The organism is Microbacterium invictum, from assembly GCF_014197265.1.
Taxonomy (GTDB): Bacteria; Actinomycetota; Actinomycetes; order Actinomycetales; family Microbacteriaceae; genus Microbacterium; species Microbacterium invictum.
Window position 1 is genome coordinate 1583242 of the sequence record NZ_JACIFH010000001.1, and the last position, 57671, is coordinate 1640912.

The following is a 57671-nucleotide window of genomic DNA, read 5'->3' on the forward strand; positions in this document are numbered from 1 at the left end:
TCGAGCCTGGGCATCGTCGTGATCGTGTCGCTGAGTTTCAGCTTCCTCGCGCAGATGGTCAGCCTGCCGTTCTCGCTCGTGTCGGTCGCGGTGACCAGTGTGCTCTCCCCCACGGGCGACCCCGACATCCAGTCGCTGATCGCGCTGATCGTCGGGTCGCTGGCCACGCAGGTCGTCGTGCTGCTGATCCAGGCGATGGCTCTCGTCGTCCAGGCGACGGCGACGGCGCTCATCTACATCGACTGCCGGATGCGGCACGAAGGGCTGGATCTCGATCTGCTCGCCTACGTCGATCAGCGGGATGCCGGTGCCGAAGGCCTCCCCGATCCCTATCGGGCGCACATCGGCCGCCGGATCGCGCCGCGCGGCGGTTTTCCGCCTGCCGGGTATCGGCCCCCCGGCCACCCGGCGCCGGGCGCCTTTCCCGGGCAGTCGTACCCGGCCCCGCCGGTCCCGTACCCGGGCGGGATCCAGCCGACACCCGGCGCGGCGCAGCCCCCGCCTGGATTCCCCACGCCTGGGCAGCAGCCCGTCGACGCCACGCTTGCTCCTTCGCCGACCCGGTGGACTCCGCCCGGCGGCCAGCCCGGGCCGTCGTGATCGCGGTCGCGCTCCCGCTCACCCCGGACGGCGATCAGGCCCGCGAATGGGCGCAGGACGAACTGGCCCAAGAGATCTACCGGGTGACAGAACCCACCCCCTTCGACAGATTCGCGCGGGCCGTGGGCGAGTTCGTCATGGACCTGTTCTCGGGTGAACTGCCTCCCGCATTCGGCCCCTGGCTGGCGTCGATCGTGGTGCTCGTCGTCGTGGCGATCATCGTCGTCGCCGTCCTCATCTGGGGTCGTCCGCGTTCGATCACCCGGTCGCGCGCCTCGGCGCACCTGTTCGGCCACGAGGAGGGACGGTCGGCGGCCGAGCTCCGGCGCGACGCCGACGCGGCGGCGTCGACCGGCGACTGGGACGAAGCGATCGTGCTCCGCTTCCGGGCGCTCGCACGGGACCTCGAGGAGCGCACCCTGCTCGACCCTGCTCCGGGAACGACCGTGCACGGGTTCGCGCACGCCGCCGCCGAGCTGTTCCCCGATGCGGGACCGGCCCTCCACCGGGCCGCCGACGCGTTCGACGATGTCCGCTACCTGCGACGCCACGGCTCCGCGGCGATCTACCGCGACCTCGTCGAACTCGACACCCGCCTCACCCGGGCGACGGCCGAGGCGGTCTCGGCATGACCGTCCTGACGAGCGCACCCGTCCGCCGTCGCGCGGCCGGCGGATGGGTCGTCGTCGGCGTGGTCCTGCTGGTGGTCGCCGCGGCGGTCGCAGTGATCTCCAGCATCGCGCAGCTGCCCGCCCAGGGTCTGCTCGACCCCGAGAGCGTGGGCCCCGACGGCAGCCGCGCGGTGGTGCAGATCCTGCAGGATCGGGGGGTCGAAGTCGAGAGCGCCCACAGCCTCGATGTGGCCGTCGCCGCGATAGGAGCCGACTCGACCCTCGTGCTCACCGATGCGACGGTGCTCTCGGACGAGGCGCTCGTGTCGCTGACAGGCCTGGCGGCAGACGTGATCCTCGTCGATCCGCGCGCCCGCGACATGCGCGTGCTGTTCGACGGCGCCGCACCGGCGGGCATCGGCGACGGCCGGGTCGATCCGGGCTGCAACCTGCCGGACGCGCAGCGTGCCGGTGCGATCTCGCCCGGTGCGACCTTCACCGCACCGGCCGGCGCGATCGCCTGCTATCCCTCCGGCGGCGGTCACGGACTGCTGGTGGATGACACGGCATCCGGACGCATCTCCGCCGTCGACGGCACGGTGCTGTTCACGAACCAGCACCTCGCCGACGACGGCAACGCCTCCCTCGCGCTCAATTTGATGGGCCGCCACGGCCACCTGGTCTGGTACGTGCCGAATGCGCTCGACGATGCGAGCGACGAGTTCGCGACGGTCGGCGAGCTCACCCCGGACTGGGTGACCCCCGCGATCGTCCTGCTGATCGTCGCCGCCCTCGCCGCCGCGGTCTGGAAGGGACGCCGTTTCGGTCCGCTCGTCGCCGAGACCCTGCCCGTGACGGTCCGCGCCGACGAGACCACCGCCGGCCGTGCACGGCTCTACGCGCGCTCGGGGGACCCCTCCCACGCCGCCGATGCGCTGCGGATCGCCGCGCTGCGACGACTCGCGCGCCGCCTGAGCCTGGGGCCGGCGGCATCCGTTCGCGAGACAGTGGATGCCGTCGCCGCACGTCTGAGCACCGATCCGCGAACCGTGGCCGACATCCTCATCGGCCGCGTCCCGCAGACCGACCGCGACCTCGTCGACCTCGCCGACCAACTGCGCGACCTCGAACTCGCCGTCTCCCCGACAGCCGTCCCGAAAGGACCCCGCCCGTGAGCCCTGACACACCCGAGAGCACCTCCAGTGCCGTGAACGCCGGCACCGCCGTGTCACCCGGGAGCCCCGCCGACAGCGACCTGCGCGATGCGATGAACCGTGTCCGGCTCGAGGTCGGCAAAGCCGTGGTGGGGCAGGACGGCGCGGTCACCGGGCTGCTGATCGCCCTGCTCGCACGCGGCCACGTGCTTCTGGAAGGCGTGCCCGGGGTCGCCAAGACGCTGCTGGTGCGGGCGTTCAGCCGGGCGATCGGGCTCGACACGACTCGCATCCAGTTCACTCCCGACCTCATGCCCGGCGATGTCACCGGGTCACTGGTCTACGACGCGCGCGCCGGTGAGTTCGAGTTCCGCCGCGGTCCGGTCTTCACGAATGTGCTGCTGGCCGATGAGATCAACCGCACGCCGCCCAAGACGCAGGCGGCGCTGCTCGAAGCGATGGAAGAGCGACAGGTCTCCGCCGACGGCGTGTCGCGACCGCTCCCGGATCCGTTCCTGGTGGCGGCGACCCAGAACCCCGTCGAGCACGAGGGCACCTACTCGCTCCCCGAGGCGCAGCTCGACCGGTTCCTGCTGAAGCTCGTCGTCGACGTGCCCGAGCGCGATGCCGAGGTCGCGGTGCTGCGCCGCCACGCCGACGGCTTCACGCCGCGGGATCTGGATGCGGCGGGACTCCACGCCGTGGTCGACGCCGCCCAGATCCACGCGGCCCAGCGGGCGGTTGCGGCCGTGACGGTCTCGGACGACGTGCTCGGCTATGTCGTCGACCTCGCCCGCGCGACGCGGCAGTCGCCCTCGGTGCAGCTGGGCGCGAGCCCTCGTGCCTCGACCGCGCTGCTGGCCGCGGCGAAGGCCTGGGCGTGGCTGGGCGGCTACCCGGCGATCACTCCCGACCACGTGCAGACGATGCTGGTGCCCACGTGGCGGCACCGCCTGCGCCTGCGACCGGAGGCCGAGCTCGAAGCGGTCTCGGTCGACGCGATCCTCTCGTCGGTGCGGCAGCAGACCCGCGTGCCCATCTGATGTACGTCACCGGCCGGCTCCCGCTCGCCCTGGGCCTGGGGGTGATCCCCGTCCTCGCACTGTCGGCGACGGGTCTCTCGGCGTGGGCGGTCGTCGGCGTCTGGGTGCTGCTGTGCGCGCTCGCGACGGGGTTCGACGTGCTGCGGGCCGCCGACCCGCGTCGGGTGAGCGCCGAGCGCCGCATTCCCGCCCGCGCGCTGCGCGGTCAGCCGGTGGAGTCGACCCTGCTGCTGCGCAACACCGGCATCCATCGCCTGCGCGGGAGCATCCGCGACGCGTGGCAGCCGACCGCGGGCGCACCCGCCGAGCGGCCGCGCATCGACCTGCCGCCGGGCGAGCGCCGGGCGGTGCCGATCGGCCTGCATCCCCGGCGGCGCGGGGAGCTGCGCAGTGCGTTCGTGGTCGTGCGCTCGGACGGGCCGCTCGGCCTCGCCGGCCGGCAGGCCCGGCTCGACGCCCCCGGCGCGGTGCGCGTGCTGCCGCCGTTCACCGCCCGCCGGCACCTGCCGTCGCGGCTCGCGCGGCTGCGCGAGCTGGACGGCAACACGAGCGTGCAGGTGCGCGGCCAGGGCACCGAGTTCGACAGCCTGCGAGAGTATGTGCGCGGCGATGACGTCCGCTCGATCGACTGGCGCGCCACGGCGCGATCGACGACCACGATGCTCCGGACGTGGCGTCCCGAACGCGACCGGCACGTCGTCATCGTCATCGACACCGGGCGCACGGCGGCGACGCGGGTCGGCGACGGCGTGCGGATGGATGCCGCGATGGAGGCGGCCCTGCTGCTGGCGGCGCTCGCGGCGCGCGCCGGCGACCATGTGCACCTCGTCATGGTCGACCGGGTGCTGCGTGCGCGGGTGACCCGCGTCGACGGCACTGCCCTGCTGCCGGCGCTGGTCGACGCGATGGCACCGGTCGAGCCGCAGCTGATCGACACCGACTGGGATGCCGTGACCGCGCAGGTGCGCGCACTGACCACGCGGCCGTCGCTGGTGGTGCTGCTCACCGCGCAGGATGCGCCCGAGGCCGCTCGCGGCTTCCTCGGCTCGCTGCCCGCGCTGACCGCCCGCAGCCGGGTCGTGGTCGGGAGCGTGACCACCGCCGAGACGCACCGTCCCGCGCCGCGCGACGCCGCCGAAGTCTACGAACTCGCCGCGGCCGAGCGCGCCGAGGGCGAGGCTGCGGTCGTCGCCGCCGCGGTTGCCCGGGCAGGGGCGGATGCCGTGATCGCCGGCCCTGAGGACCTCCCGCCGCGCATCGCGGACCGTTATCTCGCACTGAAGGCGGCCGGACAGCTGTAGTTCTTCCGTGCGTCCTCCCGCATTTCGGACCAGATCGGGGGCAGAATCAGCCCGACAGCTCCGCGTACGCGAAAGGACGCTCCATGAGCAATGATCCGATTCCTGACCGGCCCGCAGTACCCACCCCCGTGGCGCACACACCCCCGCCCGGCCCGTCGACGGGGGTCAAGCTCGCCGCCGAGGCCATGGGCACCTTCGTGCTCGTCTTCGGCGCTCTCAGCACCGCCCTGTTCGCCTCCGACTTCGGCACCGGCGCGAACGGCAGCTCGCTGGGCGTCGGCTTCCTCGGTGTCGCACTCGCCTTCGGCCTGACCGTCCTGGTCGGCGTGTACGCGTGGGGTCCGATCTCGGGTGGCCACTTCAACCCTGCCGTCACGCTGGGCCTGGCCGCCGCCGGCCGGTTCGCGTGGAAGGACACGATCGGCTACATCATCGCGCAGATCGTGGGCGGCGCCGTCGGGACCACCCTGATCGTGCTGATCGGCATGTTCGGCCCGACCGGCTGGCTGTCGTCCGCACAGGACTCCGGCTTCGCGAGCAACGGCTTCGACGAGCACTCCCCCGGCGGGTTCGGCCTGGGCGCGGCGATCACGGCCGAGATCCTGTTCACCGCGATCTTCGTGCTCGTGATCCTGGGCGTCACGCACAAGACCCGCGGCACGGCGAACGCGGGAATCGCCATCGGTCTGACGCTCACGTTGATCCACCTGGCATCCATCCCCATCGACAACACGTCGGTGAACCCGGCGCGCTCGATCGCGGCGGCCATCTACGGCGGTGTCGACGCCCTCGGGCAGCTGTGGGTGTTCATCGTGTTCCCGATCGTCGGCGCGCTGCTGGCCGGGTTCCTGCAGAAGGCGCTCTTCGACAGCCGCGCCGCCGCCTGACCTCGCACGACGGAAGATGGCCCTGCTCCCCCCAGAGGGAGCAGGGCCATCGGCTTGCGTACCGGGTCAGCGGTGCAGGTCGAACCGGTCGAGTTCGGTCACCTTGCCCCACGCTGCCGCGAAGTCGCGCACGAACTTCTCGGTGGCGTCGTCCGAGGCGTACACCTCGGCGAGGGCGCGCAGCTCGGAGTTCGAGCCGAACAGCAGGTCGACGCGGGTGCCGCGGCCGACGACCTCGCCCGAGCCCTCCTTGCGGCCTTCGAACGCGTGCGAGCCCGGGTCGAGCGGCTTCCACGTCGTACCGAGGTCGAGCAGGTTCACGAAATAGTCGTTCGTGAGCACACCGGGGCGCTCCGTGAACACGCCGTAGGACGAGCCGTCCCAGTTGGCGCCGAGCACGCGGAGACCGCCGACGAGGACCGTCATCTCGGGCGCCGAGAGCGTCAGGAGGTTGGCCTTGTCGATGAGGTGGTACTCCGCAGGCATCTCGGCGAGCACGCCCTGGTAGTTGCGGAAGCCGTCGGCGACCGGCTCCAGGTACTGGAACGAGTCGGTGTCGGTCTGCTCCTGCGACGCGTCGGTGCGACCCGCGTGGAACGGCACCTCGACCTCGACCCCGGCATCCTGCGCAGCCTTCTCGACGGCCGCGTTGCCGGCCAGGACGATGAGGTCGGCGAGGGAGACCTTCTTGCCGCCGGCCTGGTCCGTGTTGAAGGAGAGTTGGATGTCGCCGAGCGCGGAGAGGACCTTCTGCAGCTGGGCGGGGTTGTTGGCCTCCCAGTCCTTCTGGGGTGCCAGGCGGATGCGGGCGCCGTTGACGCCACCCCGCTTGTCGCTGCCGCGGAACGACGACGCCGCGGCCCAGGTCGTGCCCACGAGCTCGCCGATCGTGAGGCCGGAGTCGAGGATCCGCTGCTTGAGGGCGGCGGCATCGGCCGCGTCGATCAGCTCGTGGTCCACGGCGGGAACCGGGTCCTGCCAGATGAGCTCCTCCTGCGGCACCTCGGGACCGAGATAGCGCTCGATGGGTCCCATGTCGCGGTGGGTCAGCTTGAACCAGGCGCGGGCGAACGCGTCGGCGAACTCCTGCGGGTTGTCGCGGAACCGGCTCGAGATCTTGTCGTACTCCGGGTCGAAGCGCAGCGAGAGGTCGGTGGTGAGCATGCGGGGCTCGCGCCGTCCATCCGAGTGGGCGAGCGGGACCATGTCGGCACCCGCGCCGTTCTTCGGACGCCACTGGTGCGCACCGGCGGGGCTCTGCATGAGCTCCCATTCGTACGCGTAGAGGATGTGGAAGAACTCGTTGTCCCAGCGGGTGGGGTGGTACGTCCAGGTGACCTCGATGCCCGAGGTGATCTGGTCGTCGCCCTTGCCGGTGCCGTGGTTGTTCTTCCAGCCGAGGCCCTGCATCTCGATGCCGGCGGCTTCGGGGTTGTCCTCGAGGTTCGTGTCGGGCGCGGCGCCGTGGGTCTTGCCGAACGTGTGGCCCCCGGCGATGAGCGCGACGGTCTCTTCGTCGTTCATCGCCATGCGGGCGAACGTCTCACGGATGTCGTGGGCGGCCGCGATGGGGTCGGGCACGCCTTCGGGGCCCTCGGGGTTGACGTAGATGAGGCCCATCGTGGTGGCTGCCAGCGGCTTCTCGAGGCTGCGGTCGCCGCCGCTCGAGTAGCGCCGGTCGGTACCCATCCAGGTGGTCTCCGAGCCCCAGTACACGTCGTCGTCCGGCTCCCAGACGTCGGGTCGTCCGCCGGCGTACCCGAAGGTGTCGAAGCCCATCGTCTCGAGTGCCACGTTGCCGGCGAGCACCATCAGGTCGCCCCACGACAGGTTGCGGCCGTACTTCTTCTTGACGGGCCAGAGCACACGGCGCGCCTTGTCGAGGCCGACGTTGTCGGGCCAGCTGTTCAGCGGCGCGAAACGCTGCTGACCGGTGCCCGCACCGCCCCGGCCGTCGGTGACACGGTATGTGCCGGCGGCGTGCCACGCCATGCGGATGATGAGGGGGCCGTAGTTGCCGAAGTCGGCCGGCCACCAGTCCTGCGACGTGGTGAGGGTCTCGGCGATGTCGGCCTTGACTGTGGCGAGGTCGAGCGCCTCGAACGCTGCCCGGTAGTCGAAGTCCTCGCCCAGCGGGTTGCCCACGGCCGGGTTCTTCTTCAGGATGCGCAGGTTCAGCTGGTTCGGCCACCAGACGTCGCTCGCGCGACCCGCAGTCGGGTGCGGCAGGCTGTGGACGACGGGGCAGGTCGCGGCCTCTTCGACGCGGGCCTCGTCCGCGTCCGAGACGGTGACGGACTGGTCGATGTCCGTGACGTCCTCTCCGATGCCGGCGGTCGTCGGGTCATGCTCGGTCATGGCGTTCCTTTCGGGGTGGTGGGGTCAGGCAGCCTCGGCCGCGCACGACGGGCACAGGCCCCAGTACGTGACCTCGGCAGTCGAGATGGCATAGCCGTGAGTGGTCGCGGGGGTCAGGCACGGTGCGTGCCCGACGGCGCAGTCGATGTCCTCGACGGCGCCGCACCCGGTGCAGATCAGGTGATGGTGGTTGTCGTCGACGCGCAGCTCGAACCGCATCGGCTGGCCGGCGGGTTCGATCCGGCGGACCAGGCCCGCGGCCGTGAAGTCGCTGAGCGCGTTGTAGACCGACTGGCGGCTCGTGCGCGGCAGCTTCTGCTCGATGTCGGCGAAGACCGCATCGGCACTGGCGTGCGGGCGTGCGGCGAGCGACTCGAACACGGCGGTGCGCGACTCGGTGACACGCAGTCCAGCGCCGCGCAGCACGTCGGCTGCCGCCGGGTGTGTCGCGGGGAGGGAGGGTGTCATCACGGCATCCATTCTACCTCTTTGTTTTGATCAAATCAAAACAAGTGGATGCCGGTGCCGCAGCACTTCGCCGGCGGCGTCAGCCCGCGACCAGACGCGCCGTGCCGGCCTCATACTCGGTGAGATCGCCCGTCTCGCCGCGGCGCGCGGCGCGGCCGCCGACGACGACCATGTAGACGATGAACGCGGCGAGCGCCGCCGTGCCGATGCCGATCTTGATGGGCCACGGCCAGGGTGCGGCGGTCACGAAGCCCTCGATGAGACCGGCGACCGCCAGAACGAAGACGAGGCCGATCGCGATCGTGGCCAGAGACCGGCCGGCGGCGGCGAGCGCAGCGCCGCGGGTGCGCGGGCCCGGCGCCACCCACGCCCAGAAGATGTGGAGTCCGGCCGCCGCGGCCACGAAGATGCAGGTCAACTCGAGCTGACCGTGCGGGGCGATGTAGAGGAAGAAGACGTCGCCGCGGCCGTGTGCGAACAGGACCGCCGCCGCGGTGCCGACCGAGACCGCGTTCTGCATGACGACCATGACCGGCCAGATGCCGGTGATGCCGAACAGCACGCACTGTGCGGCGATCCAGGCGTTGTTCGTCCAGACCGTGCCCGCGAACACGGCTGCCGGGTTCTCGCTGTAGTAGCCGGTGAACTGGTTGTCGGCATAGTCGGCGAGGCCCGCCTCGTCGCCGAGCGCGGCCAGCACCGCGGGATCGCGGACGATCCACGTCGCCACGAGCGTGCCGATCACGACGAACGCGAGGGCGATCGCGAGGGTCGTCCAGCGCACCCGGTACAGCGCCGCGGGCAGCTGCAGCACGAAGAAGCGCGGCACCTGGCGCAGCACGTTCTCGGGCGCGCCGGTCAGCCGCAGCCGCGCCCGTGCGAGCAGGGTCGAGAGGTGGTCGCCGACCTGGCTGCGGCCCGCAGAGGTCTTGATCTCGGCGAGATCTGCGGATGCCGCACGGTAGCGCACCACGAGTTCATCGACCTCGGGGCCGGTGGGTCTCCGCAGCCTGCCGAGCTCGTCGAGCCGGGCCCATTCGTCCTGCCGCGCCGCCGTGAGCGCGTCGAGGTCCATGCGCTTTACTGTACTCATGTCCGCCGCCGGTACTGCCTTGCAGATCCACCAGGATGAGGTGCTCACGGGCGAGGCCGTCGCCCTCGACGTGCAGCCGGTCGGCTACTTCCTCAGCGCCTTGGGCGCATTGATCGACATGGTCTCCGGGCTCCTGCTGCTGACCGCGTTCTGGCTCGCGGTGGGATGGGTCACCGGCTTCGATCTGCTGGCCCTGTCGCCCGCGCTCACGATCGCGTCGCTGGTCGTGGTGATCGTGGTGCTGCCGACCGCGATCGAGACGCTGAGCCGCGGCCGCAGCCTCGGGCGGCTGGTCGTGGGCTCGCGCATCGTGCGGGCCGACGGCGGCGCGGCGGGGTTCCGGCACGCGTTCATCCGCGCTCTGACCGGAGTGCTGGAGCTGTGGTTCACGCTCGGCGCGGTCGCGGGCGTCGTCGGAGCGTTCACGCCGCGCTCGCAGCGCCTGGGCGATCTGCTGGCCGGCACCTACGCCGAGCGCACACGTGCGCCGCGGCTGCCGGCGCCGGTCGGCGCCGTGCCGGTGGCGCTGGCGGAGTGGGCCGTGGTGGCGGACGTGGCACGCCTGCCCGACCGCGTCGCACGGCGTGCCGCGCAGTTCGTTCGCGGCGCCGATGACCTGGACCCGGGGTCGCGCGTGCGCATCGCGGCCGAGATCGCCGCCGACGTGCGGCCCTACGTCGCGCCCGTGCCGGCCGCGGACCCCGAGACCTTCCTCCGCGCCGTCGTCGCCGTGCGCCGCGACCGCGAATACGCGTCGATCACGCTGGAGAACGAGCGGGCCGCGCGGCTGACTGCCGGTGTCGATGCCGCGCCGCGCGGCTTCCCGCAGCGCTGAGCGCCGCCGGCCTCGCGCACACCCGACCCAAGTCCACCTGACGCGCGCACCCCGGCATCCACCCCCAGCTGTGCTGTCAGATCGTGGTCGCCTCTGGCTGCCTCGTCCCCTGCGCTACCGGATCGTGGTCGCTCCTGGCCGCCTCACGACCACCGACCCCGCCACACGTGACCCCACTCCTCCCGGCACGAGCACCTCCGCACCCCGCACCACCAGATCGTGGTCGCTCCTGGCCGCCTCACGACCACCGACCCCGCCACACGCGACTCCACTCCTCCCGGCACGAGCACCTCCGCACCCCGCGCCACCCGCACCACCAAATCGTGGTCGCTCCTGGCCGCCTCACGCCCAGCGACCCCACCACACGTGACTCCAAGTCGGCTCGACGCCTCCTCCACAATGGCGGAGTCGGCTCTTCTGTCCACGGCTTGCGCCCCTGAGCCCCCTCGGGGCCCGCGACAGCCGACAGTGAATGGATGCCGGTTCCTCCTCGTCCCCTGCCCGATCAACTCGGCGACGCGTTCAGCTGCGGTGCCGCACGTGAGGCAGGCGCGACGCGAGGTCGGCTTCGCGCGATGGATCTCTCGGCTCCTTTTCGGGGCGTGCGGCAGCGCAGTTCGGCGCAGTCTGAGCCCATCGACGAGAACGAGCCACTCGCGCGCGACCGCGTGGCGTACGCGCGCGTGCGGCGTCTGGCCGAAGCGTACGCAACGATCATGCATCCGGATGCATTCTTCGTCGGGTTGACGGCGGTCGCTCTGCTCGAACTGCCGCTGCCCTGGAGGTTCGATGCCCACTCACCGTTGTCGGTTGCGGTGCCGCCTCCACATCGCGCGCCGCGAGGATCCGGCATCCGGGGCCATCGATTCTCACAGCGGCAGATGGCCGCGCGCACGTGCGATGGCCTTCGCGTTGCTGTGCCCGCAGACCTGTGGGCTTCGCTCGCCGGCACGCTCACCGAACGGGAACTCATCATCCTCGGCGACGCGATCGTCCGCATTCCGCGCGATCGCGACGGCGCTCCACAACCCGAGCAGCAGCTGGCAACGATCCCCGAGCTCGAGGCAGCCGCGCGTCGCCCGGGACGAAGGCGCCGAGTCGAGCTCCTGCGTGCATGCTCGCGGGTGCGCATGGGGAGCATGTCGGCGCTCGAGACGGATTGCAGACTCACGATGGAGGACGCCGGCCTGCCCGAACCTGAGCTCGACGTCGAGATCTTGGACGCCCGTGGACGACTGATCGGCATCTCTGACGCGATCTACCGTCGCTGGGGAGTCGTCGTGGAGGTTGAGGGAAGGCACCACAGTACGAGCGACGCTCAGTGGAGTCGCGATCTCGACAAGTACGCCGCATACGCGGCGGTCGGTTTGGAGCTCGTGCGCCTCGCGTCGAAGCACATCCGCGGGCCGAGGCCGCGCGGACCCGAGATCGTGCGTGCGGTGCTGCAGCGACGCGGCTGGCGTCCTGAGGCCTCGTCCGCGCAGTAGTCGCTCGATCGCGGACAGGTCCGCCAACTCCGGGCCCCCGGCCCGCGTGCGCCGCGTGTCGGCGGCGCTGCCGCACCGAGCGGCCCAGGACCACAATCATGGTCGCCTCTGGCCGCCTCGGCCGGTAGACCCGGCCGCACGCGAACCCAAGTCCGCTGGCTCGCGCGATCTGGCGCGGTCGTGCGTGGCCCGAAGTCACTCTGGGTGCCGGGGCTCCGGCCTCCACTCAGACGTGGGGACGCTCGTGACCTCTTTGAGTTCACGGAAGCAGCGACACGCGACCCGATTCGAGCGAACGGGACCGCGCCGAGAAACTGTGGTCACGACTGGCCGCCTCAGCCGACGGGACACGGCAACACGCGACCCCGATTCGGGCGAACGGGACCACGCCGCAGAAACTGTGGTCACTACTGGCCGCCTAAGCCGACGCGACACGGCAACACGCGACCCCGATTCGGGCAACCGGGACCACGCCGCAGAAACTGTGGTCACTACTGGCCGCCTCAGCCGACGGGACACGGCAACACGCGACCCCGACTCGGGCGAACGGGACCGCGCCGCAGAAACTGTGGTCACTACTGGCCGCCTCAGCCGACGCGAGACGGCAACACGCGACCCCGATTCGGGCGAACGGGACCACGCCGCAGAAACTGTGGTCACTACTGGCCGCATCAACCAACGGGACACGGCAACACGCGATCCCGATTTCCCGCCGAGAACACCAGCCACGCTCAGACACCCAGCCACGCCCCGGGACCACGCCCCCGGGGCGCCGGCTCAGTACCGGTAGTGATCGAGCTTGTAGGGGCCCTCCACAGGCACCCCGATGTACGCGGCCTGCTCGGCGGTCAGCTCGGTCAACTCGACGCCGAGTGAGGCCAGGTGCAGCCGCGCGACCTTCTCGTCGAGGACCTTGGGCAGCGTGTAGACCCCGACCGGGTACTGGTCGATGCGCTGCCACAGCTCGAGCTGGGCGAGCACCTGGTTGGTGAACGACGCGCTCATCACGAACGACGGGTGACCGGTCGCATTGCCGAGGTTCAGCAGGCGGCCCTCGCTGAGCACCAGCACGCTGCGCCCGTTCGGCAGCCGCCACTCGTGCACCTGCGGCTTGATCTCGACCTTCTCCACACCCGGCAGTGCTTCGAGGCCGGCGAGGTCGATCTCGTCGTCGAAGTGCCCGACGTTGCCGACGATCGCGAGGTGCTTGAGGGCGAGCAGGTTCTCGGGCGTCACGACGCGGGTGTTGCCGGTTCCGGTGATGAGGATGTCGACGTGGCCTGCCACCGACTCGAGCCTGGCGACCTGGTAGCCGTCCATCGCGGCCTGCAGGGCGCAGATGGGGTCGATCTCGCCGACGATGACGCGGGCACCCTGGCCGCGCAGCGCCTCGGCGGCGCCCTTGCCCACGTCGCCGTACCCGACGATGTAGGCGACCTTGCCGCCCATCAGCACATCGGTGGCGCGGTTGATGCCGTCGGGCAGCGAGTGGCGGATTCCGTACTTGTTGTCGAACTTCGACTTCGTCACCGAGTCGTTGACGTTGATGCCCGGGAAGAGAAGGCCACCGGCGGCGTGCAGCTCGTAGAGGCGGTGCACGCCGGTAGTGGTCTCCTCGGTGACACCGAGGATTCCGGATGCCATGCGTGTGAACCGCTGGGGGTCGCGGGCGAGCGAGGCGCGCAGTGTGTCGAGGATGACACGGTACTCGGCCACGTCGCCGTCCGTGGCGTCGGGAACGGCCCCGGCTTTCTCGAACTCGACGCCCTTGTGCACGAGCAGGGTGGCGTCGCCGCCGTCGTCCAGGATGAGGTTCGGGCCGTCGAAGCCTTCGGCCGACCAGTCGAAGATGCGGTCGGCGAAGGCCCAGTACTCCTCCAGCGTCTCGCCCTTGTGAGCGAACACCGGCACGCCGGCCGGGGCGTCAACGGTGCCGGTGGGCCCGACGGCGATCGCCGCGGCCGCCTCATCCTGCGTGGAGAAGATGTTGCAGCTTGCCCATCGCACCTGGGCGCCGAGGGCGACGAGGGTCTCGATCAGCACGGCGGTCTGCACGGTCATGTGCAGCGAGCCGGCGATGCGCGCTCCTGCGAGGGGCTGCGAGGGCCCGAACTCCTCGCGGAGCGCCATGAGACCGGGCATCTCGTTCTCGGCGAGGCGGATCTGGTGGCGGCCGGCCTCGGCGAGCGCGAGGTCGGCGACGGCGAAATCGGCAATGGTGGCAGCGGTGGGCATTGGGCCATTCTCCCACGCGCGCCGAACCGCGTGGTGCGGGCGTGGCCCTAGACCCGGAGGGTCTCGTGCCGGACGACGACCCATCCCTTGGGCACCGACATCCGGTCGGTGTGGATGGCGCACAGGTCATGCGCGTGCGGGTCGTCACCACCGCCGAGCGGGCCGACAGCAGCCATCTGGTCGCCGTAATCGTATGTGAGCGTCGTCACGGCTTCGCGGGCGCAGCCCACCTTGGAACACAGTCTCTCGCGCATCGCCCTGACGCTATCGGGCACACCGACTCATCGAATGGATGCCGCGCCGCAGCCACCGGCATCCACTCTCCGATCCGGGGTGGCGCGCCTAGGATGGACGCATGATGAGGCGGCGTTCACGCACGGCTCCGGAGCGCGGCCGTCCGGCCCGTCACGGCAGGCACGGGCGCGAGGGCCGCAGCCCGGTGATCCGGCCGCCGCTGCCGCCCCTGGAGAGCCGGATGGATCGGTTCGACCTCGCCGTGGCGACATCCGCCGACTTCCTGCGCAGCGCGTGGGAAGAGCTGCGGGAAGTGCGCTTCGAGGTGGGCGCGATGCCCCCGGCATCCGACGATGAGGGGATCCCCCGCTGGACGGTGCTGACCGACCAGAAGCGGATCATCCTGTACCGCCTGCCGATCGAGCGGCTCAGTCACCTGCACCGCAATGACGACCTGCACCGCCGGATGATGATCGAGAGCTGCGTCTTCCGCGCGGCCGCCGAGTACCTCGGTCGCGATCCGTGGGATCTCGGCCCCGAGCGCTTCCGCTACTTCTGAGACGCATCACTGCACCGCGCCCTCGGCGCGCAGGATCTCGGCCGGTTCGGATGCCGCATGCGCGGCCCACACCGACGCCCCGAGTTCGGACCGCGCGGGAGAATCCGCGATGTCACCGCCGGGTGGGGTTCACCCGCTTCCGCAGTGTCGCCGAGACCCCGTTCAATCGGGTACTCGAAGTGCGCCCCTGATCCGGTGCGTCGGGCCGCCACCCCGCCCCTGACCCCGCCTGCTCAGCCGGCGAGTGCCGCCTCGACCGCGGCCCGCAGGCGGGCGGCGTTGGTCTCCTGGATCTCGAACACCGCGCCGTCTACGACGAGGATCGGGACGCCCTGCACGACCTGCTCGGTGCCCTCGATCGTCGAGCCGAGCCAGTGGTCGTTCGACGCGGTGACCCATCCGCTGAAGCGCTGCGACGTGACGGCGTCGGAGATGTCGCCCGTGACGCCCGCCTGCGCGGCGAGCGCGAGGATCTCCTCGTCGGTCGGTGCTCCGGCATCCGACACCTGATTCTGCTGGAGAAGCGCGTACAGCGCCGGGACCGCGTCGGTGTGGCCGGCATCGGCTGCCGCGGCGAGCGCGTTGGCGGCCCGCGTCGACCAGTCGGTGTCGTCGCCGCGCTTCGCGCTCACGAAGTTCAGCGGGTGGATCGTCAGCGTGATGTCGCCGCTGTCGACCCAGGCCGCCAGCAGCTCGCCGGTGTCGGCCTCGAGCAGGGCGCAGTACGGGCACGACAGGTCGGTCCACAGCGCCACCTCGACCGGCCCGGTGCCGGCCGCGATGCCGAAGCCCTCGACGTTCGCGGGAGCCGCCGAGCCCGGCGTGGAGATCTCGGGGGTGGATGCCGGAGCGTCAGCCGCGGCCGTGCAGCCGCTGAGGGCGAGTGCACCGGCGATGACAGCCGATGCGAGGAGGGTGGCGGGCTTCGGTGTGATGCGCATGGGGATCCTTTGTGGTCTGACCACGTTCAATGTAGCGTTGTCACCTGCATGCGCGCCCGGAGCAAGGCCGTGTCAATACAGTGGGAGTGCCAGGTCAGGAGGCCGCCGTGTCACCACGCATCGTCGTCGTCACCGGCGCCGGGATCTCCGCCGAGTCGGGCCTGGCGACGTTCCGTGACGCGGATGGGCTGTGGAACGAGCATCGCGTGGAGGATGTCGCCTCACCGGAGGGCTTCGAGCGCGATCCGGACCTCGTGCACGCGTTCTACGACCGGCGCCGCCGCGAAGCGGCATCCGCCCGCCCAAACGCCGCTCACATCGCCCTCGCCGAGCTCGAGCGGCAGCTGCCGGCCACCGACGGTCGCGACGGCGTCGTGATCGTGACGCAGAACGTGGATGACCTGCATGAGCGCGCGGGCTCGCGCCACGTGATCCACATGCACGGCGAGCTGGCCTCGGCACTGTGCGCCGCGTGCGACCAGCGGCACGAGTGGCATGAGGGCCTCGCCGGCCGGCCGCCGTGTCCGGCATGCGGCGTGCGTGCGCTGCGCCCCGACGTGGTGTGGTTCGGCGAGCCCATCTACCGGTTCGAAGAGATCGAACTCGCGGTCAGCACGTGCGAGTCACTGGTGGTGATCGGCACGTCGGGCACCGTCTGGCCCGCGGCGGGCCTGGCCCGACTCGCGCGCGAGCGCGGTGCGCGCACGATGCTCGTGAATCTGGATGCCTACGACGACCACGCCGACTTCGACGAGGTCCGGCTCGGACATGCCACCGTGGCGGTCCCGCAGCTGGTGCGCGAGCTGCTCGATGCCGATGCCGCGGGGCCCCTCGCGACGTAAACTGACCCCATGCACCGGCTGTTCACGATGAGCTTCGCCACGATCTACCCCCTCTACGTCCAGAAGGTGGAGAGGAAAGGGCACACGCGGGAGGAGCTGAACGAGGTCCTCGAGTGGCTGACCGGCTTCGACGAGGCCGCGCTGGAGCGTCACATCGCCGCGGGAACGACGGTGCAGGAACTCTTCGAAGACGCGCAGCTGAACCCGAACGCGTCCCTGATCACCGGTGTGATCTGCGGCATCCGCGTCGAGGAGATCGAGGATCCGCTGATGCAGAAGATCCGCTACATGGACAAGCTCGTCGACGAACTCGCCCGCGGCAAGAAGATGACCTCGATCCTGCGCGCTGCCTGATCCCCGCACGCCTCACCGGCACGGCGCGCCCGGCTCGGTACGCTCACAGCGTGGCACTGAGTCAGACCCGGCGTGCACGCCTGTCGCGCAAGCGCGCGCGACGCGTGGCGGCGGCCGACAACGACCTGACGCCCGACGAGTGGGAGTCGCTGGTCGAGGCGTGGGGCGCGTGCGCCTACTGCGGTGCGGCCGAGGGGCCGTTCCAGAAGGACTGCGTGCAGCCGATCTCGCGCGGCGGGCGCTACACGTTCGAGAACGTGGTGCCCGTCTGCCGCTCGTGCAATGCGAGCAAGAGCAATGACGAAGTCACTTCGTGGCTGCGGCGCAAGCGGCTGGACGAGCGCGCATTCCTGTTGCGGCATGTGGAGATCCTCGCCGCGTGGCGGGCGTGATCCGGATGCCGGAACACGAACCTCCCGACCCGTTCGGCCACATCGCGTCGACGATGGATCGTCTGCGCGGCGCCGGCGTCGAGACCCGTGTCCTGCGCATCGCCCGGCCCCGCCCCGCCATGGCGTTCGGCCGACGCGACGAGCGGATGCCGGGATTCGCCCGTGCCGCCGCGGCCGCCCTCCAGGCGGGGTTCACCCCGGCGGTGCGCCCGGTCGGCGGCACCTTCGCGCCGATGCATGAGGGCAGTCTGGTGGTCGACGAGTTCGGCTGGTCGGACCGTGTCGAATGGCCGAACGAGCGGTTCGACCGTCACGCCGCGCTGCTGGCAGAGGTGTTCCTCTCGTACGGCATCGACGCCCGCGTGGGCGAGGTCACCGGCGAGTACTGCCCCGGCGCGCACAGCGTCAATCGGGCCGGTGTGGTCAAGCTGAGCGGCACCGCTCAGCGCGTGGCGCGTGGTGCCTGGGTCGTCAGTTCCGTCGTCCAGGTCGGCCCGGTCGATGCACTGCTCGAAGCCACGAGACAGGTGGCGGCCGAACTGGGCAGACCGGTCGACATCCACACCATCGGGTCGCTGTCCGACACCGTGCCCGGCATCGACATCCGCGATGTCGCCGATCGCATCGCGCAGCGCTTCGCCGAGGACGGCGTCGAGGACGTCTCGCTTCTGCTGTGACCCTGCAGGGCCGCAGGTCGTGCGGCACCGCTACTGGACGAAGACCTCGACGGCCGCCGCCGCGGCATCCGCAGGGCTCACCGCGTACCCGGCAAGACGATCGCTGTCGCTGTACGTCACACTCGCGCGCACCCTGTCACCGCCGGGCACCAGCTGATAGACCGCGCCCGAACGCAATGCGTAGCGCGCTGACCCGCCGGGCCGGACAGTCAGGTTGATCGTCTCTCCCTCGCCCGCACCGAGCACGACCTGCGCGACGATCTCTTCCTCCGCGTCGTTGGTCACGGTCAGCACCGGGGAGGGACCGCGGGCGACCGTGAACAGGCTCGACACGCCGACGATCTCGACGGACGGATACCAGGCGAAGTCGTCGCCTTCCCCGTATCCCGTGGTCTCCCACAGCGCTGCCGTGACCGGCGTCGCTGCGGTGATTCGCGCGGTGTAGCTACCGGTATCGAGCCCGTCGAGATCGAGTTCGAGCGGCACCGCGGCCGTCAGCGGCACCGAGCGCGTATCGACCACGCCGCCGCCCACACGGCTGATCTCGACGGTGGCCTCGGTGTCTTCGGCCGGCGCGAGCATCCGCAGCAGGGTGGTGGTGTCCGACGCCCCGGCATCCCCCGGCTCACGCACCACGGTGAAGGCGGGAATCACCTGTTCCGGGGACGGCGCCGCGGCGGGGCCGACCTGGTCGAGGCCGGTCGGGATCAGCGTGCGGGTGATGGATGTCTGCAGCGACGCCTGCACGGGCGCCTCCGCGGCGGTCACGCGCACCGTGGGGCTGCCTTCCCCGAGAGCGATGGATGCCATGGGGATCACCCGCTGGGTGCCTGCGGGCACCAGGATGTCGCGTCCGGCGGCCGGCGTCTGCACGCCCAGCGCGCCGTACACGGTGAGTTCGACGCGCGCGGCGACCTGGCCGGGGTTGGCGAGGAGGATCAGGTCGCTCGCACCGGTCAGCCCGCTGCCGCCGACGAGCCACGACTCCATGAGGGGCGGCGTGCAGGCCGATGCGGCGAAGCCGGTGAGGTCGTCATCGGTCACCTGGGCCGACCCGGCGGCGGCGAGGTCGGTGCGCGTCCGTCCGTCCGGCTCGGCGCGGAAGGTCCCGTTCCCCTGCCCGTCGATGACATCGGGCGCGGCGAGCCGGCTCTCGGCGGCGTCGGGCTTGCCGTCGCCGGTCGTGACGATGAGCCGCTGATCGGCCGCATCGGTGAGCCCGGCCGCGTCTTCGGCATCCCGCCCCAGCGCCAGGATGGGACCGGCGCACGCGAGCACCGACTCTTCGGGCGCCGGCACCGCCGTCACCGACAGCGGGTCGCGGACCGCGGTCGGCCACGGCGCCACGACGGCCAGTGCCGTCCCCGCCACGAACACGCCGGCAATCACGACTCCGGCGATCAGGCCCATGCTCCGCTTCAACCGGCTCACAGTGCGGCCCTCTCTCCGGGCGTGAGGCCGACGACCCGCGGCTTCCGGCGCGCCGCCCGGCGCGTGGCGCCGGTGGGCAGCGCCAGCAGCAGGGAGATGACGACCACGCCGATCTGGAACGCCGCGATGCGCGTGGCGATGGCCGACTCGTCGGCGGTGGGCGTGCGCACCCCCACGTCCTGTGCGACACGCCAGAGGTTGCCCTTGTCGGTGTCTCCCACCGCGTCGAGCCCCTCGCGCTGGTCGAGCGCCGTCTGGGCGGTCAGCCGCAGGTTGCGGGCGACGTCGGTGTCGTCGGCAGGCGGCGCGAGGATCACGAATCCGATGTGCTGGTCGGCCAGCCGCGCCACCACGTCGGTCGCCGAATCGGTCACGAGGTCCGCGGTCAGCCGGGCCACGGCGACGTCTGCCCGAGTGCGCTCGGTGCGCGCGGACTGCAGAGTGGTCTGGCCCCCGAGGGTCGCGCTGCCGCCCCAGACGACACTGGTGGCGATCGTCCCGTCGGGCTGCGGGGCGAGGACGATCGTCGCGCTGCCGGCACGTCCTTCGGCCGCGACGTACGCGGGCAGGGTGCTGGTGGGCCCGTTCGTCAGTGCGCTCGCGTCGCGCGCGGTGGTGGTGAGCGCGGGCACGGCAACGACGCCGAGTGCGACCACGACGACCAGTCCGCCGATCAGGCGCGCGGGACGGATGCCGGGACTCAGGGCCGGCAGCAGATCGAGCGAGAGCACGGCGGCACCCAGCAGGCCGGCCCACGCCAGGCTCAGCCCAGCCCCGGGCCACAGGGGCACGGCATCGACACCCGCGGCCGACAGGACGACGCTGACCGAGATGTATGCGGTGACCAGGCCGGTCGCAGCCGTGAACAGCAGCGACACCGCCGCGATCGGTCGGGGCGTGAGCGGGGCGAGCACGGCGACGATGAGGAGGGGGGCGACAAGCAGCGGCACCCACCACACCGGCGCGCCGTCGTCGAGGAAGGCCGCCCAGCCGCCCGGGTCGACGGTCGGGAAGCCGGCGGTGAGCAGCAGGCGCCGGGCGGCGTCGGCGGTGTCGGCCGCAGTGCCCCACGGCACTCCCGGGTCGGCGAACAGGCTCCAGACGTCGCCGGCGCGCAGCCGGTGCACGACGAGCGGGGCGAACACCACCGCGGTGGGGACCACGAGCCACACGATGCGGGTGATGCCACGCCCGGCGCGCAGCGCTGCGGTCAGGACGACCATCAGCACCCACAGCAGCGCGAGCGCGGGTGCGAGCGACGGGGCGCTGGCCACGACGCCGACGAGCAGCAGCGAGGCGACTCCCGCGCCCGACCACGAGCGATGCGCGACGACTCCGGCGGCGAACAGCCACGGCAGCAGCAGATGCACCAGTACACCGGTGGGGCGCCCGGTGACCAGCGCGGCGAGGAAGGTCGGCGCGAGCGCCCACGCGATGCCGGCGAGGACGCGCAGCCCCGCACGCTCGGTGATGCGCGTCGCGGCCACCCAGCCGCCGAGGGCCGCCAGCGGCAGCGCGAGCAGCCACAGCACGACGATCGCGCGCGAGGGCTCGGCCGGCCAGAGCGAGCCGATCACGGCGACGAGAGCACTGAATGGATCGGCCGGCCCCACGGTCTCCCAGCCCAGCGGACGGGCGCCGTACGCGGCATCCATCCACAGCTGCACGACCGTCGATCGCAGCGGCGCGAGCGCTCCGCCCCCGAGGGCGGGCCACGCCAGCAGGGCGGGGAACACGGCGACCGAGGCCACGAGCGCGGCGAGCACGAGCCAGGCACCGCCGCCGGTGAAGAAGTGCAGGTCGCGGCGGGCGTGGTCGCCGCCTTCTTCATCGAGGCGCTGCCGCAGTTCGCGCCCCGTGACCCGCAGCGGTGCGATCCGGCTCCAGCCGGCCTGGCGGGAACGACGGATGCCGGCGCGCGCTCGGGTGACCGATCCGAACTGCAGCATCGCGACGACGGTGGCCGCCCACTCCGGGGCGATGAGTGCCGGCTGTTTGCCCAGCAGGTGCCCGATCGTGCGCGCGAGAGCGAGCGGCAGCAGCGACAACCAGTGCAGGACGACCGTCGCCGCCGGTGCGTACACGAGGCGCCGGTGGAGCTGAGCGGTGCGCTCGGAGTACTCGCGACGGACCTGGTGGACGAAGTCATCACCCCGCACGGGGCCGGCGACGCCGTCTCCTGCGACGGCGATCCGCGCGGCCGGCGCCAGAGTGACGCGGCCGCCGGCGAGGCGGGCACGCACGCCCAGGTCGAGCCCCTCATCAGCTCCCGCGAGGCCGGGGTCGATGCCGCCCAGCGTGCGCCATGCGTCGGCGCGCACCAGCAGTCCGCGCACGTCGGCACCGAGCACGTCTTCGGCGGCGTCGTACTGGCCCTGGTCGAGTTCGCCGTCGACGAGGCCGACCGTGCGCCCGCCGCGGGCCATCGAGACACCGAGCGACACGATGCGGCCCACGTCGTCCCAGCGCACGAGCTTCGGGGCTGCCACCGCGACCGACGGTGCCTTCTCGAGCGCGCCGGCTAGTCGCATGAGCGTGTCGGGCTGTGGCGCGGTGTCCTGGGCCAGCAGCCACACCGCGTCGCCCTTGAGCCGGTGGCCGGCGAGCTTCAGCGCCTGCGCGTACGAGGTGCCGTGGGAGGTGGTGATGACCCCTTCCGCGTCCGAGGCAGCGGCGATCTCGCGCAGCGTGGCGTCGGCCCCGCACAGCACGATCGTGAGCGCGTCGACCGGTCGGGACTGCGCGGCGAGCGCGCTCAACGTCCTGGTCAGGTGAAGATCGGCCGGGATGCGCCCATCGGGACGCACGACCAGCAGCGCGTGAACTCGGGCGGGCATGTCCCGGACAGCCTAGATCGGGCAGGCGAACGCGCGCGGACTCGCGCGCGCGATTCGCTCAATCGGTCAGCCGGCGCGACGCTTGAGCTTGCGACGCTCGCGCTCGCTCAGACCGCCCCAGATACCGAAGCGCTCGTCGTTCTGCAGCGCGTACTCGAGGCATTCGCCCCGGACATCGCACGATGTGCAGATGCGCTTGGCATCGCGGGTGGAGCCGCCCTTCTCAGGGAAGAACGCCTCCGGGTCGGTCTGTGAACACAACGCATCGGACTGCCATGCGAGCGCGGTGTCGTCGTCTTCGACGGCACGTCGTACGCCGGGCACTCCGAGATTGACCGGGTCGACGAACCAATTTTCGGGAACGCCGGAGCGGTAACCCGTCATGTCGCTCTCCCCCCTGTATACCCACGCGAAGCCGCGTGTAGGGATAATTACACTCTTGTCATTCGCCGCGGTCAAGTCGCAGATGCTAAAGCCTCAACCGCTGATTGAAGCTTCACGACGCGCCGACGGCGTGTCTCGCCTCGGCAACGATCACGCCACGCCGGGCTGTGCGATATAGACCTCACCGGAGCCGGCGACCTGCAGTGCGGTCTCATCGGGGGTGAGGAACACGGCCTGACCGGGACTGAGGGTGCGGCTGGCCGCGCCGGCGGAGACCTCGACGCGGCCTCCGGTCACCAGCGCGATCGTCGGGCCCGCCACGGCGACGGTGTGCGGCTCACCGGCCCGGGGCGCGATGCGCGTGAGCCGGAAGTCCGGGATGCCGACGTCGAACACCGCGATCCCGTCCACCTGCTGCGGCCGTACGAGCGGCGGTGCGGCCGCGGTCGTGTCGACGATGCGCAGCAGCTCGGCGACATCCACATGCTTGGGTGTCAGTCCCCCGCGCAGCACGTTGTCGCTCGCCGCCATGAGCTCCACGCCCAGTCCGTCCTGGTAGGCGTGCAGCACGCCCGCGGGCGCGAACACCGCCTCACCGCGCCGCAGCTGCACGAGGTTCATGAGAAGGGCCACCACGACGCCCGGGTCCCCCGGGAAGTCTGCCGCGATGCGCCGCAGCACGGCGATCTCATCCGAGAACTCGGCATCGGCAGCATCCATCACCGACGAAATGATGTCGTCGACCTCGGCCTGAGCCTGGCCCGACAGCACCCAGGCCAGCGTCGCCCGCAGCGCCGCGGCGTCGTCGTCGCCGTCGCCGTCGAGATGCTGCGCCAGCGCGGTCGGTCCGGGCCCGTCGCCGAGCGCGGCGACCAGCCGCCGCGTCTGCACCAGCGGACGCAGACCCACCAGTGCGCGGAAGACATCGCTCAGCGCGACGATGATCTCGGGCTTGTGGTTGTCGTCGCGGTAGGTGCGGTCCGCGGCGCCGCGCGCGATGCCGGCAGCCTCTTCGCGGGCGAACCCGTCCACTGCCTGCGTCTTCGAGGGGTGCGCCTGAATGGAGAGGGAGGATGCCGCGGCCAGCACCTTCAGCAGGTACGGCAGCGGCTGCTCGCCGCGATCATCCAGCAGCGCGTCGAGGGTGCGACCCGAGCCGTCTTCGACCAGCGACGGGTCGCCGGGGTGATCCCCGAACCAGATCTCCGCTTCGGGGGTGCCGTCGGGTGCCCGCCCCTGGAGTGCGGGAATGAGGGTCGGCGACCCCCAGGCATAGTCACGAGGCTCGTTCGAAAGGGGGATCAGCACCCCCTCAGCCTAGACAGCCGCGCGATAGCCTGATCTGCGATGGCCATCCATACGAAGCACCCGATCACGACGCCCCCGGCGGCGCCCGTGCGGGAGAAGACCGGACACCTGTTGCTGCGCGGCTGGTGCATCTTCGTGCTGGCCGGGCTGCTCGCCGGGACCGCGTGGCTGAACGCCTTCGGCGTCACGGTGTCCACGATCGTGGTCGTGGGGTCGGCGCTCGTGTCGATCGTGCTGTGGCTCTCGCTGCGTCCGGTGGTGCAGTGGCGCCGCCTGCCGTGGTTCGCCGTCGCGTACGTGGCGTGGGCGGTCGCCTCGCTGATCTGGACGCACTGGCCGGCTGCCACCACCATCACCCTGGTGCTGCTGCTGACCACGACGGTGCAGGCGTTGTTCGTCGGCGCCGTGCTGACCTGGCGCGAGCTCATCCGGGCGGTGGCATCGGCGCTGAAGTGGATCGTCGCACTGTCGCTCCTGTTCGAGCTGTGGGTGTCGCTCGTGTGGGGCGGGCCGATCCTGCCCGAGTTCGTGCGGCCCGACGGCCCGGTGGACGACCCGATCGTGTACTGGTCGCGCGACAACCTGTTCGACGGCGGGCGGATCCAGGGCGTCTTCGGCGATGCGAACTCCCTGGCCTATGTCGCGCTGCTGGCGATCGTCGTCTTCGCGGCGCGGATGGCGAGCCGGCCGCCCAGGCGCTTCCTGCTGGGCGCATGGATCGTGGTCGCGGCATTCCTGTTCTTCAGGGCAGGCTCTGCGACCGCCTATCTCGCCGCCGTCGGCGTGTTCGTCGTGCTGATCACCGTACTGCTGATGCGCACGGCGAAGCGTCCCGGCGGACGCACCCGCTTCTACGTCGCGTACGCCGTCGTCGCCGTCGGCGGTCTCACCGCGCTCTGGTTCGCGCGCGACGCGATCTTCTCGCTGCTGGGCCGTTCGGCCGACCTCACCGGTCGCGAGGGCATCTGGGAGACGGTGTGGGCCCGGGCGATCGAGCACCCCGTCATCGGGTGGGGGTTCTCGACGCCCTGGGTGCCCAGCGACCCGGGTTTCGCCGGCTGGATCACCGACCACGGCGAGACGGTCATGCAGGCGCACAACATGTGGCTGGACGTGTTCTTCCAGCTCGGCGCCATCGGGTTCGCGCTGATGGCGCTCACCTACCTCGCCTTCATCTGGCGCTCATGGTTCTTCGCCGTCGACCGCCCGCGGTGGGACATCGTCGCCGACCGCCCATACTCCCCGCTCACGCTGATCCCCACACTCACCGGAGCGATCCTGCTGGTGCAGGGGCTGGCCGAGTCCGGACCGCTCGTGGGCTGGGGCTGGCTGTTCGTGGTCATGTTCGCCTTCAAGATCAAGCAGGCTCCCCTCATGGGCCGCGGCCCGTCGGAGCGTCGCCTCACGGGCGAGCAGGGCGAGCGGCTGTCGACACCATGAGCGCGTCCGCGCCGACCCCGCGCGCCGGCGCCATGGCATTGCTGCGATCGTCGGCCCTGGCCGCCGCGTTCGCGACGGCCAGCCTCGGGGCTCTGTTCGCGACGCAGCTGCTGCGAAACCTCATGGGCGACGCCGGATACGGGGCGATCATCGTCGGCCTGTGCCTGCTCGGTGCGGCGATGCTCGTCGCACGGCGCCGGGAGTGGCGCTGGCTCGAGCTCATGCCCACCACCCTCGCCGCGCTGATGCTGTGGCTCCTGATCACCTCGATCTGGGCGCGCGACACCGGTGAGAGCCTCAGCGGCTGGCTCGCGATCGCTGCGCCGACATTCCTCGCGATCGTGGTCGCGCAGTTCCGCGACACCCTGCAGACCGTGCGCACCACCGGAGATGTGCTGCGCGTCCTGCTGACGCTGTCGCTGGCCCTCGAGGTGCTCTCCGGCATCCTGATCGACCTGCCCATCCCCTTCCTCGGGATCGGCGGCAACATCGCCCAGGGCGGCCCCGTCCAGGGGATCTTCGGAACCCGCACGGCGCTGGGGCTGATCACGATCATCGCGCTGATCACGTTCCTCGTCGAATGGCGTACCCGATCGGTCGCGCCCGGACTCGCGGTCTACTCGGTGACCCTCGCGGGGGTGCTGGCGGTGCTGACAGGGTCGCCGATCGTGCTCGTGATGGCGTTCGTGGCGGGCCTGGCCACCGGCATCCTGATCCTGGTCAGACGCACCGACGCGCGGTACCGGGCCACCCTGCAATGGGCGATCGCGGCACTTCTGGTGTTCGGTCTCGTGCTCGTCTACGCGTTCCGGCGCCCGCTCGTGTACTGGCTCAACGCCGAGCCGGACTTCTTCACCAGGTCGCGGTTGTGGAACGAGATCCTCGACCTGGCCGAGGCGTCGCCGGTGCAGGGATGGGGGTGGGTGGGCACCTGGCCCGAAGGCGTCATGCCGTTCACGTACCTGCGGTACCTGACCGGTGAGGATCACGGGTCGGCGCTGAACGCCTGGATGGACGTGCTCCTACAGGCGGGTGCCGTCGGTGTCGCGTTGTTCCTGGCGTTCGCCGGCCTCGCGCTCGCGCGGGCGTGGATGACCGCGTCGGAGCGCCGCTCCACCGTGTACGTGTGGGCGCCGCTGGTGCTGATCTCGCTGCTGGCAGACTCGATCGTGACCAGTTCGCTGCTGGGCGGTTTCGGGTGGTTCCTGCTGGTGGTGTGCGCAACGCGCGCGTCGCTCGTGAAGGGCTGGCGCAGCGGGATGGATGCCGGTGGGCCGACGATCGGCGGCCTGCCGCACGAGGGTCCACCGAGCTTCTGAAAGTGGCCCGGTGTGACACGGTGCCGGGTCGACCTGTCGGCCGTGCCGGCCGGGTTCCACAGGCCCATCCCAGCCGCCGACTGTCACGATTGCGGTATGACCACGCCTCCCGGGCTGCCGACAAGTGCGGCGACCTTGCTGTTGCCCGTCGCCGACGGCGCCCCGGCGCAGCCACCGCACAAGCGCAAGCGGAAGCGCGACAGGATGAAGACCGCCTTCTTCAGCGTGCTCGCACTGTTCGTCGTGGTGCTGATCGTGGTCGGCGGCTTCGCGTGGAGTCTGTGGAGCTCGTTCAACAACGCCGACACCATCGCAGACGCGTTTCCCGGCGGAGACCGCCCGGCCGCGGTGGCCGGCACGCGGACGATCCTGCTGCTCGGATCGGACTCGCGCGACCCCGAAGCAGGCGAATCGGGTCGGTCCGACACGATCATGGTCGTCCACATCCCGGCCGACAATCAGTCGATCTCGGTGATGTCGATCATGCGCGACAACTGGGTCGAGATCCCTGGTCACGGCGAGGCGAAGATCAATGCCGCTATGGCGCTGGGCGGGGTGCCGCTCGTCGTCGAGACGGTCGAATCCTTCATCGCCACCCGCATCGACCATGTCGCGATCGTCGACTTCGAGAGCTTCGCCGGCCTCGCTGACGCCGTGGGCGGCGTCACCGTCGACAACCCGATCGAGTTCACGGCCGTCTCGGGCGAGCAGTTCGCGGCGGGCGAGGTCACACTCGCCGGTTCAGACGCGCTCGCGTTCGTCCGGGAGCGGAAGGCGTTCGCGACCGGCGACTACCAGCGCGCCGCGAACCAGCAGCTGTTCATCAAGGGCCTTCTGGGCAGCGTGCTCAGTGCCGACACTCTGCTGAATCCGTTCCGCGTCAGCGAGCTGGTCTCGACCGTGTCACCCCATCTCACAGTGGACGAGGGACTGGATGCCTGGGCCGTGCTCTCGCTCGTCTGGAACGCGCGTGACATCCGCTCCGGCGACGTGCACTTCTTCACCTCGCCGACCTTGGGCACGGGGTGGCGTGACGGCCAGTCCGTGGTCGTGCCCGATTGGGACGAGATCGAGGTCGTGCGCCAAGCGATCCGAGACGGCACACTCTCGGAGTACGAGCCGCCGGTGCTGTAGGGGAAGCACCATCAACTGCGGCGATAGGCTCGTAGCAACGTCGGGAGGCGACTGGTTCCCGTTGCGTCGACGCAACGGCGGAGACCGAGTCCACCATGCCGCTGGCGATTGGTGCTCTGCGGGACGTGTCGCACACGTATTGATAGTCAAAGGAGTGCAAGTAATGCCATCAACTGATCGGTGGAACCGATTGTGAGTCGGACACCTCTCGTTTCGATCGTGGTGGCGATGTACGGAGTCGAAGAGTATCTCCCTTCATTCCTTGCCAGTCTCGAGGCACAAGGGGCAGCCCTGTCAGATGTTGAAGTTGTCTTCGTCGATGATGGCTCGCCCGATGATGCAGCCCGCATCGTAGACGCATGGATCACCGGCGTGAGCGTACGCGCGTATCTCATCTCACAACGCAACGGCGGGGTCGCCTCGGCTAGGAATGCGGGGATGGAGGTCGCTCAAGGTAAGTGGCTCACTTTCGCAGATCCCGACGACATTCTCGATACAGGGTATTTGTCCGAGGTCGTCGCAGCACTGGGAGAGATCAACGATGGCGAGGAGGGTGCTCCGGCCCTCCTGTCAACCAACTTGGTGTTCACAGATGACACGCTCGCATTGCGGCGCGACGCCCACCCGTTGCGGAACCATTTTGCGCGCGGTCGACGGGTCGTCAATCTGATTGATGAGCCGCAGATGATCAAGCTGTCGGCGGCGACGTCCTTTATCCGTCGTGACGAACTGATCAGACGTCAAGTCTCCTGGGATCCGCGTGTCAGGCCCAACTTCGAGGACGGCGCATTTCTTGCACGTTATTTGTTGGGGTTCTCTCAGCCACGCATGCTCGTGCTTCCGGAGGCGCGCTATCTCTATCGAAAGCGCACCGAGGCGACATCCCTCACGACGACAAGCTGGCAACAACCGGAGAAGTATACCGACGTGCCTCGGTACGGTTGGCTCGAGCCGCTCCGCGAGGCCGTTTCACTCTATGGCGCAGCTCCTGCGTGGCTTCAGAACACGGTGCTGTACGACCTCTATTGGTACCTGCACTACGACACTCAGATCCACAGTCCCACCCGGGCCATCGCGCCTGGCGTGCGCGATGAGTTTCTCGCCGTTGTGAGGGAAGTCCTTGCAATCATCGACCCTGAGACCATAACTGCCTACGGGATCACAAGAGTCTCCCCCCAATTGCAGGCGGTGCTACTCGCGTTGGGTGGTCACGAGCTCTCCCTCTCGCCTATCCACGTATGGCGCGCCGACAGTGGATCAGGCCTGGTTCTTGTCAAGTACTACTTCGCGGGAGAACCGCCGATCGAGCACTTCACCGTCGGGGGAATGCTGATCGCGCCCGCGCACGAGAAGTACAGGTCGGTAGTGTACTTCGGCCAAGTCGTTCTTCACGAACGGATTTGTTGGATCCAACCACATGAGCCCATGGGGCTCCGCATCAACGGTCAACTGGTGGAGTTACGATACAAACCACCCGGCACGCACCAACTCTCCATGACGGCCGAGGGACTTCGCCGCAACCTCGGCATGACGTCCCGATCGACGTCATCGAGGGACGCCGGCTCCCCAGGAGCGGGCCAAGTCTCTACCGTCTCGTCCACTGATGTCCCGGTCGCTCCGTCAGGCCCGAAAACCAGGCGCTCAGCGAGCTTGCGCGACACACTGGGACAACAGGTGAAGAAACGACGCACCCAGCTCGACCGGGTATTGACCGGTCGATCCGTCGTCGCAAAAAAGCCGTGGGCCGCGTTGGCACGTCGAGCGGCCAAGACAGATCTCGTTCGAAGGCGCTTTGATGAAGCATGGGTCTTCATGGATCGCGATGTTCAGGCGCAGGACAACGCCGAGCATCTCTACCGTTGGGTCCTTCGTAACCGCCCGGATGTCAATGCCTGGTTCGTGCTCAGGCGGACTAGTACCGATTGGGAACGGCTTCGCGAGGACGGCTTCCGTCTGGTGGACTATGGCTCCACAGAACACTTTCTCCTTCTGGAGAACGCCCGATACCTTGTGTCGTCCCATGTTGATCAATACGTTCTTGCACCATGGAGCGCGAAGCTCTCTGGCCCCCGCCGCTGGATGTTTGTCTTTCTGCAGCATGGGGTGACAAAGGATGATGTTTCGCGATGGATCAACCCCAAGCCTCTGCGGCTCATCGTCGCTACGGGGCTCGCTGAGTATCGGGCGTTCACTGCGAACGGAACACCGTACACGTTGACATCGAGGGAGGTAGCGCTCACCGGCTTCCCGCGCCACGACGCGCTGCTGCGAAAAGCGAACGAAGTCCAGGTCCACGAGCGACAGCTCGTACTCATCATGCCGACCTGGCGCGAGTACTTGATGGGACCCGTCAGCGGTCGAGGGACCACTCGAGACCTCATCGAGGGCTTCGATGAGTCGAGCTACGCCATCCAGTGGAAGCGGCTGTTGGTCGAGTTGGTCGACAATGCCGCACTCGCGGACACAAACAGCCGCGTAGGCTTCGTGCCGCATCCGAATCTTGAGCCGCATCTCGAACGTTTGGATATCCCAAATGGCGTCGAAGTCTTTCGTTATCGAGACCACGACATCCAGGACGTGATCACGCGCGCACGGGTGTTGGTGACTGACTATTCTTCGCTGGCATTTGAGGCCGCCTACATTCACACGCCCGTGGTCTATTTCCAGTTCGATGTCGCGCAGTTCTTCGAGGAGCACCCTCACCGGGAAGGCTACTTCGAATACGAGCGGGATGGCTTCGGACCTGTCGCACGATCAGCCGACGAGGCGGTCGCGGCGATCCAGGATGCCATCGCGTCGGGCAAGGGGCTCGCGGTGTACGAGCGACGAGCCGAAGAGTTCTTTATCGAGCGAGATGGCAAGAATTGCGAACGCGCGTTTGCGGCGATCAACAGCCTCAAGTGACGGTTGGCGATCATGGCCAGCTGCACGCACTTTGCAGCGCCCATCCAGCGTCCTCCGAGTGAGGGCTGAACCGGCGGCAAGACCACTCAGGCCTGGTCCTCTTCCCAGGCCCTGGATAGTCCCTACCGTCTGCAGCACGAGTTTCTTGCGCGGAATCATGACGATCTGGTCATCGAAGTAGGAGGACTCGGCGCGCAGACGTTCGGCGGCGCGCTCCGTGTCGACGATCACCAGATCGAGCGGGAGCGCATCAATCGCGACTCGCGTCACGGCGTCGATGGGCCCCCGGTGCACAAGCACACGCCACCCGCCGAGGTGATCGAGCGCCGAGCCATGCTCGATCGTCGTGATGACGCCGAATCGCGATCGCGAGGCGGCCCGCCGGTGGGACCGACCACCACCGACCGGATCGACCAGACGCACCCGGCCAGCAGACGGCACGTGGGTGAGTTGGTCATTCAGGGCTGCGGCGAAGCTCCCCGAGTCGTCGGGGTCGCGCACCAGCAGCCACCCCGACCGTGGCACCGGCAGCGCCTCACTGATCGCAGCTCCCACGATGCGCAGCTGGTGTCTGCGCAGAGCGGCGAACACCCGCACGTTCTCCCCCAGTCGCGCCGGAGACATCCAGCTTCCGTCGTGCTGATACTTCCACACTCGCACCGCGCTCGTCGTCGACGGGAGCGCTGTGGTCTGCCCGACCACCTCGCGGAGATGTCGATCCGCAGCCTGAGCGGTGGACTCCCCGGACAACGGTCGCACGACCGGCCGCATCAGGTCGCCGTCCTGGATCTGATCCACACGCCTCGGCACACGCAGGACACTCCGCCAGAGGCGTGTCTGTCCGAAATAGTCGGGGTGCAGATGCTTGACCGTTCGGATCCTGCGCACATGACCGGAAGCCAGCGCAAGCAGCCGCAGGTCCGGATCGGACCCATAGCCGTGCACTGTCGACCAACGATCGAGCCGGCGATCGGGATCGGCGTAGAACCCCACCCAGTCCCACACCGGTCGCCCGGACAGCGCCAGGGCGATCAGCCGCGACTCGAGAGGGAGGGCGGTCGCGTCGTAGCGCTGCAGCCGATCGTCAGATACGTAGGCGAGACAGGCGCCGAGAGCCTCTCGTGCATGGGCGCGCTCGTCTTCGTCGAGCCCGGCGGCATACGTATCCGGATGGAGTTGCTGCGGTAGCAGCCACTGACACTCGTAGAGCACCACAGACTGAAGCCACTCCGGAACGCTCCCGCCGACTGCTGACTGTTGAAGGACGGGCAGGTATCCATCACGAAATCGGTCGATATACGAACGTGGGTCATCACGGTAGCTGTCGACGGCCGAGTCGCGGGTGGAACGCTTCCGGTACCCGTACCGTGCATCGGCGATCAGGGCGATTCTCGGTGGTGGTCCCGCCAGGAGGAATCGGCAGATGAAGAGCGCGTCCTCGGAGGCGTGCAGACCGCGGTCGAAGGCGGCGCCGGTCGCGCGAAGCGCGGAGACCCGGAAGAACCCGGATGCAACGCTCATCTGGAAGATGTCTGGTTCTTCGATAAGTGAGACCACGCGATTGCCGGCCGTGAACCGGAACCGGAGAGCATGCACGTCGTGGAACGCCGGATCGGGATCGAAGACGCGCTGTAGATTCGTGGCGCCCAGGTTCACGTCCTCGTCGAGGTCGCCCAGAGCAGCCGCGGCGCTGCTGAAGTAATCGGCATCGAGCACGTCATCCGGATCGGGGAACGTCAGCCAGTCACCCGCCGCCAGCGACATGCCGTGGTTACGTGCCGCGCTCACGCCTCCGTGCGGCTGTCGCACCAAGGTGGATCTCAGCGCTGAGCGACTGATCCATTCCTCCACGATGGCCACCGTGGCATCCGTCGACGCATCATCGATGAACACGACGTCGAGTTCGTAGTCTCCCGGGCGTTGCCGGTCGAGGGATGCCAGGAATTCGCCGATGAAGCCTTCGACGTCGTGCATCGGCACCACTGCGGTGATGCGTGCTGTCGCCCGGCTGCCCATCACCGCAGTCTAAGCCGGGTGCACTCAGCGCTTTCCTTGAGAGCCTCGGTAAACTCGCCAGCACTGCCACCAACCCGGAAAGATTCCTGTGACCGGACTCCGTACTCTGCTGCGCGGCAACGCGTTCGTACACAAGTGGCGGTTCGCACCGTACATCCTCGCGTATGCACTGGCGACGCGTCTGATCCGGGTTCGCAAGGACCGGGTGCTGTTTCTGTCGGATTCCCGCCTGGGCTTCTCCGGCAACTTCAGTTTCCTTCTCGATGAGTTGCGGGGTCAGCGCCCCTCGGCGGATGTCATCGGCATCTTCAAGCCGAGCCTGCGGGCACGGCGACGACTGCGCGACACGATCCGCCTGCCGTGGTTGATGGCCTCGGCGCAGACCATCGTCGTCGACGACTTCTATCCGCTGGTGTACCCGCTGCGGATCCGGCCGGAGACACGTCTTCTGCAGGTGTGGCACGCCGCGGGCGCGTTCAAGCGGGTCGGCTGGAGTCGTGCGGGGCTCCCAGGGGGGCCCTTGCCCGGCTCGCTCGTGCACCTCAACTACACCGATGCCACCGTCAGCGCCGAGGAGATCCGCAGTGACTACGCCGAGGCATACGGCATACCCACCACCAAGGTCCACGCGCTCGGTGTTCCGCGCACCGATGTCTTCTTCGATCACGAACACGTCGCCCGCGCTTCGCAGTCGGTGCGACAGCGCTACGGCATCCCCGCATCCACTCGGATCGCGCTGTTCGCACCCACCTTCCGCGGCAACGGTCAGCTGACCGCCACCTATGACGTCGACAGCGTGCCGTGGGAGTCGCTCGCAGCCGACCTCGGTGACGACTGGGTGGTGCTGGTGAAGCTGCACCCGTTCGTGACGCCGCTGCACGTGCAGCGGCCGGACATCACCGGGGTCATCGACGTCTCGCAGGAACGCGAGCTCAACGAGCTGCTGATGGCCGCCGATGTGCTGATCACCGACTACTCCTCGGCGATCTTCGAGTACGCGCTGCTCGATCGACCCATCGTCTTCTACTGCCCCGACCTGGACGAGTACACCGCCACCCGCGACTTCTACTATCCACTCGACGACTACATCACCGGCCCCCTTGTCAAGACCGGCGATGAGCTCGCCGACGCCATCAGGTCGGCCCGCGTCGGTGAGAAGGCGCGGCGCTTCCGCGAGCGCTTCATGTCTGCGTGCGACGGTCGCTCCAGCGAGCGCATCGTCCGCGAGCTGCTGCTGAGTCCGCGCGCGGTCGTCCAGCGGGCAGCAGTCGCACCCGGCGGAACGCCCGAGCCGACCCGCGCCGAAGGGCGCATGCGGCTGCGGCTCGCCGTCGCCTGGCTCGCGCGAACCAGTCTGCGCATCGTCTACGCACCCTTGAAACTGCTGCCGACGCGGCGCAAAGTGGTCATGATCAGCCGCGAGCACCCGACCGTCCCGGATGACTTCCACGACCTCGCCGACGCGATCGCAGCACTTGACTCCTCGGTCCGGGTCGTGATCCTCGTCAAGATGGTGCCCCCCGGCATCCTGGGGAAGATCGGGTACGCCGCGCACATGCTCGCGCAGCTCTACCATGTCGCCACATCGCGCGTGCTCATCGTCGACACCTACGCGATCGTGGCGAGCGTGCCGACGCACAAGAAGAGCCTGACGGTCATCCAGATCTGGCATGCGCTGGGTGCGTTCAAGAAGTTCGGGCTCAGCATCCTGGGCCGGCCCGAGGGCCGTGACGCGCGTCTGGGCGCGGCCATGCGCATGCACGAGGGGTACGACATCGTGCTGACGAGCTCGGCGGAGTGCCGGTCCGCGTACGCTCAGGCCTTCGGCACCGACATCACGGCGGTCCAGGTCGCTCCCCTGCCGCGCGTGGACCGGCTGCGCGATCCCGCGCTGCGGGAGCAGACCCGCCAGCGCATCGTCGAGCGGTACCCGCACTTGCAGGAGCGCCCCATCGCCGTCTTTGCTCCGACGTTCCGTCTGGACGGCAGTGTGTCGGTGGATGCCGCGACGCTCACCGCTGCCCTGGAGGCCATCGGGGTGCACACCGTGGTGAAGCTGCACCCCCTGATGCATGGTCGTTTCGGAACGACTGTGGACACTGCAGAGGGTTTCTCCACGCAGGAAATGCTCGCCGTCGCCGACATCTTCGTCACCGACTATTCGTCGACGCTGTATGAGGCAGCCGTCGTCGGCGTGCCGACGTACTTCCTCACCCCCGATCTGGACGACTACCTCGATTCACGGGACTTCTACCTCGACTACCGGCGCGACCTGCCTGGACCGATCGTCACCAGCGTCGAGGAGCTGGTGGGAGCCGTGGCCGCGGGCGCCGCGACACCCGCCGACGCCGCGGCTTTCGCACACCGCTGGGTGCAGGTGCCCGGCGACCCCGTGCCGGCGCCGGGTGCCACTCCGTGCGCCGACGCGATCGCGGCGACCGTGCTCAGTGCCGTGACGGAGCGCGCGACACCCCGCGCCTAGGATGGAGTGTCGCCCGACACCGACCCGAGGAGTGCCATGACCGCAACGTCGCGAACAGTCGCCGTCGTGCTCGCCGGCGGCATCGGCGTACGGGTCGGGCTGGGCATCCCCAAGCAGCTCATCAAGATCGCCGGCAAGGCGATCGTCGAGCACACCCTCGAGACGCTCGACGCCCACCCCCTCATCGACGAAGTCATCATCATGATGAACGCAGGATCACTGTCAGAACTCGACCACCTGCTGAGTGGTCGCTTCCGCAAGCTCACCCGCGTGCTCCCGGGCGGTGAGACGCGCAACGACACCACCCAGCTCGCCATCGCCGCCATCGAAGGCGATGACACCAAGGTGCTGTTCCATGATGCCGTGCGGCCGTTCATCGACGATCGCATCATCCGCGACTGCGTCGACGCCCTCGACACCTACGACGCGGTCGACACCGCGATCCCCTCGGCCGACACGATCATCCAGGTCGACGACGCCCGACACATCACGGGCATCCCTGATCGCTCCACGCTGCGCCGTGGCCAGACGCCGCAGGCCTTCCGGCTCGGCACGATCCGCCGCGCCTATGAGATCGCCGCCGGCGATCTGTCCTTCCGGGCGACGGACGATTGCGGCGTCGTGTTCCAGTACCTGCCTGAGACCCCGATCTACGTGGTCGACGGAACGCCTGAGAACATGAAGGTCACCGAGCCGATCGACGTCCACATCGCCGACAAGATCTTCCAGCTGCAGTCTGCGAGCCTGGCTCTGGACACCCGGACCGACCAGCTACCCGACTTCGCCGGGCGCACCGTCGTGGTCTTCGGCGGCAGCTACGGCATCGGCGCGAGCATCGTCGACCTGGCGACCGAGGCCGGCGCCCAGGTCTTCGAGTTCAGCCGCTCGACCACCGGCACCGACGTTCGTCGGCCCGAAGATGTGCGCGACGCATTCGACACTGTCATCGCGGCCACCGGGGCCATCGACGTCGTCGTGGTGACGGCCGGTGTGTTGCGGATCAGCCCGCTCATCGACGCATCTGCCGACGATCTCGCCGACACGATCGAGACGAATCTGCTCGCTCCGGTGCTGATCGCACGTGAGGCGTACCCTCACCTGGCATCCACCAGCGGACAGGTCGTGCTCTTCACCTCGAGCTCGTACACTCGCGGTCGCGCCGGCTACGGCGTCTACTCGGCGACGAAGGCCGGCGTCGTCAATCTCACTCAGGCGCTGTCAGAAGAGTGGGCACCGCAGGGCGTGCGGATCAACTGCATCAACCCACAGCGGACGCACACGCCCATGCGCACGGCCGCGTTCGGCGAAGAGCCCGCTGGCACGCTGCTGGAGCCGGCCGATGTGGCCCGGGTGACGCTCAGCGTGGCCGCGTCCGACCTGACCGGGCAGATCGTCACCGTCCAGGTCGCGGCGATGAAGGCCCACGCCGGCTGAACTCAGGCGCGCGGAGCCTCGCGCAGCGGGTTCTCGTTGTGGAGCCGGTCGAAGAGCAGGTCGTACAGTTCCACGACACGCCTGTTCTCGCGCCGCAGCTCATCGAGCTGCGCACTGAGGTCGTGCACCTGCTGTTCGTAGCGCAGCAGGATGTCGGTGGTGTTACCGCCGTCGGCGTCGAGAACCGAGAGGCGTCGCAGTCGCTCGTATGCCGTCGGAGCGATCATCTCGGCAAACTTGCGCAGGTATTTCCTCATCGCGCGTCCTCGTCTCTCTCGTTCTTCCAGCTGTCCTGGGCGGAGTCCCACTGCGGTGCGGCCTGGATGACCGCCGTCGTGGTGCGACGCCAGCCGTGGTCCGCGCGCCGGATCCCATGCCTCTCGCTGACGGCGACCAGGCCGTTCTCCGCAAGCTCCCGGTGGAACTTCTCGATCGGGTAGTGCCACGTGCGCGGGTCTGATCGGACGTACGCGCTCGTGCGGTGCGTATCGAAGCTGACCACGGCCGCACCCTGGCCCCGCAGGACCATGCGCATCAGAAGGAACACGTTCTGGCGGTTGGGGTAGGTCAGGCCGTGGATGACGTCGTTACAGAAGACGTACCAGGGGCGGCGGGTGTCGACGAGGTTGGCGCCGAGCTCGAGCATCGCCGGCCGGTCGTTGGCGTTGATCCGCCAGAGCGTCACATCGTGTTCGTCGTTCAGGCGTGCCACGCGCAGCGCCTCGAAGCTGAAGTCAGTGCCGATCACACGATGGCCGGCGGATGCGAAGGCCTGACCCCAGTGGCCGTCGCCACAGCCGAGGTCGAGGACGTTCGACTGCGGCGGCATACGTTCCAGCAGTCGCTGCGCGTTGGCGCGCCCACCATGCGAGCCGTGTGCGAGGTCTTTGCCCTGCCAGTGCTTCTCCCAGAAGAATCGACCGCGATTGAATACGCCGAACCACGTCTCGAAGCGCTGCTTCGTTCCACGGTCGACGACGAATTTGAACGTCGGGTCGGGGATCCGCCAATTCTCGCCGTACGCGTAGGCGAGCCAGGCCTCGGGGTTCGCCGGCCCCGGCAGCGGCACGCCGTTGACGTCGATATCACGGGTGGGCACGAGGTCGTCCGCCGTGATCTCGTCGCTACGCAAGGCGAACGGCTGACAGTACAGCCCTTCGTGGAAGAACCCCGTGAACACGTCGATGTAGTGGTCGACCTGATTCGCTTCGTCGAAGAAGACGAGTTCGAGCTGCGCGAGGCTGTGGCGGGCGACGGCGTAGCCGGCGTCGGTCAATCGCCGCTCCATGTCGAAGCTGATGCGCCCGAGCTCGGCGGGGTCGTCTGACTCTGCGAGAAAAGCGAAGTCGATGTCGTCGTCGTGGGGCAGCAGTTCGCCGCCGCGGACCATGCCCAGCAGTGTCCCGCCGACGAGATAAACGGGGTAGCCCCACGCCTGCAGATCATCGACAAGCCGGCGCGCGCTGCGCACCAGGCGCGAGGCGACATCGCTGTCGCTGCCGTCCAGCACTGGCCCCAACCGGTCCCATTTGGTCATCGCCAGCCACTGGCCCCGCTTGTCGGTGATCGCGAGGCGCGAACGGGAGCGGCCGAAGGCGACGTCGGCACACGTGATCTGGCGCCCGCTGACCGTGTCGTGGACCGAGAGCCGCGTGCGGCCGCTGAGGCGGTTGCGGATGGGGGCAGGCCAGGCGATCTGCACCTTGCCGTCCACCGCCGCGGGAACCGGGACGGACCACACACGGTGATCGTCGAAACGGATGTCCACGAGGTCCGCATCACCGAGCTCGGCTTGTGACAGCGCGATGCCGCGGCGGTTTGCTCTCATTCCGATCATCTTATGCAACAGGCACGATGAGAAAGCTGTGAGGGCCTCAGCGCAACCGCTCTCGCAGGCGACGGGCGGCCTGTCGCACTCGACCTCCTGCTCGACGCAGCCGTCGCATGCGGGAGGTTCGCGCCGGCGGTTCCGAGCGCGGCGGCCCGGCCGTCAGCGCGTCGGCGAGGCCCCACCATTGCGGGCCGGCGGGGTGCTGGTGGCCCAGGCGCACCCGGCCGGACTGCCAGCCGTCCGGCAGTGCGACGTCGAGGACGAGTCGGCCTTCTTCCGCGCGCATGGTGGCCGGCACATCGCGGAACGGCTGTGTGCGCGTCAGACGGTGGCGCAACGCGGTCAAGGTCGTGTGTCGTGGGGCGACGGCAACTGGCACGTCACGCGTACCGGCGTCGTCGGCTGTGGCATCCAGCAGCGGCACCGCAAGATGCACTTGGGTGCCGACGCGGGTGACCTTGGCGTTCGCTGCCGCCGGCAGAAGACGCTCGACCGCATCCCGTGGACGACCGAGGGAGAGGGTGAGGATGCCGTCGGCATTGGTGTACACGACGCGCAGCCGGCCGTCGTGAACGGCTGCGGATGGTGCGAGCGCGGACCGCATGCCCTGCTGTGAAGCCGTGCCGGCGAGCGTGCAGCGCACATTCAGATCCCACAGGCCATCTTCGAGCGCCCGCCCGAACACGACCCTGTCGGGGTCGATCGTTCCGTGCGCGGTCGCGGTGAACGAAACCGCTCCGTCTGCCGCGTCGGCGATGGACAGCTCGCGGCTGCTCGGAGCCATCCAGGTGATGCGCGACGTCCGAGAGCGCAGGCCGACTTCGACATCGGCCGCATGGATCTCGTCTGTGACATCGAGGATCGTGTCAGCAACACTCCCGGCGTACTCCACCGGCAGCACCTTACGGATGCGCTCACCCGAACGCCGCAAGGCGTGGCGACGACCCTTTGGAGACGACCACTCGGCCTGCACGTCGACCTCGAGGCTGCCGTCGACCCAGCGCGCGGCGGTCGCCCGCCCCCAGCCGGGGATGCCGGGGTCGTGGCTCGGCAGCTTCTCCAACAGATCGCGAGCACCCGCCGCGAGCAACGTCGCCCGGATGCGGCCAGACGCGTTGAGCCGGTCGTCCAGTCTGTTCAAGGCGAAGTCCCGCTGAAGGGCACGGCACTGCTCGTAGATCCGGTCGCGCTCCGGGGCGGGGCGCCCCGCGAACGCACCGTTGAACGAACCGAGGATGCGTGAGCGGTACTGATGGGCGAGCAGCTGCTCCCGCGAGCGCGCGTGTGCATCCTCGGCCAGGTCGGTCTCCGTGGCGACCAGCACTTCACGCAGCCAGTGCCAGAACTCGTCGCCGGAGCGGAGAAACCCCTTCGATCCGCTGCCGCGCGTCATGTACCAGTGGTAGTAGGGCACGCTGGCCAGGGTTGCGATGACGCGTGCGTGCCGGTCGACGAGCATGTTGAAGAAGATGTCTTCCCACATGACCCGGCCGCCTTCGCGGAATCGGATGCCGTGGTCGTTCAAGAAGGCACGACGGTACAGCTTGTGCGGGTTCATCGGGATAAGCGGGTGCTGATCCTCACGCCCGATCGACTGCGCCTCGTCGGCACGATACGTGTCGATCGCCCATGTCGCATCGTGCGTACGTGCTTCCTTGCCGTTGACGACGTCAGCCCGGTGTGCCTTCGCGAAGTCGTACGCCGCGCGCAGCGCGTCGGGGTACAGCAGGTCGTCGTGGTCCATGTAGGCCACGTACTCCCCCATGGCCAGGTCGGTGCCGATGTTGCGCGGGCGGGACGGCCAGCCGGAGTTCTCGATGCGCTCGACACAGACGTGCGGGCGTGTCTCCCGGACCTTCAGCAGCCGTTCGTGGGTGTCGTCGGGCGAGCCGTCGTCGACGAAGATCACCTCGAACTCGGACGTGGGCATCGTCTGCGCGTCCAGAGATGCGATCAGTCGATCCAGGCCCTCGCCAGAGCGGAACGTGGGGACGACGATGGAGACCTTCAGCACAGTCGGCACTATATCCCGGGCGAGAAAACCGAGAGCGACGTCCGGTCAGCCTGCGCCGACGACGATGCGTGGTGTTCCGGTCCAGGTGGCCGCGTCGGTCGCGTTGCGTCCGTCCACGAGAAGCCGGATGCCGGGAATCTGATCCGGGGTCAGGGCACGGTACTCGGCGTGATCTGTCTGGAGCACCGCGACCTCGGCCGGGTCTCCGAGCGTGTGCGGTTCGAAGCCCAGCGCCCGCAGCTCGTCATCGGCGTACAACGGGTCATGCACCGTGACCGTCGCCCCGCGGGCCTGCAGCGCCTCCACCGTCGGGAACGCGCCCGAGAAGGCCGTCTCCTTCACCCCGCCCCGATACGCGGCACCCAGCACCACGGCACGCAGCCCGTCCAGCGACCCGAGGATGCCGGTGGCCTGCGCGACCAGCCGCTCTGGCATCGAGGCGTTCAGCAGCCGCGCAGTCCGCACGATGTCGGCATCCGGGTCGGTCGACAGGTACAGCCGCGGGTAGACCGGGATGCAATGCCCGCCCACCGCGATGCCTGGACGGTGAATGTGACTGTACGGCTGCGAGTTGCACGCCTCAATCACCTGATACACGTCGATCCCGTGCTCGGCCGCGAACAGGCCGAACTGGTTCGCCAACCCGATGTTCACATCCCGGTAGGTCGTCTCGGCGAGCTTCGCCATCTCCGATGCCTCCGCACTGCCCAGATCCCACACCCCGTTCGGGCGCGGCAGATCGTCACGGTCATCGAACTGCAGCACCGCCTCGTAGAACTCGCGGGCACGCTGCGCGCCCGCGTCGGACAGCCCCCCGATCAACTTCGGGTACTTGCGCAGATCGGCGAACACGCGGCCTGTGAGCACCCGCTCCGGGGAGAACACGACATGGAATTCGGTGCCCTCAGTGAGTCCCGACCCGGCCTCGAGCATCGGCTTCCACCGGCCCCGGGTCGTCCCCACCGGCAGCGTCGTCTCATACGACACCAGAGTCCCGGGCGTCAGATGTTCCGCCAGCGACCGGGTCGCGGCATCCATCCACGCAAAGTCCGGCTCCCACGTCGTGTCGTTCACGAACAACGGGACCACCAGAACCACCGCATCAGCCCCCGGAATCGCATCCGCGTAGTCGGTGGTCGCGCGCAATCGGCCGGTGGAGACCAGCTCAGACAGCTTCTCCTGCAGATGCGCCTCACCCGGGAACGGCTCGACACCGGCGTTCACGCTGGCAACCGTCGCCGCATTCACATCGACACCGACCACCTCGTGACCCGAATCAGCGAACTGGACAGCAAGAGGAAGCCCGATCTTTCCCAGGGCCACGACGGCAATGCGCATGGATTCCAGTCTACGGTTGCCGCAGAGACCCTCAGTGCTCCACGGCAGCGATGGGCGGCGACAGCATCAACGCTCAGCGAAAGCCGGCGATCAACGGCGGTCTCAGCCACACAGCGTGAATCTCTCGACAGCCGGTGAAAGCGCCCCGGTGCCACCCAGAAGAATGAGCCCGTTCGAACGATGCGACACGATGCCGGCAGCAGCATCCTGGCCCATGCACGCAGGCGGGGTGAGGAAGAGGGGAGCTCCCCAGGCGCCCGCGAGCGGTGCGCCAGCAAGTGCATCCGGGAAGTTCAGGCCGTTCGCCACGAACGCAACATCGGTGGCCCCGAACACGGCAGTGTTCAGCATTGTCGCCGTCTCGTATCGTGAGCCGCCCGCGAGGCGCAAGATGTCAGCCGACCCATAGCCGGCTTTGCGAAGCGAGGTCTCGATGCCGGACGAGACGGCACCGGTGCCGCCCGCGATGAAGAGGTGTTTCACCTTCAGATCCTTGAGGAGCTTCAGCGTCGCGGCGGGAACGGTCTTGGCCACGCCGTCGAGCAGAATGACGGGTGCACCGATGGCCCCAGCCGCGGGGCCCGCAGCGAGTGCGTCGGGATAGTTGCGACCCGTCGCGATGATGGCGATGTCTGCGCCCCCACGGAAGGCATCGCGCACGATGCGGTCGCCGGTCGCGTAGCGGTCCGCGCCGCCGAGGCGGTCGACCCGCGCCTTGGGGAGCAACTTCTTCACCGCTCCTTCGACGGCGGGTGACACGGCCCCGCTCCCCCCGACGATCACGACTCGCGCCGGCTTGAGGGTGGCCAGTTCGCCGCGTGTCGCTGCCGGCAGCGTGCCCGGCTGAGTCAGCAGCAGGACTCCTCCGGATGCGATGGCGCCGGGACCGGCGGCGAGCGCGTCCGGGTAGTTCATGCCGTTCGTGAGATACACGACCGGAGCCGTACCGTCGACGGCTTCCCTCGCAATGTTCGCTGCGGTTGCGAACCGGTCCGCCCCGGCGATGCGGTCGACGTCGAGCGTTCGCTCCTTCAGCTCGACTGTACCGAGCGCAGTCGTGGCGCCGGCTTGGACGACGATGTCCTCCGATTCGACGAAGTAGCGTGCTCCCCTCCACCACTGCAGGCCCAGCGAGACATCGTCGGCCAGGAAGCGCACCGAGTAAGATCCAGGTGCGAGGTCCGCAGAGGTCCACGTCGTGTCCGTGGCGTACCACTCCGGATCCTCCACGGGCAGGTAGGTGCTCGTGGCCTCATCGAGCTTCCAGAAGCTCACTTCGACTTCGTCGCCGGGGATGAGGTCGACAGCCGCGTACGTGACGCGGACTTCGACATTCCCCTCGCCCGGGTCGACCGGCGGTGCAGCCGCATACGCCGCCGATGCCAGCGAGGTGAATACGAGAGCGAGAGCCGCGGTGAGGGCGGCAGAGAAGCGGACGCGCGACATCGCGTGCCTTCCATCCAGAGGTGGCCGAATGCTCGAAACGCTAGCATCCGCGAGCGCTCTCTCCGAGCTCGCCGCGCCGCCGGATTTTGTGCATGTCTGGCTAGAGTGAGGGCTACTCGACATCCGGCCGGGAGGACCCGATGCGCGCCATGCCAAACCGGATCGTCGCGGTGCTCGTCACCGCGGTCCTCGCCTGGTCCCTCGCCAACCCGATCGCCGCGATAGCGGACGGTGACGAGCGATTGTGGGGCCAGACCCGCTATGAGACCAGTGTCGCCGTATCGCAGCGCTTTGACCCGCGCCCGGCGGTCGCCTTCGTCGCGACGGGCACCGACTATCCCGACGCTCTCGCCGGAGCGGCCGCGGCCGCGGCGACTGGTGGGCCGCTGCTGCTCACGTCGCGCACGCATCTTCCGGCGGTGGTCCGGATGGAGCTTCAGCGACTGAAGCCGAAGAAGATTATCGTCCTGGGCCTCGCCGGTGCCATTTCGGATGACGTCGTGAAGAGCCTCTCCGCTCTCGCACCGACAGAGCGCGTGGGCGGTGCGGATCGCTACGCGACCTCACAGAGATTGATCGACCGGGTCTTCAGCAGCACCCGGTCCGTAGCGATAGCCACCGGTCGCGGCTACGCCGATGCACTCGTAACAGGGGCCGCAGCCGGCGGCGCCGGTGCACCTCTGCTACTCATCGATGGGGGCCGCACCGTCGTACCGACGGGTACGATCGCGGCCCTCCGCCGATGGGGCGTGGAGGAGATTGCAATCGCCGGTGGACACGGCGCTGTCGACATCCACATCGAACAGCAGTTGCGCACAGCCGGGTTCGCCGTCACCCGCCACGCGGGACCTACACGGTTCGAAACCGCCGTCGCTGTCAATGCTGCTTACTATTCGGCTGCCACACCCGACGCGGTCTTCCTCAGCACCGGCCTGGACTTCCCAGATGCGCTGTCCGCGTCGGCACTGGCCGGTCATCGGCACGCACCGCTATACCTCACGCGTAAGACGTGCGTGCCGAAGGCTGCTCACGACGCGATCACCGATCTGGATGCCGATCTGATCACCGTGGGTGGAGTGGGCGCGGTCTCGGCTGCGGCGGCGGCCAACACTGCGTGCCCAGGGTCAGCCCCGAGGATCCCGAAGTGGGCGACCACCGGCTGGGAGCTGTCATCGGATATCGTCCCCTACGACGACCGCACACCGGTCGACGTCCACGACCGCAGCATTACGCTCGACGCGACCGGGCTGCGTATCTACGAACGTCGCGATAACGGCGTCCGCGCCGACCATCCGGTCGCTTATGCGCAGTACGGCATCTCTGCGCTCATGGAGTACCAGCGGACAGGCACAAAGCTGTGGCTCGATCGCGCTCTCCGGCACGGTGAGCGGCTCACGCAGATGCGGACCGAGCGTGACGGTGCGTGGTGGTTCCCCTACCTGTTCCCCTGGACATACTACGAGCGCACACTCACTGTTCCGTGGTGGTCGGGAATGGCTCAAGGCGAAGCACTCTCGCTCTTTGTCAGGCTCCATGAGGAGACGGGGGATGCCCGGTGGTGGACCGCCGCCGAACAGACATGGGCGAGTTTTCTCCAGCCCCCGGTCGCGGGGTCACCGTGGTCGACGATGGTCGACCGGGGGCGGCTGTTCTTCGAGGAGTATGCGGGCAATCAGCCTCCACTGCTCGTCCTGAACGGACAGGTGTTCGCCGCTTTCGGCGTGTACGACTACTGGCAGGCAACCGGTGACCCCCGCGCGAGAGCCTATGTGGATGGCGCCGCCACCACAGTGCTGAAAATTATGCCGCTGATCCGCAAGCCTGGCGGCGTCTCCTACTACTGCGCCCAGGAGCCGTATTGTCAGAGTTCGCGGTGGCAGAACGCCAACTACCATGCGATTCACTCATGGCAGCTCGACACGCTTGCACGACTGACCGGCGACACGGCGTTCACGAAGTGGGCAGATCTGCTCCGCTCCGACTGGCAACGGAGCGCGCGCTTCGCGCAGCCGCCCACACTCGGCTGGGAGGACGGACCGCCGCAGTGACTCGTGGTCATGCGCGGACTGTTGCAGCCGCGACTCGCCCGCGTTGACGCACGCAGGTCCGCGGAACCTACCTGCAGATCGGGTTGACGTCTTCACGCCAGGGGCAAAGACGTCGATTCAGCGTGAGTGCTGCTCAAGCACCTTGATGACCCGCTGCGCGGCGTTCCCGTCGCCGTAGGGGGCAGCGTCTGTTGCTGCCGGACGAGCACGGGCGACTGCCGCCGTGATCTCTTCCGCGGTGTTCGCGAGCACGTTCCAACCGAGTGCCACCGTCTCGACCCACTCGGTCTCCGTGCGCACCGTCGTCGCCGGCACCCCCAGCAGGAACGCCTCCTTCTGCAACCCGCCCGAGTCGGTGACGACACCCGCGCTGGCCAGAGTCGACGCGATCAGATCGGGGTACGCCAGCGGCGCGTGCGCGATCAGCGAACCCTGCGTGAGCGAGATGCCGTGGCTCGCCGCCTTCGCGACGACCCGCGGGTGTGCCAGTAGGACGACGGGCTTGTCGAGCGCCGCAAGGGCGCCCGTCACCTCGGCGAGCCGCGCCGGATCGTCGGTGTTCTCGGCCCGGTGGATCGTCGCCACGTAGTGCCCGCCCGATTCCAGCCCGAGTTCGGCGACCAGTGGAGACAGTCGCCCGGCAACAGCATCGCGCACTTCGAAGAGTACGTCCGTCATCACGTCACCCACCAGCACGGTGCGCTCCGCGAGACCCTCGGATGCCAGGTGCCCGACCGCTACCTCGGTCGGTGCCAGCAGAAGGTCGGCGGCATGATCTGTGAGCACCCGGTTGTGCTCTTCCGGCATCCGCCTGTTGAAGCTCCGCAACCCCGCCTCCAGATGCGCCACGGGCAGGTGCATCTTCACAGCGCTCAGCGCGGCCGCCACCGTCGAGTTGGTGTCGCCGTACACGAGCACCCAGTCGGGCCGTTGCGCATCGAAGACCGCATCGAGCGCCGCGAGCATCGCCCCGGTCTGAACACCGTGCGAACCACTGCCGACCCCCAGGTGCACATCAGGGGCAGCGATACCGAGATCATCGAAGAACACATCCGACAACATCGGGTCATAGTGCTGCCCCGTGTGCACGATCACGTGCTCCACACCCGCAGCGACGGACGCCCTATGGACAGGGGCGAGCTTGACGAACTGCGGGCGCGCGCCCACGACGCTGACGATCTTCACTGCACCAGTCTAGGAACCACACGCCCGTCCGCGTACAACCGGTGCGCCACTGCCCTCCCACGCCACCGAGACCGCGATCAGGGCGATGACGGGCCCGAAACGCGGGGACGTCGAGCATCGACCGATGCAATGTGAAGCACTCTTGCTGTGATCCGTCGGCGCCGCGAGAGGATCAAGGCATGGCATCGACGTTCCGGTTTCTCTTCAGAGCGCTGAGCGTCCTGACAATTGCCGGTGTCACCGCATGCGCAGCGGAGGCGCCCCCGCGGGGAGTCGACAGCGGGTCCACCTGCGGCCGTCTCCAGCGACACGCCGACGGCACCCACCGCTCCGCCACCCGAGCCGGTGGTCTTCCCGGAGTCGTGCGGTGACCTGCTGACTGTCGCAGAGCTGGAAGAGGCGACAGGTAGGCAATGAGTGATCGCGGATGCGTCGGTACCGGCCGGTGGGCTTCCCAGACCGCTCGCTCGCGCGACCGCCGGCGGCGCGCAGGAGTCGCTCCTGTGCAACTGGTGGCCGAACGAGAGCGTGGACGGACTCGCGCCCCTCTGCGTCTTCGACCTGGATCGGACGGCGAAGAACGCACTCTTTGGGGCCTCCGCGATACGGCGGACTACGCCGAGGGCACACTCGGCGGTGAGCCGTATTCCGCGACAGCGCCCCCAACGAGATGTTCGTGATGCAGGTCGGATACGCCTTCGTCGGCGACCTGCGGGTTGCCCTTCACACCCCGCTGGTCCCGGAGGCTGCCGATCGGGTCCTGGCCTCCGTCATAGACAACATCACGGGCTGATTCGTCGAGACTTCTCCGGTCACACGATGCGACGGACGCCGGGAATGCGTCTGAGGACGATCACGAGGACGAACGACACCGCGGCTGTGATCAGCCAGAGGATCGTCAGCAGAATGGGAGAACCGCCGTGCGATGCGAACACCGGAAGCTCGCGCAACAGTAGCAGCACCACGAAATGGATCAGGAATACGCCGAACGCCGCGTCCGACAGCGTCTGCAGCACGCGCGCGCCCGCGCGGCGGGGCGAGAAGGAGCGCAACGCGCCGTTTACACACACGAAGACCCCGATGGCCGCCACCGCGACGAGCGGACCGGGGTACCCGACGGGAGCGAGTGCGTTGAGCAGCGGGTGCTCCGACGCGGTGCCGTACTGCCACACGGTGAGGGCGACCGCGGTGCCAGTGCCCGCGACGGCGACTGCCAACGCCGCACCACGCAGGATCACGTCGCGCAGGGCCCAGCCGGCCAGGAAGTAGCCGACGTAGGGAAGCCACTGCGTCAGAGCCATCAGCACCAGCGGACGGGGCTGGCCCGAGTAGGTGACCACTGCGGCAGCGGACCACGTCACGACCGTGACGGCCAGTACGGTGACGGCGAAGACGAACGCACGCCGCCGGCCGCCGCCCCCGAGGAATGCGGCGAGGATCGGCGCCACGGCATACAACCCGACGATGAGCCACAGGAAGTAGAGGTGCGTGTAGGTGCGACCGTCGAGGATCGACGTCGCGATGTCGCCCCAGCCGAGGCCAGTCCCGGAGAACCAGATCCGCACGAGCAGGATGTAAAAGGCCTGCCAAAACACGAACGCAGGCGCGAGCCGCAGCAGACGCCGTCGGTAGAAGGCGGCGGGGCCGGCGGAGAACTGCCGAGGCGCGAGGATGAGCGCTCCGCTGAGCATCACGAACAGAGGCACAACCCAGATGAAGCCGATGTCGACGGCTACGGCAAACCACCAGCGCAGCGAACCGCGCAACGCGGGATCCGAGACTGCCGCACCGAAGGTGTGGATCGCCACGACTCCGACGACGGCCAGCACACGCATCACATCGAGAGGCCATCGCCGACCGGACGCCGACGACGTCGCGGGCGCAGTCATCCCGTCATGGTATCGGCGTTGATAGCCTGTTCGTGTGCGCGTCCTGTTGCTGACCACGTGGTTTCCCACCCTCGCCGCACCGAGCTCCGGGATCTTCGTAGCGAACGACGCCAAGCTGCTGGCCGGTCGCCACGACGTCGCCGTCGTCCACCTGGCCTCGCCCGCTCTCTTGAGCGAGGATGACCTCGTCGCCGACCGCTCACGAACCGTACAGGTGACCCGGATCCCGATGTCCACGACCAATCCTCTGGACCTGTTCCGGGCCGGCGGTCGTCTACGCGACCGGCTCGAGAGCGCGGATATCCTGCACACGCAGGCCTTCAGCACGCTGCTGCCGCTCGCGCGACTGCGGGTTCCGCTCCCGTGGGTGCACACGGAGCACTGGTCGGCGCTGTCCAACCCCGAGACGCTGGGGTCCGCCCGGCTGGCGCTCCCTCTCCTGCGCCCGCTACTGCGCCGTCCCGATGTGGTGACCGGAGTGTGCGAGTATCTCGCAGCGCCGGTGCGCGCGCATCGTCGCGGCCCGACCCAGATCGTTCCCTGCATTGTGCCTCCGGCCGCTCACCTGGCAGCCCTGCCGAGGCGCCCACACCCGCGTCTGGTCGCTGTCGGCGGCCTGGTGGAGCGGAAGGATCCCGTCCTGGCAGTCGACGCGCTTCGACTGATCCACGACGCGGGAGTCCGCGCCGATCTTCGCTTCGTCGGCGATGGTCCCCTCCGTGGCGCGGTGGCGGACAGGGCGGCTCGGCACTCCCTGACGGATCATGTGAGCTTCGCGGGAGTCGTCGACCAAGCCGGCGTGACGGCAGAACTGACCGGTGCCGACGTGTTCTTCCTGCCGACGAAGGGTGAGAACTTCTGCGTGTCAGCCGCGGAGGCCATCGTGCAGGGGCGTCCGGTGGTCGTCGGCGCGAACGGCGGTCAGCGCGAGTATGTCGAGGAGCTCAACGGCGAGCTCGTCGCCGATCAGACGCCCGCCGCCTACGCGCACGCGCTGCTCCGCGTGCTGCGCCGCGATCCACGGCCGCAGCCGGCCGATATCGCGGCCACGATCGGAGACCGGTTCTCACCGGACCGCGTTGCGGATGGCTACGACAGCGCCTATGCCGAGGCCGTCGCTCTCAGGACCACATGATGGAACCGCAAGTCGACCTCACGATCGCCGTCCACGATGTGAGCCGTCCGATCGCCCGCGCCGTGGCAAGTGTTCTCGACCACACCGATGCTTCGATCCGCGTTACGATCGCCGTACACGAGATCGACCCGGCGTCGATCGCCGCGCAGCTGGAACGTCACATGAGCGATCCCCGCATGCGTTTCATCGGCGTCACCGACGGGCTGCGCAGCCCCGCGGGGCCCTTCAATGCCGGGTTGGATACCGCGGCGGGCGAGTTCGTGTCGGTGATGGGATCGGACGATACGCTCGAGCCGCACGCGATCGACTCGTGGTTGCGGTGTGCGCGCACCACGGGTGCCGATGTGGTGATCACCCGGCTTCGTCATGCCGGTGGGGCGGCGGTGCCCACTCCCCCGACACGGCCCTTCCGTACCCGGCGGCTGGATGGTGTCCGTGACCGGCTGAGCTACCGGTCGGCGCCCCTGGGGCTGGTCGCGAGGGCACGATTCCCGGGGTTGCGATTCACCGTCGGCGTGCCGACCGGCGAGGACATCGCCGTCGTGACGCGATTGTGGTTCTCGGGTGCGGGTATCGCCTACGACCGGCGCGGTCCGGCATATCTCATCCACGACGACGGCGGCCCCCGCACGACGTTCACTCCCCGCCCGCTCACCGAGGAGTTCGGTTGGATGTACGCACTCACCGCGGACAAGGCGTTTGCCGAACTCCCGAGAGCCGCGCGCACCGCCGCTGCCGTCAAGTTCTTACGGATCCACCTCTTCGGCGCGATCTTCTATAGAGACGATCCCGCGCTGTGGAGCGCATCAGAGCGGGCCCTCGCTCGCAGCGGCTGCCCAGCTCCTCGTCGACATGGGTGAGGGCATCCACGAGGTCTTGGCACGCCGCGACCGCGACCTGCTCGATGCCGCTTTGGACCCCCGCTGTCCCGCACAGGAGCTGATTGCTGCGGCGCACGCCCGACGCCGGTTCCTCTCGGCGGGGGCGCTGCTGCCGCGCCGTCTCTCGCGCGCAGCGCACCGGGAAGCGCCACTGCGAATGGCCGCTGCCTCGGCAATGCAGCTACGCTGACGCGGCTCGGTCGGCCAGCGCATCGACTGCGGCCTTCCAGATCACTACCTGACTCTCGCTGGACAGTTCCCGTGCGTGAGTGTGAGCCGACTGCTTCGCCACCTCCACCGCGTGTGGGGTGAGGGTGTCGATGGTGGCCGTAAGCGCTGTCGCAGTGAAGCCATCGGCAACCCACCCGATGTTGTAACGGTGCACGTACTCGGCCATCTCGGGCGATGGCCCCACGATAACTCCGAGACGCGCTTGCACATAGTCGAAGATCTTGTTCGGGAGTGCCCATTTGTTGTTGAAGTTCACCGGAGGCAGGATGTGGACGCCGACATCGTAGGCGCGCAGCGTAGCGGCGAGTTGCGCGTACGGGACGGGGTCGTGGACGGTGACTCGCCCGGCGCTGGCGACAGACGTGGCGATCAGCTCACCGAGATATGCCGGGTCGTTCGGCGTCAGGTAGAGGTCAAGCGTCGCATCCCGGGACGCCCGAACGGCGTCCAGCAGCGTGTCCAGATGCCGGTTGCGTAAGGCGGCACCGGAGTGGACGAGTCGAAGTGGGGCGTGCACCGGGGTAGGCTCGGCGTCCACATACGGCGCTGCGTTCGTGACGACCTCCGGCCGGAACCCGAACCGGCGCTCGTACGCTCGGGCGAGCCCCTCGCTGACGGTCGACCATGACGCAGCACGGGCCACCTGTGTGCGGCACATCCATTCCATGAAGGGCTTCACGAACAGGCGGAAGCGCAGGAGTTCCTCATGCTGCCGGGGGGAGTACTCGTGCAGATCCGCATGGATGCCGCCACGCGGCGAAACGGACAGCGCAACGCCCGCCGCCTCGACGTCGTTGGCGATGGCGACATCGAACGTGCGCCCGCGCAGTGCCGCCAGCGCCGCGGCGATGGCTGCGTTCCGGCGATAGGCACGGGCGAAGCGGCGCAGGATGACCAGCACGCGGTGGTGCCGCCAGATCGCATACTCATCCGGGATGCGGATGTGCTCGACCACGCCATCCGGCTCGTCGCCGTACCCGCACGTCACGATGTCGTACTGACCCCGGAAGAGGCTGATCTGCTTGAGCAGACGCGCATCGGAGACGATCGGCGAGAAGGACACGATCAGCAGCGTGGGCCGTGTGCTCAAGGAGCTCATGCTCCTCCTTTCGTGGATGCCAGTCCGCGGACGAGTTCGGCCGCGCGGGGCCCGGTATGCCGCACGTCGTACTCGCGCGCCCATGTCGCGCGGGGATCATAGGCTGTCTCCCCAGCATCCATGATCCGCCGGATCAAGGCCGCGATGCGGGCGGGCTCTGGGTCGGCAGGTACGAGCTCCCCAGTGCCGAGCTGCGGGCCCACAATCTCGGGGTTGCCGCCGACGTCGGTGGCGACTACGGGGATGCCATACGCGATCGCCTCCATGATGCTCACGGGGACCCCTTCGGAGGCACTCGCGTTCACGAAGACGTCTACACGGTGTGCCGCGTAGAAAGCGGGGATCTGGTCGTTCGCGGTCTGGCCGCATAGCTCGATCCGAAGGCCGGGGATGGTCTGCTCAGCTTCGCGACGGAGGCTGTCCAACAGTGGGCCTGCACCGAAGTGGACCCAGCGTACTGGCGCCTCCTCGGACATTCCAGGCAGGAGCCGAAGCGCGGCGAGGACAAGATCCACCCGCTTGATTTCCGTGACCGCCGAGCAGGAGACGACGAGCTTCTCCGCACCGGCCGGCGGGCGGCTGAGATGCGACGGCCCCGGGACGCCGAGGCGGCTGATCACCGTCTTCGCGTCGAGGGCCGAGCTCCGGTATCGCTCGGCGAGGTAGCGCGCCCCGTCATGCGAGATCGCGAGCACCCGATCCGAGCAACGGAACAAGAAGGGCCGAAACGGCAGATAGCCCTCGGGCGACAGTTCCTCGTAGAGGTCGTAACGGTGCAGGCGGACCGCGCGGGCCCGCACCCCCGTTAGCCACGCGAGGCCGAGTCCGCCTCCCATACCCCAGAAGGCGTAGGCGACGACATCGGGACTCTCGGCGATCGCTTCTCGCACCGCCCGGCGACGAGCCTGGGTGATGCCGACCCTGGCCCCCATGAGGAACAGCCGGACATGTCCGCGCAACCGCCCGCTCACCAGCTCCAACCATGTCGCCGCGAGCAGCTTCAGCAGCATCCTCGGGTGGACGGGCGCCCAAGGGGAATCGTCTGCGGAACGTTCGAAGAGGTTGCCGCCGAGGCGGACATTTCCGGGCATGGGGAGGGTGGGCACATCCGTGTTACGCGCGTGGCAGAACACCACGACGTCATCGAAACGCGCGGCGAGGTCGTCGATCTCCTTCGTCACGAAAGAGGCATCGCCGGTCGAGTACGGGTAGTCGTTGGTGAACAGCAGCAGTCGGGTCATCTCGCCGGTCACCGACGGCCTGCCATCAGCCCATCGATGACCTCAACCCAGATGTCGACCTGACGCTCGCCGGCGAGCTCGACGGCATGCGCATCCGCATTGGCCTTGAAGCGCGCCACCGACTCAGGCGTGAGCCGCTCGACCGCCGACTTCGTCGCATCCCGTTCGAAGTCGGCGGCAACCTCACCCAGGTCGTACTGGTGGACGTAGTAGACCATCTCCGCCGACGGTCCGATCAGCACTCCAAGTCGGGCCTGAACGTAGTCGAAGAGTTTGTTGGGCAAAGCGAGCTTGTTGTTGAAGTTGATCGGCGGCAGAACATGGATGCCCACGTCGTAGGCCTGCAGCGTCCCGGCGAGTTGGGCGTAGGGAACCGGATCATGGACGGTGATGCGTTCCGACTCGGCCGCGAGATCCTTGAGCTCCTGCAGGTACGGCGGATCGTTGGCCGTGAGATAGAAGTCCAGCGTGACATCGTTGGATGCCGCCTCCACGGCCTCTGCCATCACATGCAGTCGGCGGTTGCGCAGGCACGCTCCGCTGTGCACGAGGCGTATCACCGAACCGACCGGCGACGGCGACGCGTCAATGTACGGCGCCGCGTTGGTCACCAGGCGCGACCGGAATCCGAAGTTCTTCTCATACTCAGCCACGATGCCGCGACTCACGGTCGTCCATGCGGATGCCCTGGTCACATAGCGGCGGACGACCCATTCGAACCATGGTGTGATCCGTTGATGCCACAGTGCGTGGTCGTCATGCAGGCGCGGGCTGTACTCATGCAGATCCGCGAGGACGCCTCGACGCGGACGGAGCTTGACTGCTACCGGGACCGCCTCCACATCGTTCGCGATGGCGACGTCGAATCGGCGTCCCTTGAGCACCTCTCGTGAGAACCGCACGGCAGACAGGCGCCAGTATGCAGGCCGGTAGCGCTTAAGGGTGATCAGCGATCCGTTGAGGTCGTTGTACCTCTGGTCGTCAGGGATCGTGATGTGCTCGACCACCCCGTCAGGCGCCGGACCGTAGCCGCACGTCGTGACGTCGAAGTCCTGCGTGAAGCGGGTGACCTGCTTCAGCACTCGTGCGTCGCGTGCGATCGGCGAGTAGGAAAGGATCAGCATGGTGGGCCGGGGCGTGGTCATGCGCTCGTCCGTTCTCGTCTCAACACATACAGCACATAGCGTCGGAGAGTCGACTCACGGTCGAAGCTCCTCAGGATGTTCGGGGTGAACCAGCGCCGGAGTCGGCCGGCACGCGCCGCTCGCGCGACCTCGGCAGTCACCCGCTTGATCGTGGGCTCGGTCAGCAGCGCATCAAGAACTGCTCGATCCTGCCGGTTGAATGGGGCGATTGCACCCGGGTGAAGGGCGAGCAGTCGCCGCAGCAGCGTCGCCACGAACATCACCTCGGTGTCATCCCGCCACTGCGCGGCCGATGGACGAGCGCGCACCTTCCCGATGATGCTCACACGCGTCAGTTTGACGGCGAGCGCCCGGCGGTGCCGGGCATTCAGCCCCGTCGGTACTCCCTCGTCGAGTAGCCGGACAACCGCCTCCAGGTCTTCCTCAGCGTCCATCGTCGCGAGAGTGGTGCGCTCCCTGGCATCCAGTCCGATGACGTAGCAGGGAGCGTCCGCCAGGAAGTCCACCCGCGCTGCCTGCGTGAACAGACGGATACTGAAGACGAAATCCTCCCCGACACGGACACCTTCCGTCATGCCCAGCCCCAGCTGACGCATGGTTGCGGTGCGGATCAGCCCCAGTGGAGCGGTGCGATAGAACAACCGGTCTTTCGCGGCATCGAGCTCGTGACGGCGACCGAGGCGAACCAGTGGGTTGGGCATGCGCGCTTCGCCGTCGATGCGGATGCAGGCGATGGCCATATCGGGAGTTCGCTCACGCGCGGCGCGGATCCACGCAGCGAGCGCTCCGGGTTCGAGGAAATCGTCCGAACCGAGTACCGCGCAGTAGTCGGCCGTCACGAGCGACAGCCCGTGGTTGAACGGGCCCGCCGCGCTACGTATGCCATCCGCGTATTCGACGATACGCACAGCACCGTCGATGCCGGCCACGCGGTCGCGCAGGGCGTCCGCAGGCAGGCCGTGCGCCACGACGGTAACACGCACCAGATGCCGTGTCGTCTCATCCTGTAGAACCGAGCGAACGGCGCGATCGAGTGGACGCGTCTGATCGTGGCACGCGATGACGACGTCGACGAACGGTTCTGTCACGCCAGACCTGCCAACTGCGCCTGTTCTGCGAAGTTCGGAACCGACGAAACGAGCTCTTCGAACGTCCCGCGGGCGGCAATGGTGCCATCCTGCAGGAAGCAGATCAGGTCGCTGTCCCGGATGGTCGAAAGACGATGTGCGACGGACACGATGGTGACTTCGCCTTTCAGCCCACGGATCGCGGTCGTGACGAGAGACTCGGTCTTCGTGTCGAGTGCGCTGGTCGCCTCATCCAGCACGAGGACCAGTGGATCGCTGTAGAGAGCGCGCGCGATGCCGAGCCGCTGACGCTGGCCTCCCGACAGGGCCAGCCCCCTCTCGCCGATCCGACCGCGCATACCCTGATCGCGGGCTGCGATCGTATCCCACAGCTGTGCCCGCGTGAGAGCCTCCTGCACCTTGTCGAAGTCAATCTCGTCGTCCTCCCAGGCCAAGGCGACATTCTGCGCAATGGTCCCGTCGAACAGGGAGACATCCTGCGGCACATAGCCGACGCGGGATCGCCAAGCGGCAAGAACGTCGGTAAGCTCCTGGCCCCCCAGCATGATCGCACCCCGCTGGGGAACAAGGAGCCCCAGCAGCACGTCCACCAGAGTCGACTTGCCAGCACCGGACGAGCCGACCAGCGCGAGCGAGCTCCCGATGGGAATGTCGAGGTCGATGTCGTGGATCGCAGGCGTATCCTCGTGGCCGGGATAGGCGAACGCGACTCCCTTGAGCCGCAGCGCGTCAGGCGTGCCGACGATCGGCTCCTGCCCGAGGCGCTCGGCCGCGGCGATATGTATCTGAGATGCCTTGATGTCGAAGATCACGCCTTGAACGTGAGGGACGTTCGCCGTCGTCGTGGTGACGATCGACTGGAATCCGGTCAATGACGGGATCAGGCGGAAACCGGCAACGGCGAACAGGCCGACCGAGGCGACGGCGGCGGCGATCCCACCCGTCGCGTAACCGAGCGTGCCCACCAGCAGAAAACCACCCACCAGGGCTGCGTTGAGAACGAAGACCGGCAACGACCCGAGGAAGCTCATGTTCGCGCGGGCACGCGTGCTGAAGCGACGGTTGTACTGGACGATCTCCGCGACTTCTGCGGCCTTGTTGCGTAGCGTGATCTCCTTCAGCGCCTGCACCATCTCGGTCATCAGGGCCGCCACCTTGAGCGAGAAGTCTCGTGAGACGCGACCGGCCTGGACCGATCGACGTGAGATCACCCAATAGAGAAGTGCCATGATGCCGCCCAGGTACACAACCGTGATGACGGCGGTGAGCGGCTGCGCGATCAGCAGCACCCCCACGATCAGCACGAACGACAACGCCAGCGCAGGCAACTGGATGATCGGCAGCAGAAAGCCGGCGGTCGTGTTGGCGATGCCGACATCGGCGATGCGGACGATCTGTGCGGTGTTCCGCGCGAGGCGGTGAGTCCAGGGCGCCTTGATGTAACTGTCGAAGAGGTAGCGCCCGATCTCCAGTTCGAACGACGCGAAGCGTCGGGTCGCGAACCATTGCTGGCCGAGAGCGAGTACGGACTTGAGGAGGATGAGCAGAGCGACGGCGGCGAATACCCAGATGAACGCGTCCGGTTCGATCGCCCCGATGACGGGCAGACGGATGGCCACCCCGGAGATCATTGGCGCAAGACTGACCGCGAGTAGGCCGATCGCGCCGATGTCGAGAACAGCCAGCAAGCATGACACGACGACGTACCGAATCAGGTACGAGCGCGCGTCCTCCGGGAGCCACGGAAGCAACTCACGCAGCGTCCGCAAGACCACCTTCACGCGGGCACCGATACTAGAACGGCAGACGAGGGCATTGGCCTATCCTCTCACGCACCGGCCACTCCACCCTGGGCCGGCGCCCCGAGAAACTCCCGCAGCACGTTGGCCGAACGCCTGCCGTCGTGGACCGCTCTGACGAACTCGCGACCGGTCGCGGCCAGGGCGATGAAGCGGTCGGGCTCGGCTACGACAGCTCGCAGCACGCCCTCGAGTCCGTCGGCACGTGCTTGGAGGATGGGGAGCTCCCGGCCGGTGTGTACCCGGACCGCATCGCGCACCTGATCGGATACATGACTGATCACGAGTCTTCCTGATGCCATCGCCTCGCACGCTGCGACTCCGTAGATGCCAAGCGCAAACTGATCGAGCACGATATCCGCCCGACCATACTCAGCCGGCATCTGCGCAGCCGGCACATTCCGCAGCTCGCGATAGTCCACGAGCCCCTCGGCGTGCAGTCGTCGCATCGTCGCACCGATGAGCGAGCTCCCCTTCAGTCCCGCATTGCTGGGCACATGCACGACGATGGGCTTCGCACCCCACCGAATCTCGCTCGAGG

Annotated in this window: 45 protein-coding genes and 1 pseudogene (2 of these 46 only partly in view); 22 read left to right on the forward strand and 24 right to left on the reverse strand. The window is 68.5% G+C overall.

The genetic code is table 11. The features are described from left to right. The 6 genes from BKA10_RS07700 to aqpZ all read left to right on the forward strand — a co-directional run. Positions 1–600 carry the end of a DUF7847 domain-containing protein gene (locus tag BKA10_RS07700; protein WP_183501270.1) on the forward strand. Its footprint begins 684 nt before the window's first position, so only the last 600 of its 1284 coding nucleotides appear in the window; its start codon lies beyond the left edge, outside the window; the stop codon is at positions 598–600. Then, a complete protein-coding gene (locus BKA10_RS07705) occupies positions 597–1232 on the forward strand; it encodes a DUF4129 domain-containing protein (RefSeq protein ID WP_183499351.1) in 636 nt (211 codons plus the stop codon). Before BKA10_RS07700 ends, BKA10_RS07705 begins: the two co-directional genes overlap by 4 nt. Further along, positions 1229–2386 (forward strand): DUF4350 domain-containing protein, encoded by a 1158-nt coding sequence (locus tag BKA10_RS07710; protein WP_183499352.1) that lies wholly within the window; start codon positions 1229–1231, stop codon positions 2384–2386. The genes BKA10_RS07705 and BKA10_RS07710 overlap by 4 nt, the downstream gene beginning before the upstream one ends. A 92-nt stretch (positions 2387–2478) precedes the next feature. After that, positions 2479–3408: an AAA family ATPase gene (locus BKA10_RS07715; RefSeq protein ID WP_183501110.1), complete on the forward strand. Its 930-nt coding sequence runs from the start codon at positions 2479–2481 to the stop codon at positions 3406–3408. Next, entirely contained in the window at positions 3408–4709 is a 1302-nt protein-coding gene (locus tag BKA10_RS07720; RefSeq protein WP_183499353.1) for a DUF58 domain-containing protein, read from the forward strand. The genes BKA10_RS07715 and BKA10_RS07720 overlap by 1 nt, the downstream gene beginning before the upstream one ends. Positions 4710–4792: 83 nt before the next feature. Then, positions 4793–5596: an aquaporin Z gene (gene aqpZ, locus BKA10_RS07725; protein ID WP_183499354.1), complete on the forward strand. Its 804-nt coding sequence runs from the start codon at positions 4793–4795 to the stop codon at positions 5594–5596. Positions 5597–5662: 66 nt separating this feature from the next. Here the strand turns inward: aqpZ and katG are convergent, their stop codons facing one another. The 3 genes from katG to BKA10_RS07740 all read right to left on the reverse strand — a co-directional run bounded on the left by katG (position 5663) and on the right by BKA10_RS07740 (position 9497). Next, positions 5663–7954, reverse strand: coding sequence for a catalase/peroxidase HPI (gene katG, locus BKA10_RS07730; RefSeq protein ID WP_183499355.1), 2292 nt, complete (start codon positions 7952–7954; stop codon positions 5663–5665). A 24-nt stretch (positions 7955–7978) separates the two neighbouring features. After that, positions 7979–8434: a transcriptional repressor gene (locus BKA10_RS07735; RefSeq protein WP_183499356.1), complete on the reverse strand. Its 456-nt coding sequence runs from the start codon at positions 8432–8434 to the stop codon at positions 7979–7981. 67 nt (positions 8435–8501) lie between these two features. Beyond that, positions 8502–9497, reverse strand: a complete 996-nt coding sequence (locus BKA10_RS07740; protein ID WP_183499357.1) for a stage II sporulation protein M — start codon at positions 9495–9497, stop codon at positions 8502–8504. A 16-nt stretch (positions 9498–9513) separates the two neighbouring features. On the opposite strand from BKA10_RS07740, the gene BKA10_RS07745 reads away from it, so the two are divergent. After that, positions 9514–10350 (forward strand): RDD family protein, encoded by an 837-nt coding sequence (locus BKA10_RS07745; protein ID WP_183499358.1) that lies wholly within the window; start codon positions 9514–9516, stop codon positions 10348–10350. A gap of 575 nt (positions 10351–10925) precedes the next feature. Further along, a complete protein-coding gene (locus BKA10_RS07750; protein ID WP_183499359.1) occupies positions 10926–11837 on the forward strand; it encodes a hypothetical protein in 912 nt (303 codons plus the stop codon). A gap of 777 nt (positions 11838–12614) precedes the next feature. Here the strand turns inward: BKA10_RS07750 and ahcY are convergent. Then, positions 12615–14072: an adenosylhomocysteinase gene (ahcY, locus tag BKA10_RS07755; protein ID WP_183499360.1), complete on the reverse strand. Its 1458-nt coding sequence runs from the start codon at positions 14070–14072 to the stop codon at positions 12615–12617. A gap of 47 nt (positions 14073–14119) precedes the next feature. After that, entirely contained in the window at positions 14120–14326 is a 207-nt protein-coding gene (locus BKA10_RS07760) for a DUF3499 family protein (protein ID WP_183499361.1), read from the reverse strand. Positions 14327–14427: 101 nt separating this feature from the next. On the opposite strand from BKA10_RS07760, the gene BKA10_RS07765 reads away from it, so the two are divergent. After that, entirely contained in the window at positions 14428–14865 is a 438-nt protein-coding gene (locus BKA10_RS07765) for a metallopeptidase family protein (protein WP_183499362.1), read from the forward strand. A gap of 233 nt (positions 14866–15098) precedes the next feature. Here BKA10_RS07765 and BKA10_RS07770 read toward each other — a convergent pair whose 3' ends face one another. Further along, on the reverse strand, positions 15099–15806 hold the full coding sequence (locus tag BKA10_RS07770) for a DsbA family protein (protein ID WP_183499363.1): 708 nt from the start codon (positions 15804–15806) through the stop codon (positions 15099–15101). 107 nt (positions 15807–15913) lie between these two features. Here BKA10_RS07770 and BKA10_RS07775 point away from each other — a divergent pair, with 107 nt between their 5' ends. The 4 genes from BKA10_RS07775 to BKA10_RS07790 are packed head-to-tail and all read left to right on the forward strand — an operon-like array spanning position 15914 to position 18071. Then, positions 15914–16648, forward strand: a complete 735-nt coding sequence (locus BKA10_RS07775) for a Sir2 family NAD-dependent protein deacetylase (protein WP_183499364.1) — start codon at positions 15914–15916, stop codon at positions 16646–16648. Positions 16649–16657: 9 nt separating this feature from the next. Beyond that, a complete protein-coding gene (locus BKA10_RS07780; protein ID WP_183499365.1) occupies positions 16658–17002 on the forward strand; it encodes a DUF2200 domain-containing protein in 345 nt (114 codons plus the stop codon). 50 nt (positions 17003–17052) lie between these two features. Continuing rightward, positions 17053–17394 (forward strand): HNH endonuclease, encoded by a 342-nt coding sequence (locus BKA10_RS07785; protein WP_183499366.1) that lies wholly within the window; start codon positions 17053–17055, stop codon positions 17392–17394. Then, on the forward strand, positions 17382–18071 hold the full coding sequence (locus BKA10_RS07790; protein ID WP_183499367.1) for a lipoyl protein ligase domain-containing protein: 690 nt from the start codon (positions 17382–17384) through the stop codon (positions 18069–18071). The genes BKA10_RS07785 and BKA10_RS07790 overlap by 13 nt, the downstream gene beginning before the upstream one ends. Before the next feature lie 30 nt (positions 18072–18101). Here BKA10_RS07790 and BKA10_RS07795 read toward each other — a convergent pair whose 3' ends face one another. The 4 genes from BKA10_RS07795 to manA all read right to left on the reverse strand — a co-directional run bounded on the left by BKA10_RS07795 (position 18102) and on the right by manA (position 24031). After that, positions 18102–19481 (reverse strand): DUF5719 family protein, encoded by a 1380-nt coding sequence (locus tag BKA10_RS07795; protein ID WP_183499368.1) that lies wholly within the window; start codon positions 19479–19481, stop codon positions 18102–18104. 17 nt (positions 19482–19498) lie between these two features. After that, a complete protein-coding gene (locus tag BKA10_RS07800; protein ID WP_183499369.1) occupies positions 19499–22339 on the reverse strand; it encodes a glycosyltransferase in 2841 nt (946 codons plus the stop codon). A gap of 66 nt (positions 22340–22405) precedes the next feature. Continuing rightward, entirely contained in the window at positions 22406–22723 is a 318-nt protein-coding gene (locus BKA10_RS07805; protein WP_183499370.1) for a WhiB family transcriptional regulator, read from the reverse strand. A 150-nt stretch (positions 22724–22873) separates the two neighbouring features. After that, a complete protein-coding gene (manA, locus tag BKA10_RS07810) occupies positions 22874–24031 on the reverse strand; it encodes a mannose-6-phosphate isomerase, class I (RefSeq protein ID WP_183499371.1) in 1158 nt (385 codons plus the stop codon). A 39-nt stretch (positions 24032–24070) separates the two neighbouring features. Here manA and BKA10_RS07815 point away from each other — a divergent pair, with 39 nt between their 5' ends. The 4 genes from BKA10_RS07815 to BKA10_RS07830 all read left to right on the forward strand — a co-directional run bounded on the left by BKA10_RS07815 (position 24071) and on the right by BKA10_RS07830 (position 30828). Beyond that, positions 24071–25471, forward strand: a complete 1401-nt coding sequence (locus tag BKA10_RS07815) for an O-antigen ligase family protein (RefSeq protein WP_183499372.1) — start codon at positions 24071–24073, stop codon at positions 25469–25471. Next, the gene (locus tag BKA10_RS07820) at positions 25468–26790 is read left to right on the forward strand and encodes an O-antigen ligase family protein (RefSeq protein WP_183499373.1); all 1323 of its coding nucleotides are present in this window, start codon (positions 25468–25470) and stop codon (positions 26788–26790) included. The genes BKA10_RS07815 and BKA10_RS07820 overlap by 4 nt, the downstream gene beginning before the upstream one ends. 96 nt (positions 26791–26886) lie before the next feature. Beyond that, entirely contained in the window at positions 26887–27924 is a 1038-nt protein-coding gene (locus BKA10_RS07825) for an LCP family protein (RefSeq protein WP_183499374.1), read from the forward strand. Positions 27925–28143: 219 nt separating this feature from the next. Then, positions 28144–30828 (forward strand): bifunctional glycosyltransferase/CDP-glycerol:glycerophosphate glycerophosphotransferase, encoded by a 2685-nt coding sequence (locus BKA10_RS07830; RefSeq protein ID WP_183499375.1) that lies wholly within the window; start codon positions 28144–28146, stop codon positions 30826–30828. A gap of 1650 nt (positions 30829–32478) precedes the next feature. Here the strand turns inward: BKA10_RS07830 and BKA10_RS16895 are convergent. Beyond that, positions 32479–32844, reverse strand: a pseudogene (locus tag BKA10_RS16895) (glycosyltransferase family 2 protein); the annotation flags it as partial. Positions 32845–32932: 88 nt separating this feature from the next. Between BKA10_RS16895 and BKA10_RS07835 the strand changes: the two are divergent. Together BKA10_RS07835 and BKA10_RS07840 are read left to right on the forward strand one after the other, a co-directional pair. Beyond that, positions 32933–35326, forward strand: coding sequence for a CDP-glycerol glycerophosphotransferase family protein (locus tag BKA10_RS07835; protein WP_183499376.1), 2394 nt, complete (start codon positions 32933–32935; stop codon positions 35324–35326). 36 nt (positions 35327–35362) lie between these two features. Next, positions 35363–36760, forward strand: coding sequence for a bifunctional cytidylyltransferase/SDR family oxidoreductase (locus BKA10_RS07840; RefSeq protein ID WP_183499377.1), 1398 nt, complete (start codon positions 35363–35365; stop codon positions 36758–36760). A gap of 2 nt (positions 36761–36762) precedes the next feature. On the opposite strand, the gene BKA10_RS07845 is transcribed toward BKA10_RS07840, so the two are convergent. From BKA10_RS07845 to BKA10_RS07865, 5 genes are all read right to left on the reverse strand, one after another. Continuing rightward, entirely contained in the window at positions 36763–37017 is a 255-nt protein-coding gene (locus BKA10_RS07845) for a hypothetical protein (RefSeq protein WP_183499378.1), read from the reverse strand. After that, positions 37014–38588, reverse strand: a complete 1575-nt coding sequence (locus BKA10_RS07850; RefSeq protein WP_183499379.1) for a class I SAM-dependent methyltransferase — start codon at positions 38586–38588, stop codon at positions 37014–37016. Before BKA10_RS07850 ends, BKA10_RS07845 begins: the two co-directional genes overlap by 4 nt. 46 nt (positions 38589–38634) lie before the next feature. Beyond that, positions 38635–40605, reverse strand: coding sequence for a glycosyltransferase (locus tag BKA10_RS07855; protein ID WP_183499380.1), 1971 nt, complete (start codon positions 40603–40605; stop codon positions 38635–38637). Positions 40606–40650: 45 nt separating this feature from the next. Beyond that, on the reverse strand, positions 40651–41943 hold the full coding sequence (locus BKA10_RS07860; protein ID WP_183499381.1) for a nucleotide sugar dehydrogenase: 1293 nt from the start codon (positions 41941–41943) through the stop codon (positions 40651–40653). A gap of 102 nt (positions 41944–42045) precedes the next feature. Then, the gene (locus BKA10_RS07865) at positions 42046–43389 is read right to left on the reverse strand and encodes a cell wall-binding repeat-containing protein (protein ID WP_183499382.1); all 1344 of its coding nucleotides are present in this window, start codon (positions 43387–43389) and stop codon (positions 42046–42048) included. A gap of 140 nt (positions 43390–43529) precedes the next feature. Between BKA10_RS07865 and BKA10_RS07870 the strand changes: the two genes are divergently transcribed. Continuing rightward, positions 43530–45437: a cell wall-binding repeat-containing protein gene (locus tag BKA10_RS07870; RefSeq protein WP_183499383.1), complete on the forward strand. Its 1908-nt coding sequence runs from the start codon at positions 43530–43532 to the stop codon at positions 45435–45437. A gap of 117 nt (positions 45438–45554) precedes the next feature. Here the strand turns inward: BKA10_RS07870 and wecB are convergent, their stop codons facing one another. Together wecB and BKA10_RS07880 are read right to left on the reverse strand one after the other, a co-directional pair. Further along, on the reverse strand, positions 45555–46622 hold the full coding sequence (wecB, locus tag BKA10_RS07875; protein WP_183499384.1) for a non-hydrolyzing UDP-N-acetylglucosamine 2-epimerase: 1068 nt from the start codon (positions 46620–46622) through the stop codon (positions 45555–45557). An 812-nt stretch (positions 46623–47434) separates the two neighbouring features. Next, positions 47435–48511 (reverse strand): acyltransferase, encoded by a 1077-nt coding sequence (locus tag BKA10_RS07880; protein WP_183499385.1) that lies wholly within the window; start codon positions 48509–48511, stop codon positions 47435–47437. Positions 48512–48545: 34 nt separating this feature from the next. Between BKA10_RS07880 and BKA10_RS07885 the strand changes: the two genes are divergently transcribed. Both BKA10_RS07885 and BKA10_RS07890 read left to right on the forward strand, forming a co-directional pair. Then, positions 48546–49646: a glycosyltransferase gene (locus BKA10_RS07885; protein WP_183499386.1), complete on the forward strand. Its 1101-nt coding sequence runs from the start codon at positions 48546–48548 to the stop codon at positions 49644–49646. Further along, the gene (locus BKA10_RS07890) at positions 49646–50506 is read left to right on the forward strand and encodes a glycosyltransferase (RefSeq protein WP_183499387.1); all 861 of its coding nucleotides are present in this window, start codon (positions 49646–49648) and stop codon (positions 50504–50506) included. Before BKA10_RS07885 ends, BKA10_RS07890 begins: the two co-directional genes overlap by 1 nt. A gap of 202 nt (positions 50507–50708) precedes the next feature. Here the strand turns inward: BKA10_RS07890 and BKA10_RS07895 are convergent, their stop codons facing one another. The 6 genes in view from BKA10_RS07895 to BKA10_RS07920 are tightly spaced (at most 47 nt apart) and all read right to left on the reverse strand, a layout consistent with a single transcriptional unit that may run on beyond the window. Then, a complete protein-coding gene (locus BKA10_RS07895; protein WP_183499388.1) occupies positions 50709–51857 on the reverse strand; it encodes a glycosyltransferase family protein in 1149 nt (382 codons plus the stop codon). Further along, positions 51854–53098, reverse strand: coding sequence for a glycosyltransferase (locus tag BKA10_RS07900; RefSeq protein WP_183499389.1), 1245 nt, complete (start codon positions 53096–53098; stop codon positions 51854–51856). Before BKA10_RS07900 ends, BKA10_RS07895 begins: the two co-directional genes overlap by 4 nt. Positions 53099–53106: 8 nt before the next feature. Then, positions 53107–54243, reverse strand: a complete 1137-nt coding sequence (locus BKA10_RS07905; RefSeq protein ID WP_183499390.1) for a glycosyltransferase — start codon at positions 54241–54243, stop codon at positions 53107–53109. Next, positions 54240–55331, reverse strand: a complete 1092-nt coding sequence (locus BKA10_RS07910; RefSeq protein ID WP_183499391.1) for a glycosyltransferase family 2 protein — start codon at positions 55329–55331, stop codon at positions 54240–54242. Before BKA10_RS07910 ends, BKA10_RS07905 begins: the two co-directional genes overlap by 4 nt. Further along, the gene (locus BKA10_RS07915; protein WP_183499392.1) at positions 55328–57112 is read right to left on the reverse strand and encodes an ABC transporter ATP-binding protein; all 1785 of its coding nucleotides are present in this window, start codon (positions 57110–57112) and stop codon (positions 55328–55330) included. Before BKA10_RS07915 ends, BKA10_RS07910 begins: the two co-directional genes overlap by 4 nt. A gap of 47 nt (positions 57113–57159) precedes the next feature. Next, positions 57160–57671 carry the 3' portion of a glycosyltransferase gene (locus BKA10_RS07920; protein ID WP_183499393.1) on the reverse strand. It continues 574 nt past the right edge of the window, so the window shows 512 of its 1086 coding nt (coding positions 575–1086); its start codon lies off the right edge, out of view; its stop codon occupies positions 57160–57162.

What these genes read in the sequence shown, in the direction of transcription:
- BKA10_RS07710 (WP_183499352.1), top strand. Translation starts at nt 1,229, where the DNA reads ATGACCGTCCTGACGAGCGCACCCGTCCGCCGTCGCGCGGCCGGCGGA.
- BKA10_RS07715 (WP_183501110.1), top strand. Translation starts at nt 2,479, where the DNA reads ATGAACCGTGTCCGGCTCGAGGTCGGCAAAGCCGTGGTGGGGCAGGAC.
- BKA10_RS07720 (WP_183499353.1), top strand. Translation starts at nt 3,408, where the DNA reads ATGTACGTCACCGGCCGGCTCCCGCTCGCCCTGGGCCTGGGGGTGATC.
- aqpZ (WP_183499354.1), top strand. Translation starts at nt 4,793, where the DNA reads ATGAGCAATGATCCGATTCCTGACCGGCCCGCAGTACCCACCCCCGTG.
- katG (WP_183499355.1), bottom strand. Translation starts at nt 7,954, where the DNA reads ATGACCGAGCATGACCCGACGACCGCCGGCATCGGAGAGGACGTCACG.
- BKA10_RS07735 (WP_183499356.1), bottom strand. Translation starts at nt 8,434, where the DNA reads ATGGATGCCGTGATGACACCCTCCCTCCCCGCGACACACCCGGCGGCA.
- BKA10_RS07740 (WP_183499357.1), bottom strand. Translation starts at nt 9,497, where the DNA reads ATGGACCTCGACGCGCTCACGGCGGCGCGGCAGGACGAATGGGCCCGG.
- BKA10_RS07745 (WP_183499358.1), top strand. Translation starts at nt 9,514, where the DNA reads ATGTCCGCCGCCGGTACTGCCTTGCAGATCCACCAGGATGAGGTGCTC.
- BKA10_RS07750 (WP_183499359.1), top strand. Translation starts at nt 10,926, where the DNA reads ATGGATCTCTCGGCTCCTTTTCGGGGCGTGCGGCAGCGCAGTTCGGCG.
- ahcY (WP_183499360.1), bottom strand. Translation starts at nt 14,072, where the DNA reads ATGCCCACCGCTGCCACCATTGCCGATTTCGCCGTCGCCGACCTCGCG.
- BKA10_RS07760 (WP_183499361.1), bottom strand. Translation starts at nt 14,326, where the DNA reads ATGCGCGAGAGACTGTGTTCCAAGGTGGGCTGCGCCCGCGAAGCCGTG.
- BKA10_RS07765 (WP_183499362.1), top strand. Translation starts at nt 14,428, where the DNA reads ATGATGAGGCGGCGTTCACGCACGGCTCCGGAGCGCGGCCGTCCGGCC.
- BKA10_RS07770 (WP_183499363.1), bottom strand. Translation starts at nt 15,806, where the DNA reads ATGCGCATCACACCGAAGCCCGCCACCCTCCTCGCATCGGCTGTCATC.
- BKA10_RS07780 (WP_183499365.1), top strand. Translation starts at nt 16,658, where the DNA reads ATGCACCGGCTGTTCACGATGAGCTTCGCCACGATCTACCCCCTCTAC.
- BKA10_RS07795 (WP_183499368.1), bottom strand. Translation starts at nt 19,481, where the DNA reads ATGGGCCTGATCGCCGGAGTCGTGATTGCCGGCGTGTTCGTGGCGGGG.
- BKA10_RS07800 (WP_183499369.1), bottom strand. Translation starts at nt 22,339, where the DNA reads ATGCCCGCCCGAGTTCACGCGCTGCTGGTCGTGCGTCCCGATGGGCGC.
- BKA10_RS07805 (WP_183499370.1), bottom strand. Translation starts at nt 22,723, where the DNA reads ATGACGGGTTACCGCTCCGGCGTTCCCGAAAATTGGTTCGTCGACCCG.
- BKA10_RS07815 (WP_183499372.1), top strand. Translation starts at nt 24,071, where the DNA reads ATGGCCATCCATACGAAGCACCCGATCACGACGCCCCCGGCGGCGCCC.
- BKA10_RS07820 (WP_183499373.1), top strand. Translation starts at nt 25,468, where the DNA reads ATGAGCGCGTCCGCGCCGACCCCGCGCGCCGGCGCCATGGCATTGCTG.
- BKA10_RS07825 (WP_183499374.1), top strand. Translation starts at nt 26,887, where the DNA reads ATGACCACGCCTCCCGGGCTGCCGACAAGTGCGGCGACCTTGCTGTTG.
- BKA10_RS07840 (WP_183499377.1), top strand. Translation starts at nt 35,363, where the DNA reads ATGACCGCAACGTCGCGAACAGTCGCCGTCGTGCTCGCCGGCGGCATC.
- BKA10_RS07845 (WP_183499378.1), bottom strand. Translation starts at nt 37,017, where the DNA reads ATGAGGAAATACCTGCGCAAGTTTGCCGAGATGATCGCTCCGACGGCA.
- BKA10_RS07850 (WP_183499379.1), bottom strand. Translation starts at nt 38,588, where the DNA reads ATGAGAGCAAACCGCCGCGGCATCGCGCTGTCACAAGCCGAGCTCGGT.
- BKA10_RS07860 (WP_183499381.1), bottom strand. Translation starts at nt 41,943, where the DNA reads ATGCGCATTGCCGTCGTGGCCCTGGGAAAGATCGGGCTTCCTCTTGCT.
- BKA10_RS07865 (WP_183499382.1), bottom strand. Translation starts at nt 43,389, where the DNA reads ATGTCGCGCGTCCGCTTCTCTGCCGCCCTCACCGCGGCTCTCGCTCTC.
- BKA10_RS07870 (WP_183499383.1), top strand. Translation starts at nt 43,530, where the DNA reads ATGCGCGCCATGCCAAACCGGATCGTCGCGGTGCTCGTCACCGCGGTC.
- BKA10_RS07880 (WP_183499385.1), bottom strand. Translation starts at nt 48,511, where the DNA reads ATGACTGCGCCCGCGACGTCGTCGGCGTCCGGTCGGCGATGGCCTCTC.
- BKA10_RS07890 (WP_183499387.1), top strand. Translation starts at nt 49,646, where the DNA reads ATGGAACCGCAAGTCGACCTCACGATCGCCGTCCACGATGTGAGCCGT.
- BKA10_RS07895 (WP_183499388.1), bottom strand. Translation starts at nt 51,857, where the DNA reads ATGAGCTCCTTGAGCACACGGCCCACGCTGCTGATCGTGTCCTTCTCG.
- BKA10_RS07900 (WP_183499389.1), bottom strand. Translation starts at nt 53,098, where the DNA reads ATGACCCGACTGCTGCTGTTCACCAACGACTACCCGTACTCGACCGGC.
- BKA10_RS07905 (WP_183499390.1), bottom strand. Translation starts at nt 54,243, where the DNA reads ATGACCACGCCCCGGCCCACCATGCTGATCCTTTCCTACTCGCCGATC.